This is a genomic window from Coprococcus phoceensis, assembly GCF_900104635.1.
GTDB classification, from domain to species: domain Bacteria; phylum Bacillota; class Clostridia; order Lachnospirales; family Lachnospiraceae; genus Faecalimonas; species Faecalimonas phoceensis.
The window spans coordinates 1-57,671 of record NZ_FNWC01000006.1; the positions used below are offsets into that span (position 1 = coordinate 1).

The 57,671-nt window shown below is 38.2% G+C and carries 55 protein-coding genes and 1 tRNA gene (1 of these 56 running past the window's edge); 18 read left to right on the forward strand and 38 right to left on the reverse strand.

The genetic code is table 11. The features are described 5' to 3' along the window. Nucleotides 1-281 precede the first annotated feature (281 nt). The 11 genes from BQ5364_RS00890 to BQ5364_RS00940 form a co-directional block, all read right to left on the reverse strand. A tRNA-Ser gene (locus tag BQ5364_RS00890) sits at nucleotides 282-369 on the reverse strand. A 145-nt stretch (nucleotides 370-514) separates the two neighbouring features. Next, nucleotides 515-1,018 (reverse strand): cob(I)yrinic acid a,c-diamide adenosyltransferase, encoded by a 504-nt coding sequence (locus BQ5364_RS00895; RefSeq protein WP_004613317.1) that lies wholly within the window; start codon nucleotides 1,016-1,018, stop codon nucleotides 515-517. A 32-nt stretch (nucleotides 1,019-1,050) separates the two neighbouring features. Then, nucleotides 1,051-2,085 (reverse strand): transglutaminase domain-containing protein, encoded by a 1,035-nt coding sequence (locus BQ5364_RS00900; RefSeq protein ID WP_004613316.1) that lies wholly within the window; start codon nucleotides 2,083-2,085, stop codon nucleotides 1,051-1,053. A gap of 9 nt (nucleotides 2,086-2,094) precedes the next feature. Next, nucleotides 2,095-2,811, reverse strand: coding sequence for a lysophospholipid acyltransferase family protein (locus BQ5364_RS00905; RefSeq protein ID WP_004613315.1), 717 nt, complete (start codon nucleotides 2,809-2,811; stop codon nucleotides 2,095-2,097). A 14-nt stretch (nucleotides 2,812-2,825) separates the two neighbouring features. Continuing rightward, on the reverse strand, nucleotides 2,826-3,374 hold the full coding sequence (locus tag BQ5364_RS00910) for a Fe-S-containing hydro-lyase (RefSeq protein WP_004613314.1): 549 nt from the start codon (nucleotides 3,372-3,374) through the stop codon (nucleotides 2,826-2,828). 9 nt (nucleotides 3,375-3,383) lie between these two features. Then, the gene (locus tag BQ5364_RS00915; protein ID WP_268874293.1) at nucleotides 3,384-4,208 is read right to left on the reverse strand and encodes a fumarate hydratase; all 825 of its coding nucleotides are present in this window, start codon (nucleotides 4,206-4,208) and stop codon (nucleotides 3,384-3,386) included. A gap of 421 nt (nucleotides 4,209-4,629) precedes the next feature. Further along, nucleotides 4,630-5,010, reverse strand: coding sequence for an aspartate 1-decarboxylase (gene panD, locus BQ5364_RS00920; protein WP_004847071.1), 381 nt, complete (start codon nucleotides 5,008-5,010; stop codon nucleotides 4,630-4,632). A gap of 13 nt (nucleotides 5,011-5,023) precedes the next feature. Then, nucleotides 5,024-5,869, reverse strand: coding sequence for a pantoate--beta-alanine ligase (gene panC / locus BQ5364_RS00925; protein ID WP_004847070.1), 846 nt, complete (start codon nucleotides 5,867-5,869; stop codon nucleotides 5,024-5,026). 11 nt (nucleotides 5,870-5,880) lie between these two features. Continuing rightward, complete coding sequence (gene panB, locus BQ5364_RS00930) at nucleotides 5,881-6,708, reverse strand: 3-methyl-2-oxobutanoate hydroxymethyltransferase (protein WP_004847068.1); 828 nt, start codon at nucleotides 6,706-6,708, stop codon at nucleotides 5,881-5,883. After that, entirely contained in the window at nucleotides 6,683-7,576 is an 894-nt protein-coding gene (locus BQ5364_RS00935; protein ID WP_009306604.1) for a Rossmann-like and DUF2520 domain-containing protein, read from the reverse strand. The genes panB and BQ5364_RS00935 overlap by 26 nt, the downstream gene beginning before the upstream one ends. A 440-nt stretch (nucleotides 7,577-8,016) precedes the next feature. Continuing rightward, entirely contained in the window at nucleotides 8,017-8,688 is a 672-nt protein-coding gene (locus BQ5364_RS00940; protein ID WP_004847061.1) for a type II toxin-antitoxin system RelB family anti-toxin, read from the reverse strand. 496 nt (nucleotides 8,689-9,184) lie between these two features. Here BQ5364_RS00940 and BQ5364_RS00945 point away from each other — a divergent pair, with 496 nt between their 5' ends. The 3 genes from BQ5364_RS00945 to BQ5364_RS00955 all read left to right on the forward strand — a co-directional run bounded on the left by BQ5364_RS00945 (nucleotide 9,185) and on the right by BQ5364_RS00955 (nucleotide 11,721). Further along, on the forward strand, nucleotides 9,185-10,246 hold the full coding sequence (locus BQ5364_RS00945) for a replication initiation factor domain-containing protein (protein ID WP_259317195.1): 1,062 nt from the start codon (nucleotides 9,185-9,187) through the stop codon (nucleotides 10,244-10,246). Further along, a complete protein-coding gene (locus tag BQ5364_RS00950; RefSeq protein ID WP_002610247.1) occupies nucleotides 10,246-10,449 on the forward strand; it encodes an excisionase in 204 nt (67 codons plus the stop codon). The genes BQ5364_RS00945 and BQ5364_RS00950 overlap by 1 nt, the downstream gene beginning before the upstream one ends. A gap of 78 nt (nucleotides 10,450-10,527) precedes the next feature. Next, nucleotides 10,528-11,721 carry a site-specific integrase gene (locus BQ5364_RS00955; protein ID WP_009243571.1) on the forward strand — a complete coding sequence of 398 codons (1,194 nt, stop codon included), beginning with the start codon at nucleotides 10,528-10,530 and terminating at the stop codon, nucleotides 11,719-11,721. A 283-nt stretch (nucleotides 11,722-12,004) separates the two neighbouring features. Here BQ5364_RS00955 and BQ5364_RS00960 read toward each other — a convergent pair whose 3' ends face one another. From BQ5364_RS00960 to BQ5364_RS01050, 19 genes are all read right to left on the reverse strand, one after another. Beyond that, nucleotides 12,005-13,495, reverse strand: coding sequence for a DUF4153 domain-containing protein (locus tag BQ5364_RS00960; RefSeq protein WP_004613312.1), 1,491 nt, complete (start codon nucleotides 13,493-13,495; stop codon nucleotides 12,005-12,007). 4 nt (nucleotides 13,496-13,499) lie between these two features. Continuing rightward, on the reverse strand, nucleotides 13,500-13,811 hold the full coding sequence (locus tag BQ5364_RS00965) for a hypothetical protein (protein WP_004613311.1): 312 nt from the start codon (nucleotides 13,809-13,811) through the stop codon (nucleotides 13,500-13,502). Between the two features lie 21 nt (nucleotides 13,812-13,832). After that, a complete protein-coding gene (locus BQ5364_RS00970) occupies nucleotides 13,833-14,048 on the reverse strand; it encodes a helix-turn-helix domain-containing protein (protein ID WP_004613310.1) in 216 nt (71 codons plus the stop codon). 11 nt (nucleotides 14,049-14,059) lie between these two features. Further along, complete coding sequence (locus BQ5364_RS00975; RefSeq protein ID WP_004613309.1) at nucleotides 14,060-14,512, reverse strand: DUF2975 domain-containing protein; 453 nt, start codon at nucleotides 14,510-14,512, stop codon at nucleotides 14,060-14,062. A gap of 134 nt (nucleotides 14,513-14,646) precedes the next feature. Continuing rightward, complete coding sequence (locus BQ5364_RS00980; RefSeq protein WP_004613308.1) at nucleotides 14,647-15,813, reverse strand: YibE/F family protein; 1,167 nt, start codon at nucleotides 15,811-15,813, stop codon at nucleotides 14,647-14,649. 22 nt (nucleotides 15,814-15,835) lie between these two features. Continuing rightward, a complete protein-coding gene (locus tag BQ5364_RS00985) occupies nucleotides 15,836-21,604 on the reverse strand; it encodes a CehA/McbA family metallohydrolase (protein WP_071143453.1) in 5,769 nt (1,922 codons plus the stop codon). 97 nt (nucleotides 21,605-21,701) lie between these two features. After that, complete coding sequence (locus BQ5364_RS00990) at nucleotides 21,702-23,792, reverse strand: bifunctional metallophosphatase/5'-nucleotidase (protein WP_071143454.1); 2,091 nt, start codon at nucleotides 23,790-23,792, stop codon at nucleotides 21,702-21,704. A 30-nt stretch (nucleotides 23,793-23,822) separates the two neighbouring features. Further along, nucleotides 23,823-24,644: a purine-nucleoside phosphorylase gene (locus tag BQ5364_RS00995; protein ID WP_004613305.1), complete on the reverse strand. Its 822-nt coding sequence runs from the start codon at nucleotides 24,642-24,644 to the stop codon at nucleotides 23,823-23,825. Between the two features lie 19 nt (nucleotides 24,645-24,663). Next, nucleotides 24,664-25,392, reverse strand: coding sequence for a Crp/Fnr family transcriptional regulator (locus BQ5364_RS01000; protein ID WP_022251131.1), 729 nt, complete (start codon nucleotides 25,390-25,392; stop codon nucleotides 24,664-24,666). An 18-nt stretch (nucleotides 25,393-25,410) separates the two neighbouring features. After that, nucleotides 25,411-26,049: a YczE/YyaS/YitT family protein gene (locus BQ5364_RS01005; protein ID WP_004613303.1), complete on the reverse strand. Its 639-nt coding sequence runs from the start codon at nucleotides 26,047-26,049 to the stop codon at nucleotides 25,411-25,413. A gap of 13 nt (nucleotides 26,050-26,062) precedes the next feature. Next, nucleotides 26,063-27,253 carry a phosphopentomutase gene (locus BQ5364_RS01010; protein WP_071143455.1) on the reverse strand — a complete coding sequence of 397 codons (1,191 nt, stop codon included), beginning with the start codon at nucleotides 27,251-27,253 and terminating at the stop codon, nucleotides 26,063-26,065. A gap of 23 nt (nucleotides 27,254-27,276) precedes the next feature. Then, nucleotides 27,277-28,254, reverse strand: a complete 978-nt coding sequence (add, locus tag BQ5364_RS01015) for an adenosine deaminase (protein WP_071143456.1) — start codon at nucleotides 28,252-28,254, stop codon at nucleotides 27,277-27,279. Nucleotides 28,255-28,265: 11 nt separating this feature from the next. Continuing rightward, nucleotides 28,266-28,685 (reverse strand): cytidine deaminase, encoded by a 420-nt coding sequence (locus BQ5364_RS01020; RefSeq protein ID WP_004613300.1) that lies wholly within the window; start codon nucleotides 28,683-28,685, stop codon nucleotides 28,266-28,268. Nucleotides 28,686-28,704: 19 nt separating this feature from the next. Continuing rightward, nucleotides 28,705-29,370, reverse strand: a complete 666-nt coding sequence (gene deoC / locus BQ5364_RS01025; RefSeq protein WP_004613299.1) for a deoxyribose-phosphate aldolase — start codon at nucleotides 29,368-29,370, stop codon at nucleotides 28,705-28,707. Nucleotides 29,371-29,380: 10 nt separating this feature from the next. After that, nucleotides 29,381-30,166, reverse strand: coding sequence for a uridine phosphorylase (udp, locus tag BQ5364_RS01030; RefSeq protein WP_071143457.1), 786 nt, complete (start codon nucleotides 30,164-30,166; stop codon nucleotides 29,381-29,383). Between the two features lie 41 nt (nucleotides 30,167-30,207). Further along, a complete protein-coding gene (locus tag BQ5364_RS01035; protein ID WP_071143458.1) occupies nucleotides 30,208-31,149 on the reverse strand; it encodes an ABC transporter permease in 942 nt (313 codons plus the stop codon). Further along, a complete protein-coding gene (locus BQ5364_RS01040; protein ID WP_071143459.1) occupies nucleotides 31,149-32,288 on the reverse strand; it encodes an ABC transporter permease in 1,140 nt (379 codons plus the stop codon). The genes BQ5364_RS01035 and BQ5364_RS01040 overlap by 1 nt, the downstream gene beginning before the upstream one ends. Then, nucleotides 32,281-33,822, reverse strand: a complete 1,542-nt coding sequence (locus tag BQ5364_RS01045; protein ID WP_022251133.1) for an ABC transporter ATP-binding protein — start codon at nucleotides 33,820-33,822, stop codon at nucleotides 32,281-32,283. The genes BQ5364_RS01040 and BQ5364_RS01045 overlap by 8 nt, the downstream gene beginning before the upstream one ends. 81 nt (nucleotides 33,823-33,903) lie before the next feature. Continuing rightward, complete coding sequence (locus tag BQ5364_RS01050) at nucleotides 33,904-35,085, reverse strand: BMP family lipoprotein (RefSeq protein ID WP_022251134.1); 1,182 nt, start codon at nucleotides 35,083-35,085, stop codon at nucleotides 33,904-33,906. Nucleotides 35,086-35,374: 289 nt separating this feature from the next. Here BQ5364_RS01050 and BQ5364_RS01055 point away from each other — a divergent pair, with 289 nt between their 5' ends. Continuing rightward, nucleotides 35,375-35,815 (forward strand): C-GCAxxG-C-C family (seleno)protein, encoded by a 441-nt coding sequence (locus BQ5364_RS01055; protein WP_004613292.1) that lies wholly within the window; start codon nucleotides 35,375-35,377, stop codon nucleotides 35,813-35,815. A 60-nt stretch (nucleotides 35,816-35,875) separates the two neighbouring features. Here the strand turns inward: BQ5364_RS01055 and BQ5364_RS01060 are convergent, their stop codons facing one another. From BQ5364_RS01060 to dnaA, 7 genes are all read right to left on the reverse strand, one after another. After that, nucleotides 35,876-36,328: a superoxide dismutase family protein gene (locus tag BQ5364_RS01060; RefSeq protein ID WP_004613291.1), complete on the reverse strand. Its 453-nt coding sequence runs from the start codon at nucleotides 36,326-36,328 to the stop codon at nucleotides 35,876-35,878. A 44-nt stretch (nucleotides 36,329-36,372) separates the two neighbouring features. Beyond that, nucleotides 36,373-38,817, reverse strand: coding sequence for a DNA gyrase subunit A (gene gyrA, locus BQ5364_RS01065; protein ID WP_004613290.1), 2,445 nt, complete (start codon nucleotides 38,815-38,817; stop codon nucleotides 36,373-36,375). A gap of 17 nt (nucleotides 38,818-38,834) precedes the next feature. Further along, nucleotides 38,835-40,751: a DNA topoisomerase (ATP-hydrolyzing) subunit B gene (gene gyrB, locus BQ5364_RS01070; protein ID WP_004613289.1), complete on the reverse strand. Its 1,917-nt coding sequence runs from the start codon at nucleotides 40,749-40,751 to the stop codon at nucleotides 38,835-38,837. Nucleotides 40,752-40,761: 10 nt separating this feature from the next. After that, on the reverse strand, nucleotides 40,762-41,859 hold the full coding sequence (gene recF, locus BQ5364_RS01075) for a DNA replication/repair protein RecF (protein WP_071143460.1): 1,098 nt from the start codon (nucleotides 41,857-41,859) through the stop codon (nucleotides 40,762-40,764). 22 nt (nucleotides 41,860-41,881) lie between these two features. Next, the gene (locus BQ5364_RS01080) at nucleotides 41,882-42,091 is read right to left on the reverse strand and encodes an RNA-binding S4 domain-containing protein (RefSeq protein WP_004613287.1); all 210 of its coding nucleotides are present in this window, start codon (nucleotides 42,089-42,091) and stop codon (nucleotides 41,882-41,884) included. A 3-nt stretch (nucleotides 42,092-42,094) separates the two neighbouring features. Then, nucleotides 42,095-43,204: a DNA polymerase III subunit beta gene (dnaN, locus tag BQ5364_RS01085; protein WP_071143461.1), complete on the reverse strand. Its 1,110-nt coding sequence runs from the start codon at nucleotides 43,202-43,204 to the stop codon at nucleotides 42,095-42,097. A gap of 271 nt (nucleotides 43,205-43,475) precedes the next feature. Beyond that, nucleotides 43,476-44,861: a chromosomal replication initiator protein DnaA gene (gene dnaA / locus BQ5364_RS01090; RefSeq protein WP_004613285.1), complete on the reverse strand. Its 1,386-nt coding sequence runs from the start codon at nucleotides 44,859-44,861 to the stop codon at nucleotides 43,476-43,478. A gap of 141 nt (nucleotides 44,862-45,002) precedes the next feature. On the opposite strand from dnaA, the gene BQ5364_RS18025 reads away from it, so the two are divergent. The 9 genes from BQ5364_RS18025 to rsmG all read left to right on the forward strand — a co-directional run bounded on the left by BQ5364_RS18025 (nucleotide 45,003) and on the right by rsmG (nucleotide 52,213). Continuing rightward, nucleotides 45,003-45,188 (forward strand): hypothetical protein, encoded by a 186-nt coding sequence (locus tag BQ5364_RS18025; protein ID WP_004613284.1) that lies wholly within the window; start codon nucleotides 45,003-45,005, stop codon nucleotides 45,186-45,188. A 69-nt stretch (nucleotides 45,189-45,257) separates the two neighbouring features. Next, on the forward strand, nucleotides 45,258-45,392 hold the full coding sequence (gene rpmH, locus BQ5364_RS01100; RefSeq protein ID WP_004613283.1) for a 50S ribosomal protein L34: 135 nt from the start codon (nucleotides 45,258-45,260) through the stop codon (nucleotides 45,390-45,392). Between the two features lie 49 nt (nucleotides 45,393-45,441). After that, the gene (gene rnpA, locus BQ5364_RS01105) at nucleotides 45,442-45,792 is read left to right on the forward strand and encodes a ribonuclease P protein component (RefSeq protein ID WP_004613282.1); all 351 of its coding nucleotides are present in this window, start codon (nucleotides 45,442-45,444) and stop codon (nucleotides 45,790-45,792) included. A 3-nt stretch (nucleotides 45,793-45,795) separates the two neighbouring features. Then, nucleotides 45,796-46,008, forward strand: a complete 213-nt coding sequence (gene yidD, locus BQ5364_RS01110; protein WP_004613281.1) for a membrane protein insertion efficiency factor YidD — start codon at nucleotides 45,796-45,798, stop codon at nucleotides 46,006-46,008. 24 nt (nucleotides 46,009-46,032) lie between these two features. Then, a complete protein-coding gene (locus tag BQ5364_RS01115) occupies nucleotides 46,033-47,277 on the forward strand; it encodes a YidC/Oxa1 family membrane protein insertase (RefSeq protein ID WP_022251137.1) in 1,245 nt (414 codons plus the stop codon). 54 nt (nucleotides 47,278-47,331) lie between these two features. Further along, complete coding sequence (jag, locus tag BQ5364_RS01120) at nucleotides 47,332-48,141, forward strand: RNA-binding cell elongation regulator Jag/EloR (protein ID WP_022251138.1); 810 nt, start codon at nucleotides 47,332-47,334, stop codon at nucleotides 48,139-48,141. A gap of 66 nt (nucleotides 48,142-48,207) precedes the next feature. Continuing rightward, nucleotides 48,208-49,581 (forward strand): tRNA uridine-5-carboxymethylaminomethyl(34) synthesis GTPase MnmE, encoded by a 1,374-nt coding sequence (mnmE, locus tag BQ5364_RS01125; RefSeq protein ID WP_004613278.1) that lies wholly within the window; start codon nucleotides 48,208-48,210, stop codon nucleotides 49,579-49,581. Continuing rightward, complete coding sequence (mnmG, locus tag BQ5364_RS01130; RefSeq protein ID WP_004613277.1) at nucleotides 49,547-51,493, forward strand: tRNA uridine-5-carboxymethylaminomethyl(34) synthesis enzyme MnmG; 1,947 nt, start codon at nucleotides 49,547-49,549, stop codon at nucleotides 51,491-51,493. The genes mnmE and mnmG overlap by 35 nt, the downstream gene beginning before the upstream one ends. Nucleotides 51,494-51,499: 6 nt before the next feature. Then, a complete protein-coding gene (gene rsmG / locus BQ5364_RS01135; protein WP_071143462.1) occupies nucleotides 51,500-52,213 on the forward strand; it encodes a 16S rRNA (guanine(527)-N(7))-methyltransferase RsmG in 714 nt (237 codons plus the stop codon). A gap of 47 nt (nucleotides 52,214-52,260) precedes the next feature. On the opposite strand, the gene BQ5364_RS01140 is transcribed toward rsmG, so the two are convergent. Continuing rightward, on the reverse strand, nucleotides 52,261-53,217 hold the full coding sequence (locus tag BQ5364_RS01140; protein ID WP_004613275.1) for an alpha/beta fold hydrolase: 957 nt from the start codon (nucleotides 53,215-53,217) through the stop codon (nucleotides 52,261-52,263). Nucleotides 53,218-53,432: 215 nt separating this feature from the next. Here BQ5364_RS01140 and BQ5364_RS01145 point away from each other — a divergent pair, with 215 nt between their 5' ends. The 5 genes in view from BQ5364_RS01145 to BQ5364_RS01165 are tightly spaced (at most 23 nt apart) and all read left to right on the forward strand, a layout consistent with a single transcriptional unit that may run on beyond the window. Beyond that, a complete protein-coding gene (locus tag BQ5364_RS01145; RefSeq protein WP_004613274.1) occupies nucleotides 53,433-54,200 on the forward strand; it encodes a ParA family protein in 768 nt (255 codons plus the stop codon). Then, the gene (locus tag BQ5364_RS01150) at nucleotides 54,200-55,102 is read left to right on the forward strand and encodes a ParB/RepB/Spo0J family partition protein (protein WP_071143463.1); all 903 of its coding nucleotides are present in this window, start codon (nucleotides 54,200-54,202) and stop codon (nucleotides 55,100-55,102) included. The genes BQ5364_RS01145 and BQ5364_RS01150 overlap by 1 nt, the downstream gene beginning before the upstream one ends. A gap of 23 nt (nucleotides 55,103-55,125) precedes the next feature. Then, nucleotides 55,126-55,662 carry a DUF4446 family protein gene (locus BQ5364_RS01155; RefSeq protein WP_004613272.1) on the forward strand — a complete coding sequence of 179 codons (537 nt, stop codon included), beginning with the start codon at nucleotides 55,126-55,128 and terminating at the stop codon, nucleotides 55,660-55,662. Between the two features lie 19 nt (nucleotides 55,663-55,681). Further along, the gene (serS, locus tag BQ5364_RS01160; protein ID WP_004613271.1) at nucleotides 55,682-56,959 is read left to right on the forward strand and encodes a serine--tRNA ligase; all 1,278 of its coding nucleotides are present in this window, start codon (nucleotides 55,682-55,684) and stop codon (nucleotides 56,957-56,959) included. A gap of 15 nt (nucleotides 56,960-56,974) precedes the next feature. After that, nucleotides 56,975-57,671, forward strand: the 5' portion of a protein-coding gene (locus BQ5364_RS01165; RefSeq protein ID WP_004613270.1) for a DUF3881 family protein. It continues 179 nt past the right edge of the window; the window shows 697 of its 876 coding nt (coding positions 1-697); it begins with the start codon at nucleotides 56,975-56,977; the stop codon falls past the right edge of the window.

Below are 57,671 nucleotides of genomic sequence, written 5' to 3' on the forward strand. Positions count from 1 at the left end.
TCCTGAGCCAGGATCAAACTCTCGTTAAAAGTGTTTGTTCCGGTTCAGATAACTGCTAGCTATCTTTCCCTTTACTGTTTTAGGTTGACATTTTCATGTCTGTTCTGAATTTTTCTCTTTTAAGAATCTTTCAGGGTTATCTTGTCATCTGTTGTTTAATTATCAATGTTCTTTGTTTTTGTTGTCTTACGACAGCTATATTAGATTACCACATCTTTCAGAGCTTGTCAACAACTTTTTTAAAGTTTTTTATTTTTTATTTTAATGCTCTTTTTTCAAAGCGGAGAAAGAGGGATTTGAACCCTCGCGCCGGTTGCCCGACCTACACCCTTAGCAGGGGCGCCTCTTCGGCCTCTTGAGTATTTCTCCGAATTGTTTTTTGATATGATATTCACATTGCTCTCCTGCAATGCAAAAGTTATTATACTAGAGGATTTTACAAATGTCAACGGTTTTTTTAACTTAATTTTCATATTGACTCAATTCCTTGTTTTTATTAAGGATTTCAGGCATTTTATTTTTCTTTGTAATCCTCATATCTTGCCATAATATATAGATAATCAGACAGTCTGTTCATATATTGCATTGCTTTCTTATCCACATGATATTGAAGTTCTACCCTTTTAAAGCATCTTTCTGCACGCCTTGCAACTGACCGCGCGACATCTAGACGTGCGGATGCTTCACAGTCACCGTAGAGAATGAATTTCTTTTCTCTTGGAAATGCATTTTCTATCTTATCAATTTGGCTTTCAATATAAGTAATTTGCTCATTGTTTACTCTAAAGTCTGCATTCGCAGAGTCTGCAATTCCTGCCATCACTGTAAGCAGTACCTGTTGAATCGCAGATAATTCTCGTTTTTGTTCTTCTTTTACCACAACTTTTGCCAAACCAATATTACTGCTTAGTTCGTCTATTGTTCCTAACAGTTCAATTCTGTCATCTGCCTTTGACACCTTAGTCTCGTTGAGTAAAGATGTCATACCTGTGTCCCCCGTACCTGTATATAACTTCATTTTTATCACTCCTCGCTTTGTTTTACTGTAAACTAATATTTAAAATGGCTGCTAAATCTAAGAATATAATTTCCGCTCGTCAGCTGTTCTCGCGTCTTTAGCGGAAATATCTTGTTTGCACCGACTTCTTTCGTCGGATCTTTGTAATATGTTGTATCTCCTATTTTAATTGCTGTCCATGCATGATTTAAAGGACTTCCTCCATTAGACACTGTTCCAAGACAAACATAGGACTCTATCCCAGCTTTCCGACATAACTCTGATAAAATCATGGAAAGCCCCGCACACACTGCAGATTTATTTGTCACAGATGAAATATACACACTAAATTGTAATTCTTCGTCCTTCGCCTCTCCATATCCTATATTGGGTGTATAGTTCTCTGTATAATCCATATTTTCGATGATCCAATTACTAAAATACTCAACTGCCTCTTCCTGTGTCAGATTTTTAGGCATTTTAGAAATAACATCATCTAATATTTCATTCGTCTCTTTTTGAATACTCTCATATTGATTCATTAAATCATTGGAAATTGTTGAAAAAATTTTCTTTTCCGATTCATAATTTGTCACAATCATATCATCTGAAATTTCAAACTGATTTAACCTCGTGTCTTCCTCTCCAACATAGAGTTCCAATAATAGTTTACCTATCTTTTTCTCTTCCAAGTCCTCTTTTTTCTGATTTGTTCCCCAGTTTACAAGTTTATTTTCTGATGTAAATGGTAATGTTAAAAGAAAATAAAAATAGTTGTTATGATTGTTAAACCGAACTGCATCTGCGATTCTAGATAATTCGTTGACCGATATCTTTTTATCCAAAAGAATCTCTCCACCTTGATACACATCTAACTGTTCTATAATTTTATGGTAAACCTCCTGCTCATCAGAGGTTAATTGCTCATAATAAAAATTTGTATCAATATACTCATATGTCAATGCCAGCTCTTTAATCTGATTCTTTGCTACATTTTGTGACTGGTTTTCACTAATGATATTGATTGCCACTAATATTGCAAATACAATGCAACAACAAATAATCAGATATTTAGGTTTTATTTTCATGGCTCTCTCCTACCGCTCATTCTCCTTAATAACTTCCTCAATCCGTCTTTTTACTTCCGCCGCAATCTCCACTGTCTTCATATCTTTATATTCTTCGTACAGCATCGGTTTTAAGAAATGTACCTGCACATCAACCTGTGAAATTGTCTTTGTATCAAATGGTTTGAAGGAATCAATCAGTGCAACCGGCACAATCGGACATTTTGCTTTTGTCGCTGCTTTGAAGCTTCCACCTTTAAATTCTCCGACTTGATTTCCATTTTTTGATCTCGTTCCTTCCGGAAAAATGAGATAGTTACGTCCGTTTTTTACCTCTTCTGACACTGCCATGATAACTTTCATGGACTGTCTCACATCATCGCGGTCGATTGTAAACGCTTTCATGCAGGCAAATACCTGCTTTAAAAATTGTATATTTTTCACTTCCTGCTTTGCCACAACAGAAAATGGATGGTCCGGGCAGGCATCTACAATCGCCAGCACATCATACAGTCCTTGATGGTTCGGGAAGAACATAAATCCATCTTCTTTCGGTATATTATCCTGTCCATGCACATCAATATGTACATTCCCGCCTCGATTAGCTCGTTTTACAATAAATTTCAACATGTCATAGCGCTGCTTTTCTGTGTATTTTTCCACATGACTTGCATAATAGCACAGCTTGCACCACATATATGGAACAAGCAGAATATTTCGGAATACCATCATTAAAATTCTTTTCATCTTTTTGCCCTCTTTTATTTTTTATACTGTTCTATTGCAGTCTCGTACAGATTATTGCCTTCGCAGTCAATTACAACGATAACGGGAAAATTTTTTACAGTCAGCCGACGTATTGCCTCTGTTCCGAGATCGTCGTAGGCTACCACCTCGGACTCCTGAATACATTTTGAAAGAAGAGCCCCTGCACCTCCGACTGCCGCAAAATAAACTGATTGATTGCGAATGATTGCATCTATGACTTCTTTGGACCGTTTTCCTTTTCCAATCATCCCGCCAAGTCCTAAGTCTAGCAGCTTCGGTGTGTATTTATCCATACGGCTTGCGGTCGTCGGTCCAGCAGATCCGATTACCCGTCCCTCTCTCGCCGGAGACGGTCCCATATAATAGACAATCTCATCTTTGAGCGGAACCGGAAGTTCTTTTCCTTCCCGCAATGTCTCATCCATTCTTTTATGCGCTGCATCACGTGCTGTATAAATTGTTCCTGTGATATATACATAATCTCCGGCACGCAGTGTTTTTACGATTTCTTTTTCCAGTGGTGCTTTTATATATTTTTCCATAATGACCTCCTATAATACACGAACAATATGACGGTTCACATGACAGCAAATATTAATTGCAACCGGAAGTCCGGCAATATGAGTTGGATAGGTGTTGATATTTACCGCAAGAGCCGTCGTGGTTCCTCCAAGACCTCCCGGTCCTATTCCAAGACTGTTGATCTTCGCAAGTAATTCTTTTTCCATCTCTTTGACATACTGAATATCAGAGTGTGTTCCGACTTCTCTTGTCAATGCCTCTTTTGCCATAAGTGCACATTTTTCAAATGTGCCTCCAATTCCAACTCCCACTACCATCGGTGGACATGCATTCGGACCTGCTTCTTTAACAGCTGTCAGGACCGCTTCTTTGACACCTTCTATTCCGTCTGCCGGTTTTAGCATAAAAACACGGCTCATATTCTCACTTCCAAATCCTTTCGGTGCAACTTTGATTTTTACTTGCGAACCTTCCACAATTTTATAATGAATGACCGCAGGTGTATTATCTTTTGTATTTTCACGAATAAGAGGATCTTTGACGACGGATTTTCGTAAAAATCCTTCCACATATCCCTGACGTACCCCCTCATTGACCGCATCCTCCAATGAACCACCTTGTAAATGGACATCCTGTCCGATTTCCAAAAAAATCACTGCCATTCCTGTATCCTGGCAAATTGGTATCATATCATCTGCAGCAATCTGAAGATTCTCCTCAAGCTGTTCTAATATCTGTTTTCCAAGAGGTGATTGCTCTGCTTTTTCGGCTTGCTTCATTGCTCGCTCCATATCTTCGGATAGAAAATGGTTCGCTTCGATACACATTTCTTTTATATTTGTTGTAAATTTTATATCTAATTTTTGATTATCCGTATAAACACTATACTTTCAAATATTTTGAAGTATAGAAAAGCACTCATTTTACCACGAATTTACCATAATTAAACGAGCCTTGATATGACTATAAATAACACTAAAAAGACCTCACACCTAAACGGTGTCTTTTTTAAAAGCAGTCAATCATAAGACCAACTGCTTTGTAAATATAGATATTAAATTGTTAAGCTGAGATTTTACTTAGATTTATCTTTCACTGGTTTGCTATTTTCATCATTTTCTCCTTCAAGCCATGCCATTATGCCAAAGTTACAAAATGGATAAATTATTACTTCTTTATAAACTTCTTGCTCACAACGAGGGCAGATGACATATTCTTCACCTTTTACATTTTTTAATTACCGAAATGCCCTTTTTTATTTGCAAATTACATGTCTTATAGCTTACCATGTTTTTCGTATCTTGCGACTCTTGATATTTTGTTATCCTCATCTACAAATACTACTTTAGGTGGATTTTTCTTTACCTCTTCTGGAGTCATCTGTGCATAGCACATTATGATTATCTTATCACCTGTCTGAACACATCTTGCAGCAGCTCCATTGAGACATATCATTCCGCTGCCTCTTTCTCCTGCAATTGTGTATGTCTCAAATCTGTTCCCATTATTTATATCTACGATACTTACCTTTTCATACTCCAAAATTCCGGCACTGTCAAGTAAGTCTTCGTCTACAGTGATGCTTCCTACATAATCAAGTTCTGCTTGAACTACTGTAGCTCTGTGTATCTTCCCCTTTAACATTTCAAATGTCATATTTAACCCCCGTTTAACCTTCGTAAATAAAGTTGTCAATCAATCTGGTTTTGCCGATATAAACTGCCATGGCAACTAGTACTGGTGCTGTCATCTCCTTGACCGGTTTAACTGAAACAGCGTCTACAGCCTGAACATAATCTATTTTCGCCATAGGCTCAGTTTCAATAAGCTTAATCATTTCTGATACAATTTTATCTGTATCTTTTTCTCCTGCTTTTGCCATATCTTCTCCGAGCTTAACTGCTTTGCTTAAAATTAGTGCCGCCTTTCTCTCATCTTTGCTTAGATATGTATTTCTTGAACTCTTTGCAAGACCATCCTCTTCTCTAACTATAGGGCAGCCCACAATTTCGATATCAAAGTTCAAATCTCTAACCATTCTTTTTATAATCGCAAGCTGCTGTGCATCCTTTTGACCAAAGTAAGCTCTGTCGGGATTTACAATATTAAAAAGTTTAGATACTACTGTGCCTACACCCCTGAAATGTATTGGTCGTGATTTTCCACAAAGTTCCTCTGAAAGACTTTCTATGTTTACATATGTTGAAAAATCGTCAAAATACATATTTTCCGGCTCAGGATTAAATATTAAATTAGCACCTGCCTCCTCACATAGCATAGTATCCCTTTCCAAATCCCTCGGATAGCTTTCCAAATCTTCCCCTACTCCAAATTGAGTCGGATTTACAAAATCACTGACAACAACTCTATCGTTTTCTGAAACAGCCCTTGTAATTAAACTCTTATGTCCTTCGTGCAAAAATCCCATAGTAGGAACAAGACCTACTGTAAGACCTTCTTTCTTCCATTCTTTGACTATAACTCTCACTTCATCTACGGTTTTTACTATTTTCATCGTTCTATCTCCTAATATAACTTGTTAATTACATCTTCTGAAATTTTAAATGTGTGTTCAGGTGCTGGAAAGCTTCCCTGTTTAGTTTCTTCTATATATGCAGCAAAGGCTTCTTTCATTACATCTCCTACCTTTGCGAATTGTTTTACGAATTTAGGTGTAAAGTCAGAGACCATTCCAAGCATGTCCTGATAAACGAGAATCTGTCCATCGCAGCCAGATCCTGCACCTATTCCTATTGTAGGAATATTAATGCTTTCAGAAATAATTTCCGCTAATTTTGCAGGTACGCATTCCAAAACAATCGCAAATGCTCCTGCTTCTTCAACAGCTTTTGCCTCTTCAATGAGTTTCTTTGCTCCCTCTTCACTTTTTCCCTGAACTTTAAAGCCTCCAAAAACGTTCACTGACTGAGGTGTAAGTCCAATATGTGCCATAACAGGAATTGAAGCAGCTGTAATAGCTTTAATCTGTGGACAAACAGAGGCTCCACCTTCTAGCTTTACTGCTTGACATCTTCCTTCTTTCATAAGTCTTCCTGCGTTATACATGGCCTCTTCAACTGAAACTTGATATGACATAAACGGCATATCTCCAACTACTAAGGCATCTTTGGCACCTCTTGTAACTGCTCTTGTATGGTGAATCATATCTTCCATTGTTACCGGCAAAGTATTTTCGTATCCGAGCATAACCATGCCAAGAGAATCTCCAACGAGAATACCGTTAATACCTGACTGATCCATCAATTTAGCTGTCGAATAGTCATAGGCTGTCAGCATTGTAATCTTATCGCCCTTAACCTTCTGTTCTTTAAAAGTGGATACTGTGTTTTTCATTTTTAATTACCTCCGTCATCTTCAAATAGTCACTGTCTAAATGTTTTTCCTGTGCAATACTGAGAAGCTTTTCTGAAAGCAAAAGATATATCATCTCATATCCCACCTTTTCCTCAGACTCGTTTATCCATGCTGCCTTAATAGCTTCAATGTGTTTTGTGATAGTCGACAAATCATTTCGCTCAACAGGACCTGTGAGGGCAGCCGCAACCCCTTTTTCTGCCAATGTGTCGGCATTTCCAGTAAACAAAGGCACTAAGGCTTTCTTTGCATCTTTTTTATCAAAGCCGCATTTTACAAGCATTTCAGCCCCCACTTGAAAAAGTCCGTTTACGAGATTGCTTACAACTACTGCACCGCAGTGGTAAAGAGATTTATTTTCCGCTCCCATTGCGATTACCTTATTTCCTGCTCGCTCAAAGATACTCTTAATCTCATCTAGATTCTCTGCCGAACCCTCCACAGTAAAATAAGCCTTATTCAAGTGTTTCCATGATTCGCACTTATCACTTATTGCATATAGGGGATGTACCGAATAGATATTTGCACCGAGGTTTTCACCATCAAAAAAAACGGTTGATGAAATCGAACCGCTGCAATGACAAATATTTTTATTTTTAATATCCAGATTCTTCATATAATCCCATACTTTGCTTATCTGTCCATCAGGCACAGTAATAAACAGGGTATCACTGTCACTTAAGATATTCTCTATACTCTTATATAGTTTTGTGTTAGTAAAATCTGCTGCTGATTTAGCTGATTCCGGTGATTTGCTGAAGTAACCCGTAATCTCTACGCCGTTTTCCTTCAGGTATTTTCCAAGGGAAAATCCTACTTTCCCCGCTCCGATAAATCCTGCTCTCATATCGATCACTCCTTTCTGGGAAGTGACAATCATGAAAATCTGCATGGATGAGGTCTCGTTCAAACTGATATAATCCTCATGGTTTAAAAATAAAAAATATGTGGTATAGTTTCTGTTCGAATACTATCTACCCATTACTATAGCACCTATTTAAGTGATTGTACAGAGAAAAAAATAAGGCACCACTCTAACTAATTTATCATTAAAGTGATGCTAATATAAATCGTGTTATTTAGCTTTTCTGTATTTAATCATTTTCACAATCTGAATTATCAAAGTCGGGATAAAAATATAAAGCATGACAAAACACTTCTTCATTTTTCGCTTGATTACCCACCACAGAAAAGAAAGAACCCTGTAAAGAGCCTTACCACCATTGGTGGTGCTTTGCACTCTTGATTGGGCTTTTTGTTTGCTGTATCTTTCATGCAAGAGGAAAATTAAAGTCCTCTATTCCATTTCTCTTTTAGATAATCTTCATAGTCCGTTTCATTAAAATCTAATTGTGGCGAAGTGTTGGGAATGTTGTTTCTGTTGTCTATATCTGCAAGCTGACGGAATATCCAATCATCATAAGGGTCGTGATATTTATACTCTTTGGGCTGTTCTCTGTATCGGTCTAACCCTCGCATTTCCTTATGTACTTTCATCATGCGTTCCAATTTCTGACGCTGTATCAACTGCTTGATTTCCATAAGTTCTTCCAACTCTACTACCTCACTAGAAAGATAATTGCTAATGTATCTAATCAATGTAGTTTCCATGTAAAATCTACATTCTTTTTCGTCATTGAAAAATTCATTTTCAGACAAATAATCTAAGGAAACATTAAAATCCTGTTCTCGTTTGATAACGTCCATGATATATGGCTCGGTGTGGTCAATATATTTCCATTCCCCCGACAATAATTCATTCGGTGTTACTCCCAGCACGTCCATTATCTTTTCCAATGTATCAAAGGTAGGATAATTCACACCTCGTTCAATCTTGGAAAGGCTCTGCATATTGATACCGATTTTATTGGCAAGTTCCTGTTGTTTCATTCCCCTGTGTTTTCTTATGATTTGTATGTTTTCTCCTAAGAAACTGATTTTCTTTTCATAATACTCCATAACTTAGTATAACCGCTCCTTTCGTTGCTTTTATTGTCATTTATAAGCATATCATACTTAATATATATCGAAAAGTCAATCGAAACTTCTTGACAAGTAATTCTAGTGGCGTTATTATCTTATCAGACAGAGTGATTAAGCACGCTAGGGTCAATCACACACTTGAGTAAGCATATATAAGAGATGTTTTCACTTTGATAGCATGAATGAGCATGGACTATCAGACTAAAAATAGGGTTTCTGACTGGGGCTGTTTCGTTTAGCCACGAGCCTCTCAAGGCTCGTGAGCGTTAAGAACGGAACAGACACAGGAAGAAAGGGAACGCCTTTAGGCGCTCGTAAAGGGCGTATATGTAACACCGCCCTGCGTATACATGTCATAGTACCTAGAAACTGTGATAAATAAAGGAAAAAACACAATTTTTACCCCGCAAAAAAACGGGGCATACGAAAGGAGAAATGCACTATAACTACACACAAAAATTTATCCGTTAAGATTGATTACATCAGCATTGTATTTGAAACGGCAACCGCTGAAGATGTAATCATGCACATTTTAGATTTACCGACTGACATTTTCAATGTTTATCCAGCAACGATAAAATTCAAGACTTATCAGGCACGCTGGCAGATTGGAGATATTTATGTATCGGGGGACGCAAGAAAGACAGAGGACAACCCACAGGGGCTAGGCTGTTATCTTGTTATGACTGGCAGAGGTTGTGATGATATTTTCCGTATTCTCGACAGTAGGAATTATACCTTTGGGGATATGTTCCGACGCTGTGAGCGAAGATACGGACTGGATAATTTCCATTTCACAAGACTTGATATTGCCATTGATGATAAGAACGAAAAGCCATTCTTTACCATAGAGCAGATAAAGAAGAAATGCGAAAAAGAGGAATTTATTTCTAATAGTGAGGGCTACCACTTTGACGAAAGCAAGTTTGATGATTTCGACACTGCAAAGACTGTTTATATTGGTGCTGGTAAATCGGGATTGTCCTACCGCTTTTATGACAAAGATAAGGAAGTCTGTTCAAAACATAATAAGACACTTGATGAAGTCGGCAGTTGGAAACGGACAGAAATGCAACTGCGTGATGATAAGGCTCATGCCTTTGCCATGACATTCAAAGACAGACCGCTGGAACTTGGGGAACTGGCTTTCGGGCTATTGGCAAACAACCTACGCTTTGTCGTGCCAAACAGAAATGAAAGTAATAAGAGCAGATGGAAAACGTGTCGGTTTTGGGAACGCTTTTTAGGGGCTATGGAAGTCTTAAAACTGCAAGTACCGAAACTACATAATTCTCTTGAGGAAACACAGCAATGGCTCACAGAGGGTGGCGTGATTTCCGCTGTGAAAAGTTTTTACTTCTTGGAAGAACATGACGCATTAGGTGGACTGGAAAAAGTGGGAACTATGCTTGATAAGGCAAGATACAGCAATTCCCTTTCCAGTAAACTAACCGCCCACTTACAGAGGATAGACCGCACCGATCTTATCCCCTATATCCAATATAACACGAAACATGGGAAAGGGGGTATCTGATGAATAACAACGATATTCCCGTATGGGAAAAATACACCCTTACCATTGAAGAAGCGTCAAAATATTTCCGTATCGGAGAAAACAAGTTAAGACGATTGGCAGAGGAAAACAAGGACGCTGGCTGGCTCATTATGAATGGCAACCGCATACAGATTAAACGCCGACAGTTTGAAAAGGTCATTGACAAATTGGACGCAATCTAATGCAAATGAGCCTTGTATGTGTTATGATGAATACAAGTCATATCAAGGCTCTTTCCAACAAGGAAAGGAGCAGACACCATGAAAGAAAAAAGACGGGATAGCAAAGGACGTATCCTGCATACTGGAGAGAGCCAACGAACAGACGGGAAATACTTATATAAATATGTGGACGCATTTGGAAACACAAAATATGTGTATGCTTGGAGATTGACACCCACAGACCCGACACCAAAGGGAAAACGGGAAAAACCCTCACTTCGTGAACTGGAACAGCAGATAAGACGGGATATTGAGGACGGTATCGACAGCACAGGCAAGAAAATGACGCTTTGCCAACTCTACGCCAAACAGAACACACAGAGGGCAAACGTGAAGAAGAGCACACAGAAACAACGGGAACAGCTCATGCGGTTATTGAAAGAGGACAAGTTAGGTGCTAGGAGCATTGATACGATAAAACCCTCTGACGCTAAGGAATGGGCGTTACGCATGAAAGACAAAGGCTTTTCCTATAACACCATTAACAACCATAAACGCTCGTTAAAAGCGTCATTCTATATCGCCATACAAGACGATTGTGTAAGGAAAAACCCTTTTGATTTCAAGTTAAGTGAAGTTATAGAAAATGATACCAAAGAGAAAGTCGCATTGACAGAGGAACAGGAACAAGCCCTACTCTCATTCATCAAGGCGGACAATGTGTATCACAAGTATTATGATGATGTGCTGATACTGTTAAAGACAGGACTTCGTATCTCGGAACTGTGCGGACTGACAGTAGCCGATATTGATTTCAAGAATGAAGTTGTGATTATCGACCACCAGTTATTAAAGAGCAAGGAACAGGGCTACTATATTGAAACGCCTAAGACAAAAAGCGGAGCAAGGCAAGTGCCATTAAGCAGAGAAACGATACAAGCATTTCAACGGGTTATGAAGAAACGCCCAAAGGCAGAACCATTTGTGATAGACGGACGGGGCAACTTTCTATTTGTAAATCATAAAGGCAAGCCCAAAGTTGCGATTGATTACAATATGCTTTTTGTCCGTATGGTAGAGAAATACAACAAGCACCATAAGGACAATCCCTTGCCACATATCACACCGCATACACTACGCCATACGTTCTGCACAAGGCTGGCAAGTAAGAACATGAACCCAAAAGATTTACAGTATATCATGGGACATTCAAATATCAGTATCACAATGAACTGGTATGCTCATGCGTCCATAGATACTGCAAAATCAGAGGTTCAGCGTCTAATCGCATAGAAGTATTTACCACGATTTTAACCACGCTTGATAGCGAAAATATAAGAAGATAGACCTAGATATGTGAGGTTTACAACAAAAGCAAAATGCCCGTAGAGCCGATAAAATAAGGCTTTACGGACATTTAAGAAGATATAAAAAGATAGTCAAAAAGACATATATAATTTTTCTTTAATTTCTTTTATATTGATTGTACGAATCACGTAGGTCACTCCTTTCAGGCTAAAAGAGCCAAAATATAATATGTATTATCATATCATATTCTGGCTCTTCTTTCTATTTTTTATTTGTCCGTCAAATATTGTTCTGCCTCTTTTACAGCCTGCATTTTTGCATAGTTCCACTTGCGTATATCCAAATTCCGATATCTTTCCTTTATGTCAGAAAAATAATTTTTCAATACATTCTTTGGTTGCTCTAAATCATCATAATACCAATAATCATTTTCACTCCATGTAATCTCTTGTGGCTGAATCTTGGCAATTGCTGGTGCTGCATCATCGGATAAACTATAAACAAGATAATTCAGTTCTCCCATATTCATATTTTCTGTATTTGCAATATTATATGTTGCAATCCAATAGTCTGGTCTCGCCAAAGAAAATACAATATAACAACAGCCAACTACCAGCATGATATAGCGAAACAACGGAAATTTCTTTTTATAAATGCTAAGAATTGTTCCGAGCATTACCAATGTAAGTGTTCCCAAAAACCAAAGCACAAACATCCGTAAAAATGTAAGATGATAAACATCTACATACATCCACATGCGGTACGCAGATGAAAAAATCATAATAAACGTACACATACAAATGATTGCAAGGATTCCTTTTAAAATCTTATTTTCTTGAAACAAATAGATACTTACGAGCACCATCAAAAAGTTAATAATACTCACAAAGAGAAGTTCCCAAAATCCGGAACGTGCATACTCTGCATAAGTGATTTCTGCCGGAATTCCACCATCCTGTCCTATGAACAGATATATAATCTGAATCACACTGTAAAAAAGATATATTACTGCGATAACAGATGTAAATGTAATTCCTACTATCGGATTGCATTTCTTTCCTCTCGTCTCTGTTTCCTCTTCTGGTTGGTATCTGCATAGTGCACTGAAAAATGCATAACATAAAATGCACATTATCAAAGCCATCATACAAATTCCAAAAATATTCCCAAATTGAATATGGCTTGCTATATTTCCAAAATACATCTCAAAGATACGATCTGAATGTACGAGCAACGGAAGAATGAGCAATAAAAGTCCTGCTGCAATTACCACTCCGACTAAAATATACACTGCAATCCTTTTCTGTTTTGATGATTTTGGTGCAATATACGCTGCCGCATGACGGAACGGATAAACGATACTCCCAAGCGTTATTCCAATTACCACAATTATATTTCTAAAGTATACTTGAAAGCTCCAATTGAGGTCTTTGTAAAACTGATGTATCATCATTACAACAAACAATAAAAAGATTCCAACCCAGTTAAAAAATATGATAAATGCATTGGTCGTCATAAAGCTTGAAATTGCAAGCAATATCATCCCTAAAATATAAATCCATGTATATCTTTGGATTGTAAGCCCAATCTTTTTCACATATCGGACTCCAAACAATATTGTAACCACAATAAGAATCGGAAACGTAACACCATTGAAGTTACTGTACATACAAAACGCAAATATCATTCCGTATAAAAGACTCATTAGACCAAAGAATGGAAATTGTGTTTCCATTTTGCTAATCAATGTTTTTTCCATAATGTCACCTCTTTTTTCTTGTCAAGAATAAAAATACAATCTGTATTATCCAACAACTCACACTTATGAAAGCAATTCCATTCAAATGAATCTGCCAAAATGACAGGTTTGCCGCATAGTTATCCGCCAATACACCAAAAAAGAAATAGATTGATATCAATGCAAACAGAACCATTGTGGAAATTACGAGAAAAACTGTTCTGCAATTTTTCTTTTTTATATTTGCCACTGTTGTAATAACAGTAATTCCACCAAGCACATATACCGCAATCATAACAAAATGAAAATAGTTCATTACATCTGTCAAAGTATTCATACTATCCTCTCCTTTTCAATATCACTCTTCTTCATCAGGAACATACTCAATAATATCTCCCGGCTGACAATCAAGAGCCTTACATATTGCTTCCAATGTAGAAAACCGAATTGCTTTTGCTTTATTATTTTTTAAAATAGATAAGTTTGCCATCGTGATATCCACCTCTTTTGAAAGCTCTGTCAGCCCCTTTTTCCTCTGTGCCATGACGACGTCTAAGTTAATGATAATTCCCATATGGCACCTCCCTAAATTGTAAGATCATTTTCTTCTTTGTAATTGATTGCCTGGCGAAAAACACAGGATAATACAATACAAAAAAGTGCTGCGATGAAAAATACAAGAATAATAATCAATGTGGCCGGTGTTGGGACAAAAAATACTTTTAAAATAAATAAAATAGAAATACTAAAACTGCAGACTGACATAATTTCTAAACTTTTTACATTCTGCCACACAAAGCAATCATCACAAATTACCGTCTTCATCATTTTACGGAGCTGTCCTAAAATAAATATTCCAAATATAGATGATGCCGCAAATACAACCAGCATCTTGTAATAATTCTGAGCAATTGCTACTGAATAGTATTCTCCTGCTAATTTTAGAGTGAACGGCAAAGTCACAACAACTATCATTCCAGAAAAATACATGATATCTAATATGATTTTTGTAAATTTAATAATTTTTTCTTCTCTCATAGCTTTTTCCTTTCTTTTAATGTCTTATTTGTTGATGTTAATATATCACATAACATTCTGTTTTTCAATAGTTTTTTATCGTTTTTCAATATGTATTTATTGTTTTATAAAAAGTTACAAAAAAAGACACAGCACTATTTTGTGCTGTGACTCTTTGCAAATACTGTAGCGGCTATAAACGCCACAAACGGCACGGTACATATAATTCCGATACTTCCGGCAATACTTCTGATTACTTCGATTGCTATAAAGTCTGTATTCATCAACTGCTGGAATCCGATTCCGTAGGAATAGATCATAACCATCATGTTTAATGAATTTCCTGCAAATGCAAGAATCAATGTGTTCGACATTGTTCCCATTGCATCTTTTCCAATATTCATTCCTGACCGGAACAACTCCCACCTTGTCAGTTGTGGATTTACTATGTGAAGTTCCGCAATGGAAGATGCAATACTCATTGCCACATCCATTACCGCCCCCATACATGCAATTAAGATTCCACACAGGAAGAGATCCTTTATCTTTAAATCAGTTGTTCCCATGATGAGAAGTAAATTTTCCGCTTCTTCCATCTGGTATGTTGTCACTGACATGAATCTCTGTGCAATAACAGAAAATCCTGCTCCTGCAAGCACTCCGCACATGCTTCCGATTGCTGCGACCACAGTCTTAATCTGAATCCCATCTATCAAAAAGAACGTTACCAGATTACAAATCAGAATGAGAACAATTGTTACAAGGAGTGCCGAATATCCTTTCATTGTAAGCGGCAGTAAAATCCATATAATACACACCATCGTGAATATAATACCAACCGCTGATTTTGCTCCCTTTTTTCCGCCAATGACAATTAACAGTAAGATAAAAATTGCAATCGCTGCTATAATCTGTGGTACTCGATAATAATTATAGACCGATACCTGATATCCTCCATCATCATCTGTATCAATTCGGATAGATACTTTATCTCCCTGACTGACTCTGACATTATACAGAGAACTGAAATAGTTTGTTACTTCTGCAGTTTCACCTTTGTATGCTCCTGTCAGTATTTTTACCTGAAGTTTCATATCCCCACGCCACAGACCATCTGTACTCTCATCTACAGTCACATTATCTTCCAGAATTCCAACTACTTTTCCAATTTCATAAGAAGTCCCTGATGTATCTCCTTCTTTGTAAACTGGTCTGTCATGGTTTGCATAGTAGATCACCAATATAAAAGCAAGGGCAGCCAGCACCCCAATGAGCAACTGGCCACCTTTCCTTTTCATAGGTGAAGTCCATATTTTTTTCATTTTTGTTCACCTGTTTTGCTGTTTAGTTTACTTTTCTCTTTTTTGTAAATGACACTGCGATCACTGAGGCTGCAATCAGAACCAGATACATTGTAACAGCTTGTTGATCGCCGGTCTGAGCCCCTTTATTTGCTGTATTTTGAGGTTTCTTGCCGTTTCCATTTTGACTGCCGCTTCCGGCATTTCCACCGTTTCCGGTATTACCATCATTGTTGTTATTACCGCCATTGCCATTATTACTCTTTTCTACAAGTGCCTTTTTCGCATCCTGAAGTGCTTTTACTGCTGCATCTACTTCTGCCTGTGTTGCATTTTCATCTGCATATACACGTTGTGCCTCTTTCAATGCCGTAGCATAGTTGTTCCAGCTTTCTTCTGTATAACTGCTCTGTGATTTTGCAGGAAGTTTTTCTATTTCTTCCAAAAGCGCATTCTTATCAACTGTCACGCCAGTCTGTTCTTGTTTAATCTCATCACAGTTACGGACTCTTAAGCATGTGACCGGAATGTCTGACTCTCCTTCCGGATGTGCATATACAAGTCCTACTGCCGAAACGGTTGCTCCTTTTTTCACGAAAGATGCCAGTTCATTCTTTCCGGTTGTTCCGGAAGTAATATAACCGTCAATAAAGACATTTCCTTTTTCTCCGCTTCCATCCTCAATCCAGAACTGTGATACTCCGGTTCCATCTGCACTGTAAACTACATCTGTTACCTTTCCACTGATCTGAACAAGCTTTCCTCCGTTCTCTTCATAATTCATCGCATCTTTTGCAGATAGTTTTTCCGGATCATACACATGGGTATCATCTGGAATGATCTCGCTTTTAATGATCTGGATTTCTTTATCTCCCTGATATGCGTCTACATATCCGGTAATTCTGATTTTTGTTCCGATTTCCAGACCCGTCTGTGCATATGGGAATACGGTAATTCCGGCAGTGTCGTCCTGCACGTAAATAGCATCAAAGAATTTGTTATTTTCATTGCTCGTACCTGCTGTCACATAGCCTTCGATTGCAAATACATCACCCATTTTTCCTTCTTTACGCACTGTCTCAATCGGTGTCGTCTCAAGCTCTACTGTCACTTCATCCAAAATATTCTCTACAATTGTCTTGTTGAGGTATGGCAGATCCCAAATATTATCCTGCTCCGCCTTCACTTCAAAGTCAGAGATAAATACAGTTCCTGCCACAAATACATTTGCACCGCTATCAAGCGTCTCATGTGCAAGCGCCACCATATCTCCTTTTTCTACTACAACCGGACTACCTGATACCGGATTTCCGTTTTCATCTTTGCAGTCAATAGAATATGTTGTGTCATATCCTGTAATCAGTGCCTCTGCTTTTCCGGCTGCAACTGCATCTTTGTCAAGGTTTACCGTACATCCGCTGTATGCACTGTATTCCTGATCTTCTACTGCACCTTCTAAATATTTTGAATCTTTGTTGTAGTTTTTCAGATATAAGCGGTATGGCTGACCGCCGTTATTTGTCTCGTCATATGCTTCATCACTGTTCAGGGTTGTTGTTGCCCCGACTGCTTTTAAGAGCTTGTTCATCTCTGTTGCTGTCTGGCCGCTTGTTGTATCCTGATAATCTGCAATTCCGCATGCGATTAATGTGCCGCCTTTATCTGTGTAGTCTTTTACCATGTTAATAAATTCATCACTGAAATGCGAAGGTTTGTAATCTCCGGCATTTGCTGTTCCTGTTTTCTTTGCCGGTGCTGAGACAACAAGCAATGCACAGTCTTCTAACATTTCTGGTGTGATCTCATCTTTCACAACCTCAACTTTTACATTCTTGTCTCCCGCAATCTTTGTAAAGTTTCCGACATTTCCACCATAATATCCTGTCACATAGTCATTGTAATGTGTACCGTCAATGATTACTTTTGTCACCATCTCCGGCGTTACATATGTAAGCTTCAAAACGCTGCTATAAACTTTCTCTACTCCGTTGAGTGTTGCATTCACTGTGACATTTAGTTCCATGTTTCCTACTTTGTCATAAGTATAATCAAATGTGTAAGATGCTGTTCCCATCGAATCTACTTTTGTCAGGTTATTTTTCTCCAAATCAACTTCATGTACATTTTCTCCATCTACGGAAAATGTAATTGAGTTGATTGTCATATCTGTATTTTCATTGTTGTATAAATCCAATGTGACAGGCAATGCCTCTCCTTTTACCGGAAGTACTTCGGTTGTAGAGATTCCGTTGATTCCTGCTGCTTCCACTTCTCCTACCCATACCGGAGCCGTCACTGCTATATCACCGTCAGTCTCTGTGATTTTCAAATAGTAATATGAATAGTTATTATCTATCTGGAATTCTACTGTATCTGTATTGGCTGCAACAGTCTCTTCTTTCAGTACAAGTCCGCCATTTGTAATGACTTGAACTTTTCCGATAGAATCATCAGTCTTATCACTTAATTCTGCTTTTAAAGTAACGGTGTCTCCTACCTGTCCTTCTGACAAAATAGAGCCCATCTCATAACCATCTAATGTGTAATAAATGTTTAAGTCATTATCTTCAGTTGCATACACACGATAGTTGCGCATTGCATCATAGATATTTTCCTGTGTGAGGCTGTCAGCTAATACAACACTTCGTGCTGTGTTGGCATCTCCCCAAAGTCCTTTGTGGTTGTCCTGATTGTTTGTCGGAGCTACATGCCATCCTTTATCAAGTGCTCTCTGATAGTACTCGTAAGATGGGAAATATCCGGAACTTCCGATTGCTCCTTCTCCATTTCCAACTTCAATTGTTGTGATCAGCTTGTCAATTTCTTCATCGTAGTGAGCAAAATCACTGAAATCACCAAATGTCGTTCCTGGGTGATTGAATTGTGAAATTGACTGTGGCGCTGTCTTTAACGCTGCATAGTAGTTCTGCAAGGCTGTGCTGTATGTTGAGAATTCTGTCTGTGTCCTGCTCTGGAACCCTTCCGTATTGAAAGTGTTCATATGTCCAAGACCGTTTGACCATGTCATCTCATATCCAAACAAACCTACAAAATCGTCAGTTGTATACTTTTGAGCAAGCTCATGTCCTTCTGTCCATTCCTCACTCATAGAACCGTCTGTAATAGATGCACTGTCTGCGTTGTCAAACGAGTTCGAGTGATCTGTCAGTGCAAGGAAATCAAGATTTTCCACCCCTGAAGCATGTTCATATGCCTGCTGTGCAGTTCCCGCACCATCGGAATAGCTTGTGTGGGAATGAAGCTGTCCAAAATAAAGATTATATTTTTCACTTGTTCTCTCTGTGTAAGAAAGTGTAACAATGTTGCTGTCTTCATATCCTTCTTTGACTGCTTTTACTTTGAACGTCATTGGAAGTTCTGACAACACAATTTTTTCTGTGTACTCTGTCCAATTCTGTCCATCGTCAGTAGAATATAAAATAGTTGCACCTTCTGTTGCACATTTCAAAGTGACTTCTGTGTTTTTCATAACTGCGCCGCCATTTGGTGTTGCCTCTACGTTTTTCACCTTGCCGCTTGTATATTTGTAAATTGTCTTAATACTGTCTGACACACCATCTTTTGATGCATATGCCCGCATATTTGCAGGAAGCTTTTCTAAGACAGGTTTGTTGGCATCATCGTATACTTTGTACTCTCCGCCATCTATTGAATAATAAATAGCCGCACCTTCTGTCGCACTTGTCAGTGTGATCTCGGTTCCCGTTGCCGCTTCTCCGGATGCCGGATCTGCTTTTACATAACCGCAGATATCATCCGCAATGACCGGACTTCCGGTAAGCACTACCGAATCTATACGAAGTGTTCCTCTTTTATCTGGTGTTCCTTCTTTTCCATCTGCACGCTCTGTTCCTGCTACAAGACGAACATATAATTTCTCCGCATGTTCTGCTCCTTCCGGAACATCAAATTTAAAGTTAATGTATTCCCCCGGAGCATAGCTTGTCTTTGCAATCCCGTCTTTGACATCTCCCGATTTACTTACTTCATACGGTTTTCCATCTGAGCCATAGCTTGTATATTTGTAAGAATAAGAACCGGTTGTAAAATCCTCAAATTTTGTTCCATCTACAGAGTACTGAAGCTGATAAGAGCCTGCCCCTGTCTTGCTTGAGCGAAGACGGAATGAAAGTTCCATCGCTCCGTATCCTTTTGAAGATAATGCAAATTGCAGGTAATCATTGTTCCCTGATCCTAATCCGGTACCGCCCATATAGTAAGAAGTAGAATCCGTGTTAGAGCTCGTTGCTTTTGTGTATGGGAGTACTTCTTTGCCGGACACAACTGCTGTATAATTTGCATCGGTATCCAACATGTCATTTGTCTTATACAAATCCCCTGCAATGCTTGTCTGCACACCAGCTTCTTCGTAGTTGGCATTTCCTGCCCACTGTGCCACATTCAGAACAGTATCTGTCTCTACCTGAACACCTTCTTTTGCCGGATAGAAATACATCAAGTACGCGTCTGCTGAGGAACCTTCTTTCTTTCCGAATGTTGTAAACGTACTATAGTATTCTATGTATTGATTTTTCTTTCCACCATACTCTGCATTGACACTTCTTAAAAAGAATCCGCCATTTTCGTCTGCTTTTTCTACTTCCCACAGACTATAATCACTTTCTTTTTCTTCTAACGTAAGGCTTCCACCACTTTTTCCAGTTGTGAGGTATTTGCCTTGTGCAGTAAGTGTGTAATATCCTGTCTTTTCATCTAATGATGCTTTCAAAACTGCTGAGCCTTCCGGTGCATCTAAAACATCTTCTTCCGATGGTTGTCCATCCAATGCTGCCAGCCTTGTTCCACTTGCGGAAGCTGACATTACTTTTTTGTTTGCCGGATTGTAGATTACAAACACATCGCCGTCTTTTAACTCTGTGAGTCTTTGTCCTTCTGATGGATCCGGTTCTGGCTCCGGAGCCGGCTCTTCTTCCACTGTATACGAAAATACTTTCTGTTCACTGTTATTGAATCCTTCTTTTTGTGAATATGCAGTGATTGTTGTATTTTCTGTAATCGTGATTGCTGCATCATATTTTGTAAATTCCTGTGCATCATTTACTTTGTAGTAAATTTCTGCCCCCTCGGTCTGGCAGGATAATGTGACCTCTGTTCCGGCTGCCACCTTGCCAGGTTCTACGGATGCCTCAACCTCGGCACAAGTCTCGGTCGTTTCTCCGCCATCTTCTGTTGTTGTTCCTTTAATCACAATATGGTTAATATTGCTTGCTCCGGTCGGTGCAACTGTACCGCCGTTCACACTTGTTGTCCCAACTTTTTTTACACGAAGTGCAAAATTCTGTCCGGAAAGCTCTGCCGGAAGTTTCACATCTTTGTATAATTGTGTCAAATTGGTACTTGTAATTTCTACCGCTCCGCCGTCAACGACTGTCCAACTCTGTCCTTTATCCAAAGAATATTCCAATTGGAAATTTTTTGCTCCTGTATTTGAGGAACGAAGCGAAGCCGAAAATGTTAAATTTTCATACTTTTCTGCATTGATTTCGGAAATGGTCCAATAACCTTCTTCTTCCCAGTTATTCGCCGCCAGGCTTTTTGACGAATATCCGGTATAAGTTGCTCCTGTGACATTAAGCTGTCCACTTCCTGATGTCGCACCTGCCGGAAGGCTGGAAGGCGCGGAATCCTTGTCCTTGTATTCCCATGCTGCGATTGTCTGAACTGTCTCTGCCGCTTTTGAAGGAAGACTGATGTTGCTACATACCATCATAACTGCAAGAAGCACTGCAAACATTCGTGACACGATACTGATTTTTCTACCTTGTTTCATAAAAATCCTCCTCGTCTCAATTAAATTGTTACATTGTACTATTTTGCTACAGTTGTTATTTCTTTTCTACCATACTTTTGCAAAGTTCCAGTTAAATCTATCCTCTATTCTCTTTTTTTCTAGCAGAAAGCTCTATAGCTGCCACACCTGCGCCGCCAGCAATAACTAACACTACCCATGGCATTGTACTTGCTGTATCGCCTGTTTTTGGACTCCTTTTTGGCGGTGTAATTGGTTTCGGAGCCGGTGTTGTGTCCGGTTTTTCTTCTGGTTTGGAATCTGTTGTCTTCAGAAGTTCTTCTGCGATTGCTTTCACGTTCTGAAGTTCTGTCTTTTCTTCTGTTGCCAAATCACCTGAAGATAAAATATAGTTTACCTGATCTAAAATATTTTGAATCTCTGTTCGATCTGCCTCTGTCAAAGAAGCCTTGTCATAACTTCCAAGTGCATCTTTCCACTGCTGAATCTTGTTCTGTAATGTCAATGTATGAACAGTTGTATCTAACTCAATGTTCAATCCTTTTGTATCACGGTGTTCTCTCAATGCCGCAATCGTACTTAAATTATCTACCGGAGCTTCATCCATCGGTACAAGCGGTGTCATTCCTTTAAATACAGAACCGTCCAGTGTTGCACAGTATTCATTTACACATACGTTGTATGTCTTTGTTGTGTCGTTGACATCAATCATCTGACCGTCATCTGTCATGATGGATAATACTTTGATTCCACCGTCTACAACTTTATATGTTGCTGTGATACCTGCAAACTGATCTCCCAAATTCGAAGCCTGATATGCCACAGTAGAATCAATTTCCGGATTTAATCCAATCAAAGCACGCTCCAGCTGCTGTCCCATCTGTTGTCCGGTAATCGCAAATGTCAAAATGCGGTTTCCAAATGGTGAGATTGTGTAAATATCTGCCACCGTAATATCACGGCTTGACGCTCCTTCTGCCATCTCAAGGTTTGCACGGATTCCACCTCTGTTTGCAAATGCTGCCACTGTGTTCTGATCTTTTGTCGCTGCAAGCATCATATCTGCAAGCCAGTTACCTGCGATAGAAGATGTCCCGTTCGTCTCATCGATAAAGTCTTTTGTAATACTTTGGTCAACTGTTCCGAGTACTTCGTACATCTCACCTTTTACTGCATCCCATGCCGCCTGACTGATCTTTGTAACTTCCGGATCTAATTGTGTATTATTTCCATTGTTGTAATATAAGTAAGAATGATCTCCGCCTTTTGGAGAAATGTCCCTGAATTCCGGTGTTGTCACTTCTACGTCTTTTGTCTCAGGATTCACTTTAATCTCTGCTGTAGAATATCCATATGCATAGCAATTTCCCTGCATATAGTCGATACCGTTATCAGCAGTTCCATTTACATTTTTATGTGTATGTCCCCCTGCCACAAGATCAACGACTTCCGGATCCATCTCTTCTGCAATCGATTTTGGATCAGAATGTGCAAGAATAACCACAATATCGGCTTTCTTATCTACTTCTTCCGCAAGTTCCTTTAATTTTTCCCGATTGTCATCGATTGTATATGGTGCAATCTGAGAAGCCTTGATATCTGCTGAGTAGTCATCTGCCCAGCCGACGATTCCGACCTTGTAATCTCCTTTGTCTACGATCGTATAATCCTGTGTGAATTCTACACGTTCACCACTGTCTTTATAGTACAGGTTACTCATAAGAACAGGAATATCCGAATCCCCCTTGTAAGAACCAATCTCATATGGAGCCATGGTTCCTTTTGCATCTGTCGCATATGTTTTTACATCCCAGTCAAACTCATGGTTTCCAAGTCCTACCGCATCATAGTCCATCTGATCATATGCTGCACGCATTGCTGCACCATAAGTCAGATTAGAATGTGGCGTACCTTGATAGATATCACCGGTATCCAAAAGCAGTACGTCCTCATACGCATCGTTATTGCGTGCATCGTTTACAATTTTTGAAAAATATGCAAGACGATATTCAAACGTATCCTCTTTGTAACTGGAGACATCTGTAATGTATCCATGTACATCTGTCGTCTCAAATACTTTTATTGTGTCCCATCCAGTGTAATCTGGCTCCTGTGTTCCTGCATCTTCTGCAAATACTGCCGGTACATAAGATGCTGTCATTGTCAGAACCATCGCCATAGCACCTAATCTTTTTGATAACTTATTCATTTTCTTTTCCCCTTCCTTTACGGAAACTCTTTAGATGTTTGTTACAATTCCTGTAATCAGTTCTTTAAACTGTTTCGCTACACGGTCTGCCGTCTCCTGTACTTCTTTGTGATCTAATTTTTCTGTCGACATTCCCGCTGCAAGATTTGTAATACATGAAATTCCACATACCTCCATTCCCATATGATGTGCAGCCATCGCTTCACATGCCGTACTCATACCAACAGCATCTCCGCCGAGTGTTCTTGCAAGACGAACCTCTGCCGGTGTCTCATATGCTGGTCCTGTAAACTGCATATATACACCTTCCTGCATTTTGATTCCCATTTTTTCTGCTGTATCTTTGATGATTTTACGCATACGCTGGCTGTATACCTCGCTCATATCTGGAAATCTTACGCCGAGTTCATCTATATTTTCACCGATCAGAGGGCTTGGTATTGCAATTGTAATATGGTCATTGATGATCATAAAATCTCCCGGTTTAAAATCAAAGTTTGCACCACCTGCTGCATTGGTCAGGATTAATTTTTTTGCTCCGAGCATTCCCATCAGTCTTGTTGGAAGCACTACATCTGACATCGGATATCCCTCATAAAAATGTACTCTTCCCTGCATGATCACAACTGGTACTTCATTCACATAACCAAATACAAATCTTCCTTTATGACCTGCTACTGTTGAAGTTGGAAATCCTTCGATTTCCGTATAGTTGATCGTCTGCTCAATCTGAATCTCATCTGCGTAATCTCCAAGACCTGACCCCAAGATCAATGCAACCTCCGGCTGAAAATCAATTCTTTTTCGAATACTCTCCACGCATATCATCAATTTTTCATATACTTTATTCATCTTTTTACCTCTTTTCCCTTTATTCCAAAGTTACGATTTTGGAAATGATTTCTTTTAAACGTTCATACTGTGATTGATCGACCAAAATTTTATTTCCTTCTTTAGTTATCAATCCTTGTTCTGATAGCTTTTTTACTGATCGATTGATCGTTTTTAAGCAAAGCCCTGTTGAGTTAGATAATCCCTGCTGACCACCTCGGACCTGCAGAAGACCATTTTTTGCGTAACGCTCAAATCGTTCCACGAGAAGCATCGAAAGTCTGTCCGCCCCTTGAAGAAATAATAAAGTCCGCCCTTTTCTTCCCTCCTCCAGAAGATAGTTTGCAACTTGCTTTGCCTCCTGTTTTAATGCATGAATATCCGCACTCATCCATTTTTCAAAATTTGCTCTCGACATTTTTACAACGGTACATCTTGTCACTGTTCTAAGCGTTGTCCTATAAGTCTTCATATCCATGATGTACTCCATCCCACCCATTGCATACACATTATCGAACCGCATAAACTCATACGCTACTCCATGCACTCTATAGTCAATGGCTTCGATAATTCCTTTTCCGATGAAATAAATATTTTCTACAGGTGCATTTTCGCGTACGAATATCACACCCTTATCCATCTCTTCTATATGAAATGAATCCATCACCCAAAGTGGCGCCGTCCTGAAATATTCTTTAAACTGTTCCTGACGTTTTTTATCAATGTCTTTTAAAAATGGAAGTGCATCATATAAAGTCTTATATCCCACACACTATTCACCTCTCTTTTATCGTCTTTGGCTGAATAGTCCTGTCTTTTCCATTTGTTTTTGAACAATCTCAGCTAAAAACTGAATGACCGGTCCTGCCGCCAATGCTGTCAGAATCGTAATGATTCCAAGCTTTCCTCCAAGCACAAATCCAAGCACAATACAACAGATGTCAAAACATACTTTTACTACACGGAACTGTTTGTTCACCTTGTCTCTGATTGTCATTACAAATCCGGTAAACGGATCTAGTCCGACATCCGCCGTAATGTACATTGCAACCCCCATATAAAGCAGGAAACAACCGATTGCTGCACCTGCAATCTGTACCGGAAGTGTCTGAACCTTAAACAACATGTGATATAATCTTCCACCCAGATCTACAACGAACCCATATGGAATAATATAAATAAATGTTCCAATATTTACATAGTGTCTTTCCCAAAAGAATATAATCACTACAAGAACAATATTTACAATGTTAGATGCCATTCCAAGCTGTTCTGAAGAAAGATTTAAAGCGCTTCTGATTCCGTCATAGACAATTCCAACCGGATCATTTCCAAGTGCTGCGGCAGCATTGAATGCTACACCTGTCCCGACTAGAATAATTCCCAAAATTGCTAGAATAATTCTTATCCTTTTTTCTCTTTTCACGTTTTTTCTCTCTTTACACTAGTTTATTTAAAATAGATTTTCCGATTGTTCCATCCGGCATCGCAACGCCAAAGTTTTCTGCTACAGATGCCCCAATCACCGCAAATGTATCTTCATTTTCAATTGGACCTCCATGCCCCATCTTCTTTGCATAGGCAACAAACGGCACATATTCTCTTGTATGATCTGTTCCGGTATACGTCGGGTCATTTCCGTGATCTGCCGTCAAAATCAGTAGATCGTCTTCCCTTAACTGTTCCAAAAGAACACCCAGATTTTTATCGAATTTTTCAATCTCTTTTCCGTATCCTTCCACATCTCTTCGATGTCCCCAAAGAGCATCGAAGTCAACAAGATTAACAAAGCAAAGTCCGTGGAAATCCTTTTTACTGATCTCGATGGTCTGCTCCATTCCATGAACCGAACTGTCTGAATGATGTGTCTCTGTAATTCCTTCGCCGCAGAAAATATCATTGATCTTTCCTACGCCAATTACATCAAGACCTTTGTCTTTTAATGCATTCAACGCTGTTCTTCCCGTTGGTTTTAAAGCGTAATCATGGCGATTGCTTGTACGCTTAAATTCTCCTTTTTTCCTTCCAACATATGGTCTTGCAATGACACGTCCCACTCTCCACTCATCTTTCAGCGTGATCTCTCTTGCAATTTCACAGCAGCGGTACAGATTTTGCAGATCAAATGTCTCCTCATTTCCACAAATCTGAAGAACCGAATCGGCAGATGTATACACGATCATTGCCCCTGTGTTGATCTCTTCTTCACCAAGCTCCTCAATAATCTCTGTTCCGCTTGCACTTTTATTTCCGATGACTTTTTTGCCACACTGTTTTTCTAATTCTGCAATCAGTTCCGGCGGAAATCCGGTATCTGTAAATGTCTTAAACGGTCTTTCTGTCTTGATTCCCATCATCTCCCAATGTCCGGTCATCGTATCTTTTCCATTGCTTGCCTCACCAAGTCTCATATAACGTCCTTTTGGTTCTTCGACTTTTTCCATCTTCCCTGCCGAATGCAAATTTAACATTCCTAATTTTTGCAGATTTGGAATCTCCAATGTGCCCATTTTTTCCAAAATATGTCCAAATGTATCTACGCCTTCATCTCCGAATTTTTTTGAATCCGGCATTGCTCCGATTCCAAGTGAATCAAGAACAATCACAAATATTCTTTTATACTCGTTCATTTATTCTCACCTCATTTTATTTGTTAGATTACGTCTAGTTTTTTATAAAGTCTGTGTTTTAGTTCTTCAGATGCAAATGCTGTCTCCGACGCATTTCGCATCATCAAAAGGATCTCCTCATCACTTACTCCATACATACTTTGAATAAATTCAAGCTCTTTTGTCATGGACGTACTGCTCACTGTCCGATTATCTGTATTAACACTGACAAGCAGACCGGCATTTAAAAATTCTTTAATTGGATATTCTTCCGGTCTCTTGACTGCTTTTGTCTGAAGGTTGCTGATCGGACATATCTCAACTCCAATATGGCGCTCTTTTACCAATTTTTGTATCTCTTCATGACCTCGCATCGCAATACCATGTCCGATTCTTTTTGCCCCGGCTTCTATCGCATCTACAATATTCTGGGCATTTCCACATTCTCCGGCATGAATAGTAAAAGGCATACCAAGCTTCTTTGTCTGTTCAAAGAGTTCCATAAACTCTGTCATTGGATATTGTGCTTCTGCTCCTGCTAAATCGGCTGCACACACACCCCTTCCAAGAAACTGGCATGCCGTTTTTATCATCTGATAATTCTGCTTCGCACTATGATGTCTCATAGCACATGTTATTACATTATATTCTACTCCAAAGTCTTTTTTCCCTTTTTCGAGCCCATTTAAAAGTGATTCTATCACCTGCTCTGTGTTCATCTGTTCCGACACATGAAAAAGTGGTGCAAAGCGAATCTCAGCATAACACACATTTTCCTGGCTCATTGTTCGAAGTACATCATATCCCGCTCCAAAAAGTCCCTCTTCATCTGTAAGACACTGCCCCGGAAGATCAAATTTTTTCAAATATTCCACAAGGCTTGTACACTCATCGGAAACACTGAGCTCTTCGCAAGACACAGCTCTTTGAAGCCGTGTCTCTACGAACTCTTTACTTAAGGAACCATCCAGATGACAATGCAGTTCGATTTTTGGTAACTGTCTCAATTCGTTTACTGTCATATTTTTCTCCTCTACCTCAGATTTTTAGGTCCGAATCCAAGTGGAAGTATCTCTTTTAACGTAAATACTTCATATTGCTCTTTCCCTGTTGCAAGGATAATCTGAAATGTCTCCGGATCACAAAACTCCATCATTACCTGCCGGCACACACCACATGGCGATGCATAATCGGTAAGAATCCCGTCTTTTCCTCCTACCACACAAATAGCTTCAAATTCTCTTACGCCTTCACTGACCGCCTTAAAGAATGCTGTTCTTTCTGCACAGTTTGTCGGTGTGTAAGAGGCATTTTCAATATTACAGCCTGTGTAATATTGTCCATCTTTTGTGCGAAGCGCCGCTCCAACCTTAAAGCCTGAATACGGTACATATGAAAAATCCAATTGTTTTATGGCAAGTTCAATCATTTCTTCTGCAATTTTTTTATCCATTCACAGTTCCTCCGTTTTTTTAATACCCGGACGCCTCTTCATTTTTCACAAGTTTGATCATTCTGCTTGTTCCAAGGCGATCTGCTCCCAATGCAAGGAATTTTTCCGCATCATCCAGAGAAGAAATTCCTCCTGCTGCTTTCATCTTCACATCTGGTCCGATATGCTTTGCAAACAATTCAATATCTGCAAAGGTTGCTCCTGCAGTTGAAAATCCGGTAGAAGTCTTAATATAATCTGCGCCTGCATTTGTCACAAGTTCGCACATTTTAATCTTTTCTTCTTCTGTCAAAAGACATGTCTCAATAATCACTTTCAAGATTTTTTCACCACATGCTGCTTTTAACGTACGGATTTCTTCTTCTACAAGATCATATTTTTTATCTTTTAACCAACCGATATTAATGACCATATCAATCTCAGATGCTCCGTTTGCAATCGCATCTTTTGTCTCAAATTCTTTGGTCTTTGTTGTCATATATCCATTTGGAAAACCGATTACTGTACAAACCGGAATCTTTCCCTGCATATATTCATTTGCCTGCTTCACATAGCTTGGAGGTATACATACAGAGGCTGTCTCATATTTTACTGCATCATCACAAATCTGCTTGATCTCTTCCCATGTAGCAGTCTGTGTCAAAAGTGTATGATCTACATGTTTTAACATTTCATTTACGTTCATTTTTTATCTCCTATTTTTCTTTTTTCTGGTCTTCCTGAATCAGAGAGCGGATTGCCTCAACTGCGACCTGAATTGCCATATCGGTATCGTGTACGACCGGATTTTCCAGTCCCAGTTTTTCTCTTTCCTGATTTGCAACTACAAGAAAGCAGGAGCCGGCTCTCACACGAAGATAACTTGCCACAATAAACAATGCGGCTGATTCCATCTCAGATGCCAGACAGCCAAGTCTTTTCCATGCTTCCCACTTATTCATCAATTCATAGCTGACCGGTTTTGTCTCCGGCTCATGCTGTCCGTAAAAAGCATCTTTACACTGAACAACACCTGTGTGGAAAGGATACCCTTTCTTTTCAGCTGAATGCACAAGTGCATTTGTCACAGACAGATCTGCAACTGACGGAAATTCCATCGGCGCATATTCTCTTGATGTTCCTTCCATGCGAATCGCACCTGTTGCAACTACGACATCTCCGCTTTTTACTTCTGTCTGCATACCTCCGCAAGTTCCAATACGGATAAATGTATCTGCTCCACAGCGATATAATTCTTCCATCGCGATAGCTGCAGACGGACCGCCGATTCCGGTAGATGTCACACTTACCTTCACTCCATCCAAAGTTCCTGTGTAAGTGATATATTCCCTATTATCTGCAACTAAAATCGGATTGTCAAAATACTGTGCAATCTTTACACACCGTTTTGGATCTCCCGGCATGATCACATAGCGTCCGACTTCACCTTCTGCTACCTGAATATGGTATTGTCTGCTTGCATCTTCCGAATAATTCTTCATCGTCATCTTCCTCCCTTTTTCACTTTTCCGTCTCTATTTTTCTAACGTTGACCTTTATCGTAAGGAATTCCTTCTGCTTTTGGCGCTCTTGATTTCTTCGATACAAATATAAGAACAATCAGAGAAATAATGTATGGAAGCATGTTGTATACGGTGCTTGGAAGTTTTAACGCAACAAGTGCATCAAATCCTGTGTAAACATTAGAAAGTGCACGGAACAGCCCGAACAATAATGCTGCAAGTCCGATATTGACCGGTTTCCACTGACCAAAAATCATAACGGCAAGAGCAAGGAAACCAAATCCCGCAACACCATTTTCAAATTTCCACTCACTTACACCGGCTGTGATATACACAAGTCCTCCAAGTCCTCCGAGTGCTCCCGAAATCAAAACACCCGCATAACGCATCTTATATACATTGATACCAACTGAGTCAGCTGCCTGTGGGTGTTCACCACACGCACAAAGTCTAAGTCCGAATTTTGTCTTGTAAAGGACAATATATGCCGCAATCAAAACAAGTAGTGCAATAAGCATAAACCAGTTAAACTCAAAACCTCCAATATTCATAACAAATGCTTTTTTAGAATGTCCATATGCCACTGTTGAAGATACATTGTCTACACTTTCTGCTGTATTGATTGCTCTTACTAATACAACTGCTGCTGCAGGTCCTAATAAGTTTAACGCTGTACCTACCAGTGTCTGGTCTGCGTTAAATTTGATTGCTGCCACTCCAAGTAACATTGAAAAAATCATACCGATCAGAACACTTGCCAGCACAACAAGCAAAATTACAAGCGGTGCAGCCATTCCTGCCGGAATATATTTCATCATAAGCGCTCCTCCTAAAGCACCCATAACCATGATTCCTTCTAATCCGATATTGATAACGCCACTATGTTCTGAGAAACATCCTCCAAGTGCTACGAGAACCAGAACAGAAGCAAATATTAACGTATACTGAACTAATAACAACATTATGCTTCTCCCCCTTTCTGCTCTTTTGCAAGACGTTTTTCTTCTCTTTTATTGAGAAATCTATTCAGCCACATTTTGAAGAAAAGTACGAATCCGCACAGATAAATGATAAATGCTGAAATCAAATCAGAAATCTGTGTACAATACATTGTTTTGTCTACATAAGTACCACCACTTGTGATGTGCTGGATAAAGTATGATGAAAAAATCGCTCCAATCGGGCTTGATCCACCAAGAAATGCCGCTGCAATTCCATTGAATCCCATTGCCGGAACTGTTGTCTGCTGAACCATCCACTGCTCAATTCCAGTCAGATAAAAGATTCCAGCACCAAGTCCTGCAAGTCCGCCTGCAATTACCATTGTTAAAATAATATTTCTTTTTTCACGCATACCGCAGTATTTTGCTGCATTTTTATTTAATCCGGTTGCTTTTAATTCATATCCGAATTTTGTTTTTTCTAAAATTACCCATACAACAATTGCCATTACAACGGAAAGTACAAGACCGATTGTAACAAATTCATTATTGGCAAACAGTTTATCTAAACCTGCATTCGGAAGCAACGCGTTTTTATTTGTGCTGGATAATGGCTTTGTATATGGTGTCGATGCATCTTTTACTTTTGTCAGCAACATGTTAACACTATAAAGTCCAATCCAGTTCAGCATAATACACGAAATAACCTCATTTACGTTAAAATATGCTTTCAATAACCCTGAAATTCCTCCGACAATTGCTGCTGATACAACTGCTGCGATCAAACATACATACCAAGGCATTTTAAGTTGAAGTCCAAAGTAAAGACATGCCCCTGCGCCGATTACATATTGTCCGGCTGCTCCGATATTGAACAATCCTACTTTATATGCAAACAATACCGAAAGAGAACACATCAAAAGTGCAGATGCTTTTACAAGTGTCGTTCCGAAATATTTCTTCACCGCAACTTCACTCGGGTAATAGAAGAAGTTCTTTAAAATTGCTGTGATTGCTTCTCCCGCACCGCTTGGATTAATGATTAAAAGCACGATATAACCAATCAAAAGTCCAATAATAATACAGAGCAGAGACGCAATGATTGTCTGAAACCCATTGTTTCTTAAGATACTTTCTTTCTTTTTTATCTGATTATTCATTTGTTCCTGCCCCCTTTCTCTTAGAACCTGCCATGTAAAGTCCAAGTTCTTCTACCGTCACTTCCTTAGGATCAAATTCTCCCACAATCTCACCTTCATACATTACGAGAATTCTATCAGAGACATTCATAACCTCATCAAGTTCCAAACTGACAAGAAGAACACCTTTTCCGGCATCTCTTTGTGCCACTAATTGTTTGTGGATATATTCAATCGCTCCTACATCCAGACCACGTGTTGGCTGCACTGCAATCAAAAGTTCAGGATTCTTATCTATCTCACGCGCGATAATCGCTTTCTGCTGATTACCTCCTGACATAGAACGAGCTTTTGTGATTGCTCCCTGTCCGGATCTTACGTCATACTGTTCAATCAGCCGATTTGCATACTTACGAATCTCTTTTCGTTTTAAAAATCCAAATTTGTTTGTAAACTGTGGCTCAAAATATCTTTGAAGCACAATATTATCTTCCAATGAGTAATCAAGTACAAGACCATGTTTATGTCTGTCTTCAGGAATATGACTCATGCCGGATGTCAGTCTCTTTCTGATTGACATCTCTGTGATATCTTCCCCATTCATTGTGATCTTACCGCTCTTTAATGGCTCTAATCCGGACAATCCATATACAAATTCTGTCTGTCCATTTCCATCGATTCCTGCAATACACACAATCTCTCCTCTGTGCACCTGAAGAGATACATTGTTTACCGCATTGTTTTTATGGTGTTTTGAAGCAACCGTCATGCCTTCTATATCAAGGACAACCTCACCTGGTTTTGCCGGCTTTTTCTCCACTACAAAATTAACATCACGACCTACCATCATTGCTGAAAGCTTTTCCGGTGTTGTATCTTTGATGTCTACCGTTCCGATATATTTTCCTTTTCTGAGTACACTGCATCGGTCTGCCACCTGCATGATCTCGCCAAGCTTATGTGTGATAAAAAGAATACTTTTTCCTTCTGCCGCAAGGTTCTTCATGATTTCCATAAGCTCCTGAATCTCCTGTGGAGTCAGTACCGCTGTCGGTTCATCAAAAATTAAAATCTCGTTGTCTCGATACAGCATCTTTAAAATCTCCGTTCTCTGCTGCATACCTACTGTGATATCTTCGATCAAAGCGTCTGGGTCTACTGAAAGACCATATTTTTCAGAAAGATCCATGACTTTCTTTCTCGCTGCATCTTTTTTGAGTAAACCTCCCTTTGTCGTCTCCACTCCAAGAATAATGTTATCCAAGACACTGAAACATTCCACCAATTTGAAATGCTGGTGAACCATTCCGATTCCAAGTGCATTCGCATCATTCGGGTCATTGATAGACACTTTTTTTCCGTCTTTTCGTATCTCACCCTCCTCCGGCTGATACAAACCAAAAAGTACACTCATCAGTGTTGATTTTCCCGCGCCATTTTCTCCTAAAAGCGCGTGGATCTCACCTTTTTTAAGCTGTAAAGTGATATTGTCATTTGCAATGATTCCCGGAAAACGTTTTGTAATATTCAGCATCTCAATTGCATAATTTCCCATCCTTTACATACCTCCTCTCCCTTTTCTTAATGAAAAAGGAAGCAGGCGTCACACCTGCTCCCCCTTATTTCAACTCAGTATTTATTTAATGCTACCGTAGTCGTTTACTGTAATTTCTGTCTTTGGCATTGCTGTAATGTCGTTAGAAACTTTGATATCTCCATCGTACATTGATTTTACAAGTGCATGATAATCATCTTCTGTAAATCCATCATTCCACTGTGTAGATTCCACTGGAAGCTGTACAAAGTTTTCATCTGCATTTTCAGATACTAAACCAAGTTTATCAATTTTTCCTCCGTAGTTGCTCCATTTGTCTGCTTTGATATCTGTAAGAACTGTTGTAACTGTTGTTCCAAGTCCTTTCATAGCAGATGTGATTGTTAATCCTTCACCAGCTTTGTCGATAATCGGAGCCTGATCTGTATCTACACCGATTACTTTTCCGCCAACTTTTGCTGCTGCTTCTGCTGCTGATGTATAAATACCACCACCACATGCAAATACAGCTTCTACACCTTTTGTTCCATACCATGTATCCATGTAAGCTGTGATGTCAGCATCTCCATAGAACTGACCTCCACATACATATTCTACCTGTACCTGATCTGTAATTCCAAGTTCTTTTGCTGCTTCGTTAGCACCTTGTACGTATCCGTATCCGAAACGTGTTACAGCCGGTACTTTCATTCCACCAAGGAATCCAAGATGTTTGTATCCTAATTTCACAGCTGCATATCCTGCCATATATCCTGAAAGTTCTTCCTGATAAGTCGCGCAGTAAACATTATCTGCATGATAATATTCTTTTACATCATAGTTTTCTTCGTTTCCATCATATTCATCACCAAGTGCTGAGCCAAGGATGTCTCCTGCTCCAACATCAAGTGCAACGAATTTTACATCCGGATACATCTCTGATTTTTCAATTACTGCACTCGCAAATAAATATCCTGGTAAAAGAATTACATTTGCTCCATCTGCAACAGCTTGATCAACGCTTGCTTTTCTCGCCTCATCATTGTCACTTTCCGGTTTGTAATAAGTAAATTCTACATCGTTGTCCTCTGACCAGGCTTTCCCTGATTCATAAGTTGTCTGGTTAAAACTCTGGTCTGTGATATCTCCTGAGTCTGTAACCATTGCTACCTTCATTTCTTTCCCTGATTCTTTTTTCCCTTTATCACTGTCTCCACCACCACATGCGGTCAATGATAATGCCATCACGCCTGCAAGTAACATTGCAATAACTCTCTTTTTCATAAATACGTGTCCTCCTTTTTTTTGTTAGAATCGGTTGTTAATTGAACAATAACATATATTGCTTTTCCATTATAGGACTTATGTCCTTTTTTGTCAAAACAAAATATACTTTGTAAAATTTCTATAGTAATTTTTTATGTTTTTTGTGCATTTTTAACTCGTTTATAACCTCTTTTTATTTTAACCAACTTAAGAAATAATAAACAGATTTGAAAATAACATTTTTTTGCTCTATAATTTATTTAGAAAAGTCAAAAGAAAATATTATTATTGAGAAAGAGGTTAAAAAATGACAAAAGACGTAAATTTAGACCAATTGCAAAAAGATGCTGTTGAGATTTTTAATCAGGGCTTTGCCTGTTCAGAATCTATCATCTATGCAATCAAGAAAAATTTTGAATTGGAAATGTCTGACGATGCTATTGCGATGAGTTCCGGTTTTCCATGGGGGCTTGGCGGTGGCGGCTGCATCTGCGGAGCTCTTGCCGGTGGTACGATGTGTATCGGATACTTTTTCGGAAGAAAAACTCCGGGAGATCCAAAAATCAACAAATGTTTTGAATTGACAAAAGAATTACATGATTTCTTCCGTGAAACCTGCGGTGGTACATGCTGTCGTATTCTCACAAAAGGAAAAGAAAAGAATTCTCCTGAAAGAAAAGAGCAGTGTACGAAATTTGTTGCCGCTACCGTGAAGAAAACAGCAGAAATTATCTTGAGAGAATTGTAAAACTTAAGGGGAGATCATAACTCATAGAGCTTTCATCTCCCCTGTTTAAACCAATTTGTGTTATTCTCTCACTATCTTCCCGCAAGCGATCATCGCCCCTGAATTTCCGGACGGCTGTGTCCGAAAATCATCTGCATTTTCATGTACGATAACCGTTCTCCCGATTACATCTTCCGGATAAAACCGGTCAGTATAAAATGCACCGAATGCGGTTCCATGATTCGCCAATAATGGCTGCAAGTCTCCCGCATGATTCGGATGTTGTGTGTTTTTGGGATTATAATGCGTTCCTGCATTTTGAAATGGTTCTGCTTCTGTTCCAGTACAATTTTCTCCTTCATGTATATGAAATCCATGAAATGTACTATTTTCCGGAAGTCCTGTCACTTCTGCTACAACAATCGTTCCCCCATGTACTCCATAAAAAGAAACCGTTCCCTTTAAATTCGGATATTTTTTATTTCCTTTTATCTTTGCATATGCCTCAGGCATTGTGTTCGTGATAGAAAGCATCCTCTCACCTCCTGTATCAGCATATGCAAATATTGTTGTTTTGGTTACTCTGTCTCTCTTACTTTTGCAATACTTGCAACTGTCGCATTGTCATTTAAGTTAATTAATTTCACTCCGGATGTGATACGTCCAAGCACAGAAATAGAATTACATTCCATACGGATTACGATTCCTTCTGTGTTAATGATCATAATCTCATTGTCTTCATTAACTGCTTTTACGCCGACTACATTACCGGTCTTTTCCGTAATCTTATAGCATTTCACACCTTTTCCACCACGATTCTGCGATGTGAATTCTTCCATTGCCGTACGTTTACCCATACCTTTTTCAGATACGATCAGCAAATGGGTTCCCTGTGTATGAAGCTGCATTCCGACTACTTCATCGCGATCCGCAAGATTCATTCCACGAACTCCCATAGAAGTTCTTCCGGTTGCACGGACATCTTTTTCGTTAAATCGGATACACTGTCCATATTTTGTGACAAGAATAATATCCTGATCCTGATCTGTGAATTTCACTTCGATCAACTCATCCTCTTCTCGAAGTGTGATTGCCGCAAGCCCTGTCTTTCTTACATTTGCATAGTCTGTAATCGGTGTTTTCTTCACGAGACCTTTCTTGGTAGCCATGAACAGATATTGTCCTTCTTTATATTCATCAATTGGAATCATGGCTGTAATCTTTTCATCCGGCATTAACTGAAGCAGATTGATAATTGCAGTTCCTCTTGCAGTTCTGCTCGCCTCAGGAATCTCATATCCTTTTAAGCGGTATACACGCCCTGTATTCGTAAAGAACATGATATAGTGATGCGTCGACGTCATAAACAACTCTTCCACATAGTCTTCATCAATCGTCTGCATTCCTTTGATTCCTTTTCCTCCACGGTTCTGGCTCTTAAATGTATCTACTGTCATACGTTTGATATATCCAAGTTTCGTCATTGTAATGACAACATCCTGTCTTGGAATTAAATCTTCCATGGAAATATCAAATTCATCAAATCCGATTGAAGTTCTTCTCTCATCACTATATTTACCGTCAATGATTAAAATCTCTTCCTTGATCACACCTAACAGCAGTTTTCTATCTGCCAAAATTGCTTTCAATTCGCCAATTCGTTTCATTAACTCTGCATATTCCGTCTCCAACTTTTCACGTTCCAAACCTGTCAGAGCACGAAGTCTCATGTCCACAATCGCCTGTGCCTGTACTTCAGTAAGTTCAAATGCTTCTATCAAGCCTTCTTTTGCAATCTGTGTATTTTTCGAACCACGGATAATGCGGATTACTTCGTCAATGTTATCAAGGGCAATCAGTAACCCCTGTAAAATATGGGCGCGCTCTTCTGCCTTATTTAACTCGTACTGAGTTCTTCTTGTCACAACTTCTTCCTGATGCTTTAAATAATAATTCAGCATATCCAGAATATTCATGACTTTCGGCTCATTGTTTACGAGTGCAAGCATGATAACACCAAATGTATCCTGAAGCTGTGTATGTTTATATAACTGATTTAAAATGACATTTGCATTCACGTCACGGCGCAGTTCGATACAGATTCTCATACCTTCTCTGTTTGACTGGTCGCTTAAATCTGTGATACCGTCAATTTTTTTATCTCTTACAAGCTCTGCAATCTTTTCAATCAGACGTGCTTTATTAACCATGTACGGAAGTTCTGTCACTACAATACGGTTCTTTCCGTTCTGCATTGGCTCAATATCTGTCACCGCACGCACTCTGATTTTTCCACGTCCGGTGCGGTATGCTTCCTCAATTCCGCGTGTTCCGAGAATCATTGCTCCGGTCGGAAAGTCAGGACCTTTGATAATCTGTAAAATATCTTCGATTGTCGTCTCACCATTTTCATCAATCTGATCATCAATGATTTTTACAACCGCACTGATTACTTCATGCAGATTGTGAGGTGGAATGTTTGTCGCCATACCTACAGCAATACCTGATGTTCCGTTCACAAGCAGATTCGGAAATCTTGCCGGAAGTACAGACGGTTCTTTTTCCGTCTCATCAAAGTTCGGTGTAAAATCAACTGTATTCTTGTTGATGTCAGCCGTCAGTTCCATCGAAATCTTACTCAGACGAGCCTCTGTATAACGCATCGCCGCAGCGCCGTCACCATCTACAGAACCAAAGTTTCCATGTCCATCGACAAGCGGATATCTTGTAGACCATTCCTGCGCCATATTTACGAGTGCACCATAGATTGAGCTGTCACCATGCGGGTGATATTTACCCATCGTATCACCGACGATACGGGCACATTTACGATGTGGCTTATCCGGACCGTTGTTCAATTCAATCATTGAGTATAAAATTCTTCTCTGTACCGGCTTCAAACCGTCCCGGACATCCGGGAGGGCACGGGAAGCGATAACACTCATCGCATAATCGATATAAGATTCTTCCATTGTCTTTTTCAGATCAATGTCATGCACTTTGTCAAAAATATTATCTTCCATTTTTCATTCTCCAATCTCTAAATGTCCAGGTTATTTACATATTTTGCGTTCTCTTCGATAAATTCTCGTCTCGGTTCTACCTTGTCTCCCATCAAAGTTGTAAATGTAAGGTCTAACTCCGATGTAGATTCCTCGTCCATTGTCACACGAAGTAAAATTCTGTGTTCCGGATCCATAGTTGTCTCCCAAAGCTGCTCTGCATCCATCTCCCCAAGACCTTTGTAACGCTGAATCTTGTTATTTCCATCTCTTCCAACTTCCAAAAGAATCTTATTCAACTCTTCATCACTATACGCATACCATACTTTTTTGTTCTTTTCAAGCTTATAAAGTGGAGGCTGTGCCAAATACACATAACCTTCTTTGATCAGCTCCGGCATAAAACGATACAGGAATGTCAATAATAACGTACTGATATGAGCTCCATCGACATCGGCATCTGTCATGATGATGATCTTATGATAACGAAGCTTTGAAATGTCAAAATCCTCATGTATTCCAGTTCCAAATGCAGTTATCATCGCCTTAATCTCTGCATTGGCATAAATCTTATCTAATCTGGCTTTCTCCACATTCAGGATTTTTCCACGAAGCGGCAGGATAGCCTGTGTTGCTCTGTCCCTGGCCGTCTTTGCAGAACCACCGGCAGAGTCACCCTCTACAATGTAAATTTCACAGTTTGCAGGATCCTTATCAGAACAGTCCGCAAGCTTTCCCGGAAGCGACATTCCTTCTAACGCAGATTTTCTTCTTGTCAGATCTCTCGCTTTTCTGGCTGCCTCTCTTGCCCTTTGAGCCATGACAGACTTCTCCACTGTCATCTTTGCTACATTTGGATTCTGCTCTAAGAAAATCTCTAACTGCGTACTAACAATATTGTCAACCGCACCGCGCGCCTCACTGTTTCCTAATTTTTGTTTTGTCTGTCCTTCAAACTGCGGATCTTCAATCTTTACACTGATGATCGCTGTCAGACCTTCTCGGATATCTTCTCCGGAAAGATTTGGCTCGTTATCTTTTAATAATTTATTTTTTCTCGCATATTCATTGAACGTCTTTGTCAAAGCATTTCGGAATCCAACGACATGTGTACCGCCTTCCGGTGTCGTAATGTTATTTACAAATCCATATGTGTTATCGCTGTAAGAGTCATTGTGCTGCATTGCAACCTCTACTGCGACACCGTCTTTTTCACCTTCACAGTAAATAATCTGCTCATAAAGAGGTGTCTTACTTTTATTCAGATACTGCACAAACTCTTTAATTCCGCCTTCGTAGTGGAAAGTCTTCTCAATCGGCTCTTCCGGTCTTTCATCTTTCAGGACAATCTTCAGATTTTTTGTCAAAAATGCCATCTCACGGAAACGCTGTTTCAACGTGTCATAATCAAACACTGTCTCCTCAAAAATCTCTTTGTCTGGAAGAAATGTAACCTTTGTTCCTGTCTTTTGTGCATCACATTCATCTATAACCTTTAATTTATAGACTACTTTGCCTCTCTCATATCTCTGCTTATAGACTTTTCCTTCGTTGTAAATCTCAACTTCAAGCCATTCAGAGAGTGCATTTACAACAGACGCACCAACCCCGTGAAGTCCTCCGGATACTTTATATCCGCCACCGCCAAATTTTCCTCCGGCATGCAGTACCGTAAATACAACCTCTACCGCCGGAAGTCCTGCTTTGTGATTGATTCCTACCGGAATACCACGCCCATTGTCAATAACTGTAATGGAATTATCTTCGTTAATCGATACGAAAATCGTATCACAATATCCCGCCAATGCTTCATCTACTGCGTTATCTACAATCTCATACACCAAATGATGAAGTCCTCTAATCGAGGTACTCCCAATATACATTCCCGGTCTTTTTCTTACTGCTTCTAATCCTTCTAGTATCTGGATTTGATCTGCACCATATTCTGCACTCATATAAATCCTCCTATATTTTCGATTCGTTCAGAACCTTTACTTCTCCTTGTTTTACATATAAAATTTTATTTATAGAAAAACGATGATTCACAAAATCGTCTAATCCTGTACACGTGATTAGAGTCTGTACATCGCGAATGCTATCTAATAAATAGTTTTGCCTGTGTTTGTCCAATTCAGACAAAACATCATCCAATAATAATATTGGCGTATCTTTTATAATCTCTTTTACAAGTTCAATCTCTGATAATTTCAATGATAACGCCGCCGTCCTTTGCTGCCCCTGAGAACCAAATTTACGTATATCCAAATCATTTGTCATGAAACAAATATCATCTCTGTGAGGTCCGACGGAAGTACTTTTCATTCGAATATCCCGCTCTCTGTTTTTCAAAAGTGCCTTTTCAAATTCTAAATTTCCAATTCCCGGTTCGTAATAAAGCTTTAATTCTTCTCTTCCACCGGTCAGTTTCTTGTGCACTTCTGAGATAATCTCATTCACCTGCCCGATAAACTGTTTTCGTCTCTCAATAATCTTGTTTCCATACTGAATAAGCTGAAGATCCCATATTTCAAGGGTCTCAAGCAGATCATTCCTGTTATAGACATCTTTTAGCAATTTATTTCTCTGATTAATGATTCGATTATAGTTCGACAGGTCGCTGAGATATAATTTATCAAGCTGTGCAAGTTCCAAATCAATAAAACGTCTTCTCTCCGCCGGTCCATTTTTGATAATATTCAAATCCTCCGGCGAGAAAAACACGATATTGATAATTCCAAACAATTCACTTGCCTTGCGAATTGGTATTTTGTTAATTGCAATTCCCTTCGGACTGTTTTTCTTTAAATGCATGTCAATCTGAAACGGAATTCCATTTTTTTCTACTACAGTCTCGATATGAGCTTCATCATGTCCAAACTGTATCATATCACGGTCCTTCGTTCCGCGATGAGACTTTGTCGTCCCCGACAAATAGATGGATTCGAGAATGTTAGTCTTTCCCTGTGCATTATCCCCACAAAAAATATTGGTAGCTGCATCAAACTCTATGTTTAACAAATTATAATTTCTAAAATTTTTCAATTTTAAAGACTTTACTATCATCCTTACACCAACTATTCATGTTCTATTTTTCAATCTTTATATCTGTTCCATCAAAAGATACGATGTCGCCATCATAAAGTTTCTTTCCTCTTCTTGTGTCGACTTCTCCATTGACTTTAACAAGACCGTCCTGAATCACTTCTTTTGCTTCCACTCCGGATTCTACAAGTCCTGCCGCTTTCAAAGCCTGACCAAGTTTAATAAATTCTTCTCTTAATTTTATAATTTCCATTTCTTAAACTCCTGCATTAAAGTTAACCGGCAAAATCAAATACACATAGCTTTCCTTCTCATCTCTGATAAAGCATGGTGCTTTCGCATTCATAAGATAAATTGTAACTTCCTCATCCTCGATCACACGAAGTGCATCAATTAAGAATTTCGGATTAAATCCGATCAAGAGATCTTTTCCTTCTTTGGAAATCATAATCTCTTCGTTCATGGATCCTAGCTGGGATTTGATTCTCAATTCCATAACCTCGTCCATAATATTGATAATGATTGGTTTTTTATCTCCTTCTTTTACCAGAAGCGTTGCTCTGTCGATACAACTCAGAAGTTCTTTTTTATTGATTTTAACCTTTGTTTCATAGTCGCTGGATAACATCTGATCGATACGGAAATATTCTCCTTCAATCAAACGCGACACAACAACTGTGTTATCAAATTCGAATACAACGTGGTTGTCCGTGAATGACAGACATACTGTACTGTCTGCTTCACCTGACAAAATTTTACTAACTTCCATCAATGTCTTTCCGGGAACGACAACTTTTCTCGATTGATATTTTTTTGTCAATTCCGTCTTCCTGATCGAAATTCGGTGTCCGTCAAGCGATACTACTTTCAGAATATTCTCATCAATTTCAAACAATTCACCAGTCATTAATTTGTTGCTATCGTTATCTGCAATTGAGAAAATTGTCTGACGAATCAACTCTTTCAATGTAAATTGTGATAAAGTGATAGATTCTGCTTTTTCAATATATGGAAGATAGGAAAAATCTTCTCCGGATTTTGCAGAAATACTAAATTTTGCTTTTTCGCACGTAATCATTGTCTGAAGATTGCTGTCTGATTCGATTGTAATCTCATTATCAGGAAGTTTTCTGACAATTTCTGAAAAAATCTTTGCATCTATAGCAATAACTCCTTTTTGAATAATGTCTCCTTCAATAATAGTCTCGATTCCTAATTCCATATCATTAGCTGTTAACTTAATAATATCTGTTGTTGCATCTATAAGAATACATTCAAGGATAGGCATTGTTGTTTTAGAAGGAACTGCTTTCGATACAATGTTAACTCCTTTTGCAAGGTTTGATTTTGTACAAATGATTTTCATGTGTATAACTCCTTTCGGGTTGCTTTGTGTATATATTTATTAAAAGTTATCCGCCGTATCCGTCTTAGGGGCTGTGGATATGTGTATAACCCTAGAAAACCCCGATTTTAACGGAATTTAAGGACAGGAAAACTGTGTTGATAAATAAAAAAGTTTACGTTGACAAGAGATGGACAACTTTTTGCGAAAAATCGGCTATTTTTTTATCCACATCTTGTAAACAAGTTATCAACAGTTTATTCACGTTCTTTATACGACTTATAAACAAATCTTAAACTGGGTTAATTTTCTTTTTAATAATCTCAATTGTATTGTTTAATGCTTCATTGGTCTTAATATCTTCGGTAACTTTATCTACTCCATGGCTGACGGTAGAATGGTCACGCCCTCCGAGCATAATTCCAATTGATTTTAAAGGAGTATCTGTCATTGTACGACACAAATACATTGCAATCTGCCTTGAGTTTGCAATGTTCGCATTACGTTTTCCACTTTTTAAGTCCGCAATAGAGACAGAAAAATGCTCGGAAACAACTTCTAATATTAGTTCCGGAGTGATCTGTCTGTTTTTGTTCGGTGATACAATATCTTTTAACGCCTCGGCGGCGAGCATAATATTAATCTCTTCATTTTTTAATTTATGAAGTGCAATCAATTTATTCAGTGAACCCTCCAGCTCACGAATGTTCGATTTTACATTGGTAGCAATATACTGCATAACTTCATTCGAGATATGATATTTCTGAAGTCCGTCTAATTCTTCTTTTTTGCGAAGAATTGCCATCCTTGTCTCATAATCAGGTGAAGAAATATCGGCAATTAATCCCCACTCGAAACGCGTTCGAAGTCTTGCTTCTAAAGTCTCAATATCTTTCGGAGGCTTATCGCTTGAGATAATAATCTGTTTACCTGATACATGTAAATGATTAAAGGTATGGAAAAATTCTTCCTGTGTACTTTCTTTTCCGATAATAAATTGAACGTCATCGATCAGCAAAACGTCGATATTACGGTATTTTTCACGAAAAGCAGTCATCGCAAGCTCGTTGCCGCCGCTTGTTTTACCACTTTTTAATGCTTCGATCAATTCATTTGTAAAAGTTTCACTTGTGACATATAAAACTTTTTTCGTCGGATCTTTTTCTAATATAAAATGTGCAATAGAATGCATCAGATGGGTCTTCCCAAGTCCAACACCTCCATATAAAAAGAGAGGATTATAAATCTCTCCCGGAGATTCTGATACAGCTAAAGAAGCAGCGTGGGCAAAATTATTGTTTCCACCAACTACAAATGTATCAAAAGTATATTTTGGATTAAGGTTCGCCTGCTCAAAAATACTGTTTTGAGTTGCATTCTTTTTATAAGTGTCATCTTGATTCTTTACATTAATATTCTGAGAATCATCAACTGTAATAAATTTTACTTCAAATTCCTGTCCGGTTATCTCTGCAATACAGACTTGAAAAGGCAGAAGATATTTTTGATTAATATAATCCACACTTGACTTTAAAGGCACAAGAATATAAACCGTAGAATCTGATACATTGTAAACTTCCAAGGGTTCAATCCAGGTCCGGAAAGAAACGTTAGAAAGTCCATATTCGATCTTCAATTTGTGGATAATCTCATCCCATTTTTCCGCTACAATATTCATTCCGTTAACTCCTAATCTTTACATTTAAGGTATACCTACTCCAGAGTATATCTCTACACTATTCTACATCAAAATAAGTAGATAAGCAATGATTAATCCATGTGGAAAACTTTTTAAACAGCGAAAAATAAGGAAAAATCGTTGAAAAGCAGAAAAATAAATTTTAAATTAACAGCTTATCCACAGGAAATCCACAAGTTATCCACAAAATGTGGAAAACTTGTGGAAAACTTTGGGGATGAAAGAGTGAGAAAATTAAGATGTGTATTAAGTTCAAAAAAATATCCAGAATCCCTTGACGTAGAGGGATTTATTGACTATAATTAAGTGCGATGTCTAAAAAAATATGTACTTATATTAATTATATATAGGTTTGAGTCAAGGAGGTGGATATCAATGAAAATGACATTCCAACCAAAAAAGAGATCTAGATCAAAAGTTCATGGATTTAGAGCAAGAATGAGCACAGCTGGTGGAAGAAAAGTTTTAGCAGCTAGAAGAGCAAAAGGAAGAAAACAGTTATCAGCGTAGGCCGCATATATGTGGCCTTTTCTTCTATGTAAAAAGTGGAGAGAGAAGAATGCATTTTTCCGAATCATTGAAAAAAAATAAAGACTTTCAGATTGTTTATAGAAAAGGACAGTCTTATGCTAATAAGTATCTGGTGATGTATATTTATCAGAATCAGAGTGAAAGAAATCGCTTGGGCATTTCAGTGAGTAAAAAGGTTGGCAATAGTGTGGTAAGACACAGGCTGACAAGATTGATCAGAGAGAGTTATAGACTACAAGAAGATAAATTCCAGAATGGATTGGATATTGTTATTATTGCGAGAGCAGGTGCAAAAGGTAGAACATATAAAGAGATAGAGAGTGCACTGATTCATTTGGGAAAACTTCATAATATTATAGATTCACATTTGGAGATGTAAAAATTGAAAAGAATATTTATAGGACTCATTAAGTTTTATAGAAAATATTTATCCGGACTGAAAACAGCAAGTTGCTGCAAATATTTTCCGACTTGTTCCCAGTATGGACTGGAAGCAATTGAAAAATACGGCGCATTAAAGGGTGGACTGCTTACAGTGTGGAGAATTTTACGTTGTAATCCATTTTCAAAAGGCGGATATGATCCGGTGCCTTAAGAATAACATTTGGAGGAGAAAAATATGGGTATTGTATTGACGCAGTCTAATACTTTTATTATTGGAAGTATTGCAAAACTGCTCGGATTTATCATGAATGGAATTTTCAATGCGTTGAGTTATATTGGTATTGAGAATATTGGTCTTAGTATCATTATATTTACAGTCATTGTCTATACATTGATGATTCCGATGACGATTAAGCAGCAGAAATTTTCAAGAATGTCGGCTGTTATGAATCCGGAGATTCAGAAAATTCAGAAAAAATATAAAAATAAAAAAGATCAGGCATCTATGATGAAGATGCAGGAAGAGACAAAGCTGGTTTATGAAAAATATGGAACATCGCCGACTGGCGGGTGTCTTGGTTCACTGATTCAGTTCCCTATTTTGTTTGCATTATGGCCGGTTATTCAAAATATTCCAGCATATGTAACAAGTATTAAAGATGCATACATGCCTTTGGTTAACCAGATTATGGCGACAGACGGTTACCAGAAAATCATGGAAGGAATCGGAAAAGCAAGTCCGATCATGATCAATCCTGAAACATATGATTATAGCAAAGCAAATACACTCGTTGACGTATTATACAAATTCAGACCGGGAACCTGGGATACACTTGCAGATAAATTTCCGGACTTGACAAATTTAATTGATTCTACAAAAAACAGTTTAACACATTTGAATACATTTCTTGGAATCAATATTGCAGAGACACCGGGATCTATGTTCATGACAGCAACAAAGAACTTTTCTATCGGTCTGATCATCGTTGCGCTTGCAATTCCGGTATTATCCGGACTTTCACAGTGGATCAGTGCAAAACTGATGCAGCAGGCGACATCAACAGGAAATGATGATGATAACCCGATGGCAGCGCAGATGAAGACAATGATGAATGTTATGCCGTTGATTTCTGTGTTTATGTGTTTCTCAATGCCGGCAGGTCTTGGTATCTACTGGATTGCCAGTGCGGTAGTAAGAACGATTCAGCAGCTTGTAATCAATAAATTCTTAAGCAAGAAGTCAATGGATGAGCTGATTGAAGAGAATATTAAAAAAGCTGCGAAGAAGCGTGAGAAAAAAGATGCAGTTTCCGGAAAAGAGATCAATGCGATGGCACATAAAAATGTGAAGAACATTGATGATCAGAAGAGAAAAACAACAAGCAGCAATAATATTGATTCTTATAAGCAAAATGCAAAACCAGGAAGTTTGGCATCGAAAGCAAATATGGTAAGTGATTTTAATAAAAACAAAAAATAGGCTAAACCAAAATTCTTATTTTTAGAAAGATGAGAATGTCAAGGAGGGTTTAAGATGAATGAGATTAGAGTATCAGCAAAAAATGTAAGTGATGCAATTACAGAGGCAAGTATTCAGCTTGGAGTTACAAGCAGTGAACTAGAATATGAGGTAATCGAAAAGGGAAGTACCGGTTTTTTAGGAATCGGAAGTAAACAGGCTGTGATCAGAGCTTGGAAAAAAGTTGTTGAAGAGCCTGTTGAGGAAGTAAGAGAAGAAGTTGAAGAAGTAAAACCTTCGTTGGAACAACAAATTGAAAAGGCAAGAGAAACTGTGGAATCACACAGAGAAGTAAAAAAAGAAGTGCATGTTAAGAAAAAACATGTGAAAGAGCCTGTGAGAAGAGAAGAAAAACTTTCTGAAGTACAGGAAAGTACAAAAGAAGCTTGTGAAAAATTCTTGCATGATGTCTTAAAAACAATGGGAATGGAAGTTGAGATTACTTCAAGTATTGATCAGGATGGCGCTTTGTGTATCGAGATGCAGGGCGAGCATATGGGAATTCTCATCGGAAAACGTGGACAGACTTTAGATTCTCTTCAGTATTTGACAAACCGTGTAGCGAATAAAATGCAGGATGGTTATGTGCGTGTCAAACTAGATACAGAAAATTATCGTCAGAGAAGAAAAGAGACATTAGAAAATCTTGCAAAAAACATTGCTTACAAAGTAAAGAGAACAAAGAAACCTGTTTCATTAGAGCCTATGAATCCTTATGAAAGAAGAATTATTCATTCAGCACTTCAAGCGGATAAATATGTGTCTACACACAGTGAAGGTGAAGAACCTTATAGAAGAGTAGTAGTGACATTGGCAAGAAAATAAATGTGAATTGGGGACGGGGGTGATATCATATCATCCCCGTCCTTAGTTACACTTGGAGGAAAAAGTATGAAAACAGATACAATTGCAGCAATTGCGACAGCTATGACGAATTCAGGAATCGGAATTGTCAGAATGAGTGGTGATGAAGCATTTGAAATTATCCAGAAGATTTATAAAGGAAAAAAAGAAAAATATTTTCAGGAAGAAAAAGGTTACACAATACATTATGGATATATTGTAGATGGTGAAGAGACAATTGATGAAGTGCTTGTGATGATCATGCGGGGACCACATAGCTTTACAGGTGAAGATACGGTGGAGATCAATTGTCATGGCGGTGTTTATGTGATGAAACGCATTTTGGAAACTGTGATCAAATATGGAGCGAGACCTGCCGAGCCCGGTGAATTTACAAAGCGTGCATTTTTGAATGGGAGAATGGATTTGTCTCAGGCAGAGGCGGTCATCGATGTCATTCATTCCAAAAGTGAGTATGCACTGAAGAGTTCTGTGAGCCAGTTAAAAGGAACGGTTCATCAGAAGATAAAGAAAATAAGAGAGGAAATTTTGTATCACACTGCATTTATTGAGACTGCCTTAGATGATCCGGAGCATATCAGTGTGGATGGATATGGTGGAGAACTGAAGGTGGTTGTGGATAAACTACTGGAAGAACTGAAGGCATTGTTGATAAGTTCTGACAATGGACGTATTATCAAAGAAGGGATTAAGACGGTTATTGTCGGAAAACCAAATGCAGGAAAGTCCTCGCTTTTAAATGTATTGGTCGGTGAAGACCGTGCGATTGTGACAGATATTGAAGGGACAACGAGAGATGTTTTGGAGGAATCCATTCAGCTTCAGGGAATCAGTCTGAATATCATGGATACCGCAGGGATCCGCAATACAGAGGATATAGTGGAAAAAATCGGTGTGGACAAAGCAAAAGAGCATGCGAATGAGGCTGATTTAATTATTTATGTTGTAGATGCATCTAGAAATCTGGATGAGAATGATATGGAGATCATTCAGATGATTCAGGATAAAAAGGCAGTGATTTTATTAAATAAATCAGATCTTGCTACTGTTGTATCAAAAGATATGTTAAAATCATATATTGAAAAGCCGATGATTGAGATATCTGCAAAAGAAGAGAGTGGAATCAAAGAGTTGGAACAGACATTAAAGGATATGTTTTTCCATGGAGATATTTCTTTTAATGATGAGGTTTATATTACAAATATTCGTCATAAGGCGGCAATTCAGGATGCTTATGACAGTTTGGAAAAAGTAAATATGAGTATAGAAAATAATATGCCGGAGGATTTTTATTCCATTGATTTGTTGGATGCGTACGAATCTCTTGGAAGCATTACCGGCGAGACGATAGGAGAAGATTTGGTAAATGAAATATTCAGTAAATTCTGTATGGGAAAATAAAGATGAATATGATGTAGTTGTAGTCGGAGCAGGGCATGCAGGCTGTGAAGCGGCGCTTGCCTGTGCACGACTGGGGATAAAAACAATTATTTTTACAGTGAGTGTGGATAGTATTGCTTTGATGCCTTGTAATCCAAATATCGGAGGAAGCTCGAAAGGACATTTGGTAAAGGAAGTAGACGCACTCGGCGGTGAGATGGGGAAAGTAATCGATCAGACATTTATCCAGTCAAAAATGTTAAATAAGTCAAAGGGGCCGGCAGTACATTCGTTGAGAGCACAGGCAGATAAAGCAAATTACAGCAAGACGATGCGCATGGTTTTGGAAAATCAGGAAAATCTTGAAATCAAACAGGCGGAAGTGACAGACATTCTTGCAAAAGACGGAAAAATTGAGGGAGTGCAGACCTACTCCGGAGCAGTTTATAAATGTAAAGCTGTTATTTTGTGTACAGGAACGTATTTGAAAGCGAGATGTATTTATGGAGAAATCAGTCAGGAGACAGGACCAAACGGACTTCAGGCAGCGACTTATCTGACAGATTCCTTGAAAAAACTCGGAATCGAGATGTATCGCTTTAAAACAGGAACACCGGCAAGAATTGATAAAAATTCCATTGATTTTTCAAAGATGGAGGAACAATTCGGTGATGAGAGAGTCGTTCCGTTTTCATTTACGACAAATCCGGAAGATGTTCAGATTGAGCAGGCATCTTGTTGGCTGACTTACACAAACGAAAAGACACATGAGATCATTCGGGCAAATTTAGACCGTTCTCCATTATTTTCAGGTATGATAGAAGGAACCGGACCGAGATATTGTCCATCTATTGAAGATAAGGTAGTGAAATTTGCGGATAAAAATAAGCATCAGGTATTTATTGAGCCGGAAGGCTTGGATACAAATGAGATGTATGTGGGAGGAATGTCAAGTTCGCTGCCGGAGGATGTGCAGTATGCTATGTACCGCAGTGTACCGGGGCTTGAACATGCAAAAATCGTGAGAAACGCATATGCGATTGAGTACGACTGTATCGATGCCAGACAGCTTTATCCAACATTAGAGTTTAAGAATGTTGGAGGTTTGTACAGTGGGGGACAATTCAATGGAAGTTCCGGATATGAGGAAGCTGCCGCACAAGGGCTTGTAGCGGGGATAAATGCGGCTTTAAAGATCTTAGGCAGGGAACAGATCGTCTTGGATCGTTCGCAGGCTTATATCGGCGTTTTGATTGATGATTTGGTTACAAAAGAGAGCCATGAGCCTTACCGTATGATGACGTCCCGTGCGGAATATCGTCTGTTGCTCCGTCAGGATAATGCAGACCAGCGTTTGACAAAGATTGGACATGAGATCGGATTGATTTCAGATGAGCGTTACGAGTATCTTTTGGAAAAAGAAAGAATTATTGTATCTGAGGTAGAACGATTAGAACATACAAATATCGGTGCAGCACAGGAAGTACAGGATTTACTTGTGAAATATGGAAGTACACCTTTGAACTCAGGAACAACACTTGCAGAATTGATTCGCAGACCAGAACTTTCTTATGAAGTATTAGAGCCGATTGATAAGAGAAGAAATATCGTACAAAAATGTGCGGAAAAATATCCTGAAAATGTAGATAAATTGTGTCAGGAAGTTGTAGAGCAAGTAAATATCAATATTAAATATGATGGATATATTAAGAGACAGCAAAAGCAAGTAGAGCAGTTTAAAAAGTTGGAAAAGAAAAGAATTCCAGAAGATATTGACTATGATGTGATTAAGAGTCTTCGTATCGAGGCAGTGCAAAAATTGAAGCAGTATCGTCCTTTGTCCATCGGGCAGGCATCTAGAATTTCAGGAGTATCACCTGCAGATATTTCTGTATTGTTAGTATATTTGAGTGGAAAGAATGAAACGAGGTAGTTGTGAATGAGTCAGATATTTGAGAATAAGTTAAAAGAGCTTGGCATTGTATTAAATGATGAGCAGAAACGTCAATTTGATTCTTTTTATGAACTCTTGGTGGAATGGAATAAGGTCATGAATCTGACTGGTATTACCGAATATGAAGAGGTAAATGAAAAACATTTTGTGGATAGCTTGTCGATAACAAAGGCGATTGACATGAATTGTGTGGATAACTTAATTGATATTGGAACGGGAGCTGGTTTTCCGGGAATTCCGTTAAAGATTGCATTTCCTCATCTGAAAGTAGTATTATTGGACTCATTAAATAAAAGAATTAAATTTTTGAATACAGTAATTGAGGAACTTGAATTGATTGACATAGAAACAATTCACGGAAGAGCAGAAGATTTTGCAAAACAGGGAGAGTATCGGGAACAATTTGATCTTTGTGTATCAAGAGCAGTGGCAAACTTATCCACACTTTCTGAGTATTGCATGCCATATATCCACACTGATGGAATGTTTATCCCCTACAAGTCTGGAGAAATTGAGGAAGAGGTGACTGGGGCAAAGAAAGCAGTGCATGTGCTTGGTGGAAAAATTGAGGATGTGGTGAAGTTTCAACTTCCGGGAACTGAAATTGGTCGTTCTTTTGTAAAGATAAAAAAATATCAAAACACACCAAAAAAATATCCGAGAAAAGCAGGATTACCTGCAAAGGAGCCAATAGCATAAAAAATCAGCATATCATCTTAGATGATATGCTGATTTTTTATGAATAATTATAATTCAAATAGAATTTTTATCTGTTCGAGGACTTTTTCTGGTACCTCTAATTGTGGCAAATATTTTGCTTTTTTAATCGTTTGCACTTCAATTGCGGGAGTATAAGACTGATATTGTTGCGCATATTCTTTGTAAGTAGGGTTTCCACTCCCAACTAAAATAAAAATACTATTATCAATATGAGTTAGACATTCTGTAATATTTGCAGTTGTATATTTTCCCTTAATACTTGCAAATAAATATTTAGATTGCGTTTTCGAAATCTGAGCTGATTCACAGTAAGTCTTAACTATTTCATCATCAACAAATTGAGGATTGTAGAAATATTCGGTCATAAAAGTTTGTTCAATACTATCTTTACTATGCAGAAGATTAAACAGAAGAGTTCCAATAAAAGGAATGTTAATAATAAATTTTAACATTTTTGTTCGTTTTGTAGGAACTTTTGATATAGAGGAAATACTAGGAGGATTAATCAATAGTATTCTATCTATTATTTCATCATTGTTATGGCAAGCCATTAATACAAAAGAACAAGAGTTTCCAGTAACAATGACATCTGCCTTTTCACCAATAACATTGTTAATAAAGTCCGTGACTAATTGCACATATAAAAAGTTTGTGTAGGTGAAATTGGGTTTATCAGATTTTCCACATCCTAACAGGTCTAATGTATACACAGTATTTTTCTTAGAAAGATCAGAAACAATTCGATTCCATTCGTATTCTGAACTGCACGCTGAAAGATCGTGAATTAATAAAATTGGTTTGCCAGTGCCCTCTTTTGTATAGAAAATTTTTCCAAATCTCCATTCATAATAAAGACCTTCTTTTCTGCCGAGCAAATTATCAATAGTGGACATAAAATAAATAAGTTTATTGATAATGTGGATGATAAAGGTTGCCAAAACAGTTAAAGAAGCATAAGTTGCGAGTTTCTTTTTCCAGTTCATAAAGCACCTGCCTTTCTTATAAATACTTTTCTTTTATTATACTACACAAAGGAAATCAATACAACAATGGAGTAAATGTTTCACGTGAAACATTTTTAGTCCAGTACAGTATAAAGTAACTACAATATTTTTTGTTTCACGTGAAACATTTTGTGTAGATTATAATTTAAAAAGGTGGTATAATTATCTGAGGACAGAAAGGGGTAGCTGAAAAAATGGGAAGAATAATAGCTGTAGCCAATCAAAAGGGTGGTGTAGGTAAGACAACAACTGCAATCAATTTATCCTCATGTTTGGCATCATTAGGGAAAAAAGTATTAGCTATAGATATGGATCCACAAGGAAATATGACGAGTGGTCTGGGAATTGATAAAAATGAGGTCGAATATACTGTTTATGAATTAATTCTTGGACAAGTTGGTATTGAGAAGGTTATTTGTAAAGATGCTTTGGAAAACCTTGATGTGTTGCCAACAAATATAAATTTATCAGCTGCAGAGATTGAATTAATAGGAGTAGAAGAAAAAGAATTTATTATTCGAAAAGAAGTGGATAAAGTCAAAAAAAATTATGATTTTATAGTAATTGATTGTCCACCTTCATTAAGTATGCTCACGATTAATGCAATGACTACTGCTGATAGTGTACTGGTGCCTATTCAATGTGAATATTATGCATTAGAAGGATTAAGTCAATTAATACATACAATTGATTTGGTAAAGGAACGTTTAAATCCAGAATTAAAAATAGAAGGTGTTGTATTTACAATGTATGATGCCAGAACTAATTTATCATTACAGGTAGTTGAAAACGTAAAAGATAATTTGCAACAGACAATTTATAAAACAATTATCCCTAGAAATATTCGTCTTGCTGAAGCACCGAGTCATGGATTACCAATTAATCTATACGATCCAAAATCCTCAGGTGCAGAAAGTTATATGTTGTTGGCAGAAGAGGTAATTAATAAAGGAGAAAAATAATGGCAGTAAAGCGTGGAGGATTGGGAAAAGGGCTGGATAGTCTGATTCCGGATCATAAGACTGTAAAAACAACTGAAAAGAAAAAGCCGGAAGTAGAAGAAAAAAAAGAAGGCGAACAGCTTGTTAATATTAATAAAGTAGAGCCAAACCATGAGCAGCCAAGAAGACATTTTGAAGAAGATTCATTATTGGAACTTGCTGATTCCATCAAACAATTTGGAGTCTTACAACCTCTAATTGTTCAAAAAAGAAATGACTATTATGAAATTATTGCAGGCGAAAGAAGATGGAGAGCCGCAAAAATGGCTGGAATAAAAGAAATTCCGGTAATTATTAAAGAATATACGAAAAGAGAAGCAGTTGAGATTGCTTTGATTGAAAATATACAGAGAGAAAATCTGAATCCAATTGAAGAGGCAATGGCATTTAAGCGACTTTTGACAGAGTTTTCACTCAAACAAGATGAAGTGGCAGAGCGTGTTTCAAAAAGCAGAACAACAGTTACCAATTCTATGCGGTTACTAAAATTGGATGAAAGAGTTCAACAGATGATTGTAGATGATATGATTTCCACAGGACATGCGAGAACCTTGCTTGCAATTGAAAACCATGAAGAACAATATAATCTTGCAAATAAAATTTTCGATGAAAAATTAAGCGTACGAGAGACAGAAAAACTCATTAAAGAACTAAAAAATCCAAAGAAAGAAAAAGAAAAAAAAATCGTTGAAAATGATTTTATTTATAAAGATTTAGAAGAGAAAATGAAAACAGTCATGGGAACGAAGGTTCATGTAAATCCCAAAAAAAAGGGAAAAGGAAAAATTGAGATTGAATATTACTCAGACGAGGAACTCGAACGTATATTCGAGCTCATTATGACTGTTACAAATAATTCATAAGGGTAAAAGAGGAAACTTGTAATATGGAAAGTAAGTTGTTGGAAACAATAGGAATTGATCCAGGTATTATCTTGATTGCAATGTTTGTTTTAATAATTATATTGTTTTTTATTGCAATCCGCACCAATATGAAATACAATCGTTTAAAAGCCAGTTATACAACGTTTATGCGTGGAAAGAATGGTAAAACTTTAGAAGATAGTATTTTTGAAAAATTTAGTGAATTGGATAATATGGTGGATACGGTTCAAAAAAATCGTAAAGATATTCGAGAACTGAACAAAAACGTCAGAGCTAATTATCAAAAAGTTGGAATTGTAAAATATGATGCTTTTAATGAAATGGGTGGAAAATTAAGTTTTGCAATCGCATTACTTGATGGAAAAGACAGTGGATTTATTTTAAATTCTATGCATAGCAGAGATGGCTGTTACAATTATGTAAAAGAGATTGTAAATGGACAAAGTTATATCGAACTGTCAGAAGAAGAAGCAGAATCATTAGAAAAAGCGATGTATCAGGAAACATTTGGACTTGATTTAAAAAATATCAAAAAGTAGAGAGTAGAGGAGAAAGACCATGTTAGATATCAAATTTTTAAGAGCAAACCCGGAAATTGTAAAACAAAATATCAAGAATAAATTTCAGGACAGTAAATTACCACTTGTAGATGAAGTGATTGAACTGGATTTGAGAAACAGAGAAATTAAACAGGAAGTAGAAGCGCTGAGAGCAGAAAAAAACAAGGTGTCAAAACAAATTGGTGCGTTGATGGCTCAGGGGAAAAAAGAAGAAGCAGAAGAAGTCAAAAAGCGTATTGCTGAAGATGGACAAAAGATTGAACAGCTTTCTGTAGAAGAAAAAGAAGTGGAAGAAAAGATCAAAACAATTATGATGACAATTCCAAATATTATTGATCCGTCTGTTCCAATCGGAAAAGATGACAGCGAAAATGTGGAATTGCAGAAATATGGAGAACCGGTTGTTCCGGATTTTGAAATCCCATATCATACAGAAATTATGGAAAAATTTAATGGTATTGATCTTGAAGCAGCTGGAAAAGTAGCTGGAAACGGTTTCTACTATTTAATGGGAGATATCGCAAGATTGCATTCAGCAGTGATTTCTTACGCACGTGATTTCATGATTGACAGAGGATTTACGTACTGTATTCCTCCATATATGATCAGAAGTAACGTTGTTACAGGCGTTATGAGCTTTGCAGAAATGGATTCCATGATGTATAAAATTGAAGGAGAAGATTTGTATCTGATTGGAACAAGTGAACATTCTATGATTGGTAAATTTATTGATACAATGTTGGAAGAAGAGACTCTTCCTAAAACATTGACATCATATTCACCATGTTTCCGTAAAGAAAAAGGTGCTCATGGTATTGAAGAACGTGGTGTATATCGTATTCACCAGTTCGAAAAACAAGAAATGATCGTTGTGTGTAAACCAGAAGAGAGCATGGAATGGTATGATAAAATGTGGCAGAATACAGTTGATCTGTTCCGTTCATTAGATATTCCAGTTCGTACTTTAGAGTGCTGTTCAGGAGATTTGGCAGATTTAAAAGTGAAATCTGTCGATGTAGAAGCATGGTCACCAAGACAGCAAAAATATTTTGAAGTAGGAAGCTGCTCAAATCTTGGAGATGCACAGGCAAGAAGATTAAATATTCGTGTAAAAGGGAAAGATGGCAAGTATTTTGCTCATACACTTAATAATACAGTAGTTGCTCCACCGAGAATGTTGATTGCATTTTTGGAAAATAATTTACAGGAAGATGGTTCTGTAAAGATTCCAGCTGCATTACAGCCATACATGGGTGGAAAAACAGAGATTAGATAATAGAAAGGTAAAAACGTGCATAAGTATTTAAAAGCAATCGGTTTTACAGAATTAAAGAAAAAGCAGGAGATTCGAGAGATACTCAGGCAGACTGCAGACGAATTTGATTCGCAACAGGCAGTATCTTTGGATGAAACATCAGAATTTTATGAGTTAAAAAAACAATATGGTGACAGTGTAGGGATTTCTGTGTACGGAGAGATGGATCAGGATAAAATTTTCGAGAGGGAATATTATGTGCCATATTTTGAAGGCACAGGAATTACAACTTATGCGGATGTGCTTGTGGAGCGACGCATTGAAAAAGAGATGTATGTCGGAATCTGCGAGGATGTAAAAGTGGGAGCAAGTATTATTTTCCATATACAAAATGCAATTGAGTATATGAAAGAAAAGCAGCTTGGCGGACTTGCAAAGAGAACAACATCCGTGACGCTATCCGGACTTGGCTCTTCCGGAATGATTCTTTTCCCGATTTCAAAAGATGAACATTTGGAAAAGACAAGAAAAGAAGAGGAGCGCAATCGCATGATGCTTTTGAGCGCAGCTAGAAATGGCGATCAGGAGGCAATGGAAAGTCTCACTTTGGATGACATTGACACCTATTCTAAAGTATCAAAGCGATTGATTACAGAAGATATTTTTACGATTGTAGAGACATATTTCATGCCGTATGGTGTGGAATGCGACGAGTATTCGATTTTGGGAGAAA

Bases quoted from the DNA above. Each gene is read 5' to 3' on its own strand.
- jag (WP_022251138.1), top strand. From the start codon at position 47,332: ATGAATGAGATTAGAGTATCAGCAAAAAATGTAAGTGATGCAATTACA.
- BQ5364_RS00975 (WP_004613309.1), bottom strand. From the start codon at position 14,512: ATGAGAGAAGAAAAAATTATTAAATTTACAAAAATCATATTAGATATC.
- BQ5364_RS00980 (WP_004613308.1), bottom strand. From the start codon at position 15,813: ATGAAAAAAATATGGACTTCACCTATGAAAAGGAAAGGTGGCCAGTTG.
- panB (WP_004847068.1), bottom strand. From the start codon at position 6,708: ATGAAAAACACAGTATCCACTTTTAAAGAACAGAAGGTTAAGGGCGAT.
- BQ5364_RS00900 (WP_004613316.1), bottom strand. From the start codon at position 2,085: ATGAAAATAAAACCTAAATATCTGATTATTTGTTGTTGCATTGTATTT.
- BQ5364_RS01060 (WP_004613291.1), bottom strand. From the start codon at position 36,328: ATGCTTTCTATCACGAACACAATGCCTGAGGCATATGCAAAGATAAAA.
- BQ5364_RS00990 (WP_071143454.1), bottom strand. From the start codon at position 23,792: ATGAATAAGTTATCAAAAAGATTAGGTGCTATGGCGATGGTTCTGACA.
- BQ5364_RS01055 (WP_004613292.1), top strand. From the start codon at position 35,375: ATGACAAAAGACGTAAATTTAGACCAATTGCAAAAAGATGCTGTTGAG.
- BQ5364_RS00905 (WP_004613315.1), bottom strand. From the start codon at position 2,811: ATGAAAAGAATTTTAATGATGGTATTCCGAAATATTCTGCTTGTTCCA.
- BQ5364_RS01045 (WP_022251133.1), bottom strand. From the start codon at position 33,822: ATGGGAAATTATGCAATTGAGATGCTGAATATTACAAAACGTTTTCCG.
- dnaA (WP_004613285.1), bottom strand. From the start codon at position 44,861: ATGAATATTGTAGCGGAAAAATGGGATGAGATTATCCACAAATTGAAG.
- mnmE (WP_004613278.1), top strand. From the start codon at position 48,208: ATGAAAACAGATACAATTGCAGCAATTGCGACAGCTATGACGAATTCA.
- dnaN (WP_071143461.1), bottom strand. From the start codon at position 43,204: ATGAAAATCATTTGTACAAAATCAAACCTTGCAAAAGGAGTTAACATT.
- BQ5364_RS01010 (WP_071143455.1), bottom strand. From the start codon at position 27,253: ATGAACGAGTATAAAAGAATATTTGTGATTGTTCTTGATTCACTTGGA.
- BQ5364_RS01080 (WP_004613287.1), bottom strand. From the start codon at position 42,091: ATGGAAATTATAAAATTAAGAGAAGAATTTATTAAACTTGGTCAGGCT.
- BQ5364_RS00940 (WP_004847061.1), bottom strand. From the start codon at position 8,688: ATGGAGTATTATGAAAAGAAAATCAGTTTCTTAGGAGAAAACATACAA.
- gyrB (WP_004613289.1), bottom strand. From the start codon at position 40,751: ATGAGTGCAGAATATGGTGCAGATCAAATCCAGATACTAGAAGGATTA.
- BQ5364_RS00960 (WP_004613312.1), bottom strand. From the start codon at position 13,495: ATGGAAAAAACATTGATTAGCAAAATGGAAACACAATTTCCATTCTTT.
- BQ5364_RS01150 (WP_071143463.1), top strand. From the start codon at position 54,200: ATGGCAGTAAAGCGTGGAGGATTGGGAAAAGGGCTGGATAGTCTGATT.
- BQ5364_RS01050 (WP_022251134.1), bottom strand. From the start codon at position 35,085: ATGAAAAAGAGAGTTATTGCAATGTTACTTGCAGGCGTGATGGCATTA.
- recF (WP_071143460.1), bottom strand. From the start codon at position 41,859: ATGATAGTAAAGTCTTTAAAATTGAAAAATTTTAGAAATTATAATTTG.
- panC (WP_004847070.1), bottom strand. From the start codon at position 5,869: ATGAAAATAGTAAAAACCGTAGATGAAGTGAGAGTTATAGTCAAAGAA.
- BQ5364_RS01115 (WP_022251137.1), top strand. From the start codon at position 46,033: ATGGGTATTGTATTGACGCAGTCTAATACTTTTATTATTGGAAGTATT.
- BQ5364_RS01145 (WP_004613274.1), top strand. From the start codon at position 53,433: ATGGGAAGAATAATAGCTGTAGCCAATCAAAAGGGTGGTGTAGGTAAG.
- BQ5364_RS00950 (WP_002610247.1), top strand. From the start codon at position 10,246: ATGAATAACAACGATATTCCCGTATGGGAAAAATACACCCTTACCATT.
- BQ5364_RS00910 (WP_004613314.1), bottom strand. From the start codon at position 3,374: ATGGAAAAATATATAAAAGCACCACTGGAAAAAGAAATCGTAAAAACA.
- BQ5364_RS00935 (WP_009306604.1), bottom strand. From the start codon at position 7,576: ATGAGAGCAGGATTTATCGGAGCGGGGAAAGTAGGATTTTCCCTTGGA.
- rsmG (WP_071143462.1), top strand. From the start codon at position 51,500: ATGAGTCAGATATTTGAGAATAAGTTAAAAGAGCTTGGCATTGTATTA.
- deoC (WP_004613299.1), bottom strand. From the start codon at position 29,370: ATGAACGTAAATGAAATGTTAAAACATGTAGATCATACACTTTTGACA.
- mnmG (WP_004613277.1), top strand. From the start codon at position 49,547: ATGAAATATTCAGTAAATTCTGTATGGGAAAATAAAGATGAATATGAT.
- BQ5364_RS01140 (WP_004613275.1), bottom strand. From the start codon at position 53,217: ATGAACTGGAAAAAGAAACTCGCAACTTATGCTTCTTTAACTGTTTTG.
- udp (WP_071143457.1), bottom strand. From the start codon at position 30,166: ATGAAGAATTATTCGGAAGATGCAAGCAGACAATACCATATTCAGGTA.
- BQ5364_RS01155 (WP_004613272.1), top strand. From the start codon at position 55,126: ATGGAAAGTAAGTTGTTGGAAACAATAGGAATTGATCCAGGTATTATC.
- serS (WP_004613271.1), top strand. From the start codon at position 55,682: ATGTTAGATATCAAATTTTTAAGAGCAAACCCGGAAATTGTAAAACAA.
- BQ5364_RS00985 (WP_071143453.1), bottom strand. From the start codon at position 21,604: ATGAAACAAGGTAGAAAAATCAGTATCGTGTCACGAATGTTTGCAGTG.
- BQ5364_RS00895 (WP_004613317.1), bottom strand. From the start codon at position 1,018: ATGAAGTTATATACAGGTACGGGGGACACAGGTATGACATCTTTACTC.
- BQ5364_RS00955 (WP_009243571.1), top strand. From the start codon at position 10,528: ATGAAAGAAAAAAGACGGGATAGCAAAGGACGTATCCTGCATACTGGA.
- add (WP_071143456.1), bottom strand. From the start codon at position 28,254: ATGACAGTAAACGAATTGAGACAGTTACCAAAAATCGAACTGCATTGT.
- BQ5364_RS01040 (WP_071143459.1), bottom strand. From the start codon at position 32,288: ATGAATAATCAGATAAAAAAGAAAGAAAGTATCTTAAGAAACAATGGG.
- BQ5364_RS00970 (WP_004613310.1), bottom strand. From the start codon at position 14,048: ATGGGAATTATCATTAACTTAGACGTCGTCATGGCACAGAGGAAAAAG.
- rpmH (WP_004613283.1), top strand. From the start codon at position 45,258: ATGAAAATGACATTCCAACCAAAAAAGAGATCTAGATCAAAAGTTCAT.
- panD (WP_004847071.1), bottom strand. From the start codon at position 5,010: ATGACATTTGAAATGTTAAAGGGGAAGATACACAGAGCTACAGTAGTT.
- BQ5364_RS00995 (WP_004613305.1), bottom strand. From the start codon at position 24,644: ATGAATAAAGTATATGAAAAATTGATGATATGCGTGGAGAGTATTCGA.
- gyrA (WP_004613290.1), bottom strand. From the start codon at position 38,817: ATGGAAGATAATATTTTTGACAAAGTGCATGACATTGATCTGAAAAAG.
- BQ5364_RS01020 (WP_004613300.1), bottom strand. From the start codon at position 28,685: ATGGATAAAAAAATTGCAGAAGAAATGATTGAACTTGCCATAAAACAA.
- BQ5364_RS01035 (WP_071143458.1), bottom strand. From the start codon at position 31,149: ATGTTGTTATTAGTTCAGTATACGTTAATATTTGCTTCTGTTCTGGTT.
- BQ5364_RS00965 (WP_004613311.1), bottom strand. From the start codon at position 13,811: ATGAATACTTTGACAGATGTAATGAACTATTTTCATTTTGTTATGATT.
- rnpA (WP_004613282.1), top strand. From the start codon at position 45,442: ATGCATTTTTCCGAATCATTGAAAAAAAATAAAGACTTTCAGATTGTT.